At 61.7% G+C, this 54,746-nt stretch carries 57 protein-coding genes, 1 tRNA gene and 3 pseudogenes; 34 read left to right on the forward strand and 27 right to left on the reverse strand.

The window, feature by feature from the left end; all coding sequences use genetic code 11:
- Window positions 1-158, reverse strand: a pseudogene (locus tag EA472_RS12605) (IS5/IS1182 family transposase); the annotation flags it as partial.
- Between the two features lie 44 nt (window positions 159-202).
- On the opposite strand from EA472_RS12605, the gene EA472_RS12610 reads away from it, so the two are divergent.
- Window positions 203-1,027, forward strand: a complete 825-nt coding sequence (locus tag EA472_RS12610; protein WP_124191875.1) for an alpha/beta fold hydrolase — start codon at window positions 203-205, stop codon at window positions 1,025-1,027.
- 269 nt (window positions 1,028-1,296) lie between these two features.
- Here EA472_RS12610 and EA472_RS12615 read toward each other — a convergent pair whose 3' ends face one another.
- Window positions 1,297-2,100: a class I SAM-dependent methyltransferase gene (locus EA472_RS12615; RefSeq protein ID WP_165874884.1), complete on the reverse strand. Its 804-nt coding sequence runs from the start codon at window positions 2,098-2,100 to the stop codon at window positions 1,297-1,299.
- A gap of 99 nt (window positions 2,101-2,199) precedes the next feature.
- Here EA472_RS12615 and EA472_RS12620 point away from each other — a divergent pair, with 99 nt between their 5' ends.
- Both EA472_RS12620 and EA472_RS12625 read left to right on the forward strand, forming a co-directional pair.
- Entirely contained in the window at window positions 2,200-3,009 is an 810-nt protein-coding gene (locus tag EA472_RS12620; RefSeq protein ID WP_124191877.1) for a methyltransferase domain-containing protein, read from the forward strand.
- An 8-nt stretch (window positions 3,010-3,017) separates the two neighbouring features.
- Window positions 3,018-4,175, forward strand: coding sequence for a methionine adenosyltransferase (locus EA472_RS12625; RefSeq protein ID WP_124191878.1), 1,158 nt, complete (start codon window positions 3,018-3,020; stop codon window positions 4,173-4,175).
- 305 nt (window positions 4,176-4,480) lie between these two features.
- Here the strand turns inward: EA472_RS12625 and EA472_RS12630 are convergent, their stop codons facing one another.
- Window positions 4,481-4,969, reverse strand: a complete 489-nt coding sequence (locus EA472_RS12630) for a methyltransferase family protein (protein ID WP_124191879.1) — start codon at window positions 4,967-4,969, stop codon at window positions 4,481-4,483.
- Between the two features lie 133 nt (window positions 4,970-5,102).
- Between EA472_RS12630 and EA472_RS12635 the strand changes: the two genes are divergently transcribed.
- From EA472_RS12635 to EA472_RS12645, 3 genes are all read left to right on the forward strand, one after another.
- The gene (locus EA472_RS12635; RefSeq protein ID WP_124191880.1) at window positions 5,103-5,615 is read left to right on the forward strand and encodes a hypothetical protein; all 513 of its coding nucleotides are present in this window, start codon (window positions 5,103-5,105) and stop codon (window positions 5,613-5,615) included.
- Window positions 5,605-6,090 (forward strand): hypothetical protein, encoded by a 486-nt coding sequence (locus EA472_RS12640; protein ID WP_124191881.1) that lies wholly within the window; start codon window positions 5,605-5,607, stop codon window positions 6,088-6,090. The genes EA472_RS12635 and EA472_RS12640 overlap by 11 nt, the downstream gene beginning before the upstream one ends.
- A gap of 423 nt (window positions 6,091-6,513) precedes the next feature.
- Window positions 6,514-7,398: a CPBP family intramembrane glutamic endopeptidase gene (locus tag EA472_RS12645; RefSeq protein WP_124191882.1), complete on the forward strand. Its 885-nt coding sequence runs from the start codon at window positions 6,514-6,516 to the stop codon at window positions 7,396-7,398.
- Between the two features lie 15 nt (window positions 7,399-7,413).
- Here EA472_RS12645 and EA472_RS12650 read toward each other — a convergent pair whose 3' ends face one another.
- The 3 genes and pseudogenes from EA472_RS12650 to EA472_RS12660 form a co-directional block, all read right to left on the reverse strand.
- The gene (locus tag EA472_RS12650) at window positions 7,414-8,658 is read right to left on the reverse strand and encodes an alpha/beta hydrolase (RefSeq protein WP_165874885.1); all 1,245 of its coding nucleotides are present in this window, start codon (window positions 8,656-8,658) and stop codon (window positions 7,414-7,416) included.
- A gap of 313 nt (window positions 8,659-8,971) precedes the next feature.
- A pseudogene (locus EA472_RS12655) lies at window positions 8,972-9,133 on the reverse strand (IS5/IS1182 family transposase); the annotation flags it as partial.
- 169 nt (window positions 9,134-9,302) lie between these two features.
- Window positions 9,303-10,211 carry a universal stress protein gene (locus tag EA472_RS12660; protein WP_124191884.1) on the reverse strand — a complete coding sequence of 303 codons (909 nt, stop codon included), beginning with the start codon at window positions 10,209-10,211 and terminating at the stop codon, window positions 9,303-9,305.
- 202 nt (window positions 10,212-10,413) lie between these two features.
- Between EA472_RS12660 and EA472_RS12665 the strand changes: the two genes are divergently transcribed.
- Complete coding sequence (locus EA472_RS12665) at window positions 10,414-10,914, forward strand: universal stress protein (RefSeq protein WP_124191885.1); 501 nt, start codon at window positions 10,414-10,416, stop codon at window positions 10,912-10,914.
- A gap of 266 nt (window positions 10,915-11,180) precedes the next feature.
- Here EA472_RS12665 and EA472_RS12670 read toward each other — a convergent pair whose 3' ends face one another.
- Window positions 11,181-11,633 carry a GNAT family N-acetyltransferase gene (locus tag EA472_RS12670; RefSeq protein ID WP_124191886.1) on the reverse strand — a complete coding sequence of 151 codons (453 nt, stop codon included), beginning with the start codon at window positions 11,631-11,633 and terminating at the stop codon, window positions 11,181-11,183.
- A gap of 266 nt (window positions 11,634-11,899) precedes the next feature.
- Between EA472_RS12670 and EA472_RS12675 the strand changes: the two genes are divergently transcribed.
- Window positions 11,900-12,361, forward strand: a complete 462-nt coding sequence (locus EA472_RS12675; protein ID WP_124191887.1) for a 2Fe-2S iron-sulfur cluster-binding protein — start codon at window positions 11,900-11,902, stop codon at window positions 12,359-12,361.
- A 677-nt stretch (window positions 12,362-13,038) separates the two neighbouring features.
- Here EA472_RS12675 and EA472_RS12685 read toward each other — a convergent pair.
- Complete coding sequence (locus EA472_RS12685; protein ID WP_124191888.1) at window positions 13,039-13,557, reverse strand: DUF2267 domain-containing protein; 519 nt, start codon at window positions 13,555-13,557, stop codon at window positions 13,039-13,041.
- Window positions 13,558-13,917: 360 nt separating this feature from the next.
- Here EA472_RS12685 and EA472_RS12690 point away from each other — a divergent pair, with 360 nt between their 5' ends.
- Both EA472_RS12690 and EA472_RS12695 read left to right on the forward strand, forming a co-directional pair.
- Entirely contained in the window at window positions 13,918-15,135 is a 1,218-nt protein-coding gene (locus EA472_RS12690; protein WP_124191889.1) for a CBS domain-containing protein, read from the forward strand.
- Window positions 15,136-15,473: 338 nt separating this feature from the next.
- On the forward strand, window positions 15,474-15,833 hold the full coding sequence (locus EA472_RS12695) for a hypothetical protein (protein WP_207891161.1): 360 nt from the start codon (window positions 15,474-15,476) through the stop codon (window positions 15,831-15,833).
- A gap of 57 nt (window positions 15,834-15,890) precedes the next feature.
- On the opposite strand, the gene EA472_RS12700 is transcribed toward EA472_RS12695, so the two are convergent.
- A complete protein-coding gene (locus tag EA472_RS12700) occupies window positions 15,891-16,103 on the reverse strand; it encodes an HVO_2922 family protein (protein WP_124191890.1) in 213 nt (70 codons plus the stop codon).
- Between the two features lie 88 nt (window positions 16,104-16,191).
- Between EA472_RS12700 and EA472_RS12705 the strand changes: the two genes are divergently transcribed.
- The gene (locus tag EA472_RS12705; protein WP_124191891.1) at window positions 16,192-16,632 is read left to right on the forward strand and encodes a universal stress protein; all 441 of its coding nucleotides are present in this window, start codon (window positions 16,192-16,194) and stop codon (window positions 16,630-16,632) included.
- Between the two features lie 610 nt (window positions 16,633-17,242).
- Here the strand turns inward: EA472_RS12705 and EA472_RS12715 are convergent.
- Window positions 17,243-17,662 carry a universal stress protein gene (locus EA472_RS12715; RefSeq protein WP_124191893.1) on the reverse strand — a complete coding sequence of 140 codons (420 nt, stop codon included), beginning with the start codon at window positions 17,660-17,662 and terminating at the stop codon, window positions 17,243-17,245.
- Window positions 17,663-17,962: 300 nt separating this feature from the next.
- On the opposite strand from EA472_RS12715, the gene EA472_RS12720 reads away from it, so the two are divergent.
- Window positions 17,963-18,415, forward strand: coding sequence for a universal stress protein (locus EA472_RS12720; protein ID WP_124191894.1), 453 nt, complete (start codon window positions 17,963-17,965; stop codon window positions 18,413-18,415).
- A 70-nt stretch (window positions 18,416-18,485) separates the two neighbouring features.
- On the opposite strand, the gene EA472_RS12725 is transcribed toward EA472_RS12720, so the two are convergent.
- From EA472_RS12725 to EA472_RS12750, 6 genes are all read right to left on the reverse strand, one after another.
- Window positions 18,486-19,862, reverse strand: coding sequence for a nicotinate phosphoribosyltransferase (locus EA472_RS12725; RefSeq protein ID WP_124191895.1), 1,377 nt, complete (start codon window positions 19,860-19,862; stop codon window positions 18,486-18,488).
- A 188-nt stretch (window positions 19,863-20,050) separates the two neighbouring features.
- A complete protein-coding gene (locus tag EA472_RS12730) occupies window positions 20,051-20,389 on the reverse strand; it encodes a DUF7344 domain-containing protein (protein WP_124191896.1) in 339 nt (112 codons plus the stop codon).
- A 122-nt stretch (window positions 20,390-20,511) separates the two neighbouring features.
- Window positions 20,512-21,921 (reverse strand): hemolysin family protein, encoded by a 1,410-nt coding sequence (locus tag EA472_RS12735; protein ID WP_124191897.1) that lies wholly within the window; start codon window positions 21,919-21,921, stop codon window positions 20,512-20,514.
- A 78-nt stretch (window positions 21,922-21,999) separates the two neighbouring features.
- Window positions 22,000-22,875: a universal stress protein gene (locus tag EA472_RS12740; protein ID WP_124191898.1), complete on the reverse strand. Its 876-nt coding sequence runs from the start codon at window positions 22,873-22,875 to the stop codon at window positions 22,000-22,002.
- Between the two features lie 81 nt (window positions 22,876-22,956).
- A complete protein-coding gene (locus EA472_RS12745; RefSeq protein WP_124191899.1) occupies window positions 22,957-24,303 on the reverse strand; it encodes a TIGR00341 family protein in 1,347 nt (448 codons plus the stop codon).
- 81 nt (window positions 24,304-24,384) lie between these two features.
- Window positions 24,385-25,266 (reverse strand): universal stress protein, encoded by an 882-nt coding sequence (locus tag EA472_RS12750; protein ID WP_124191900.1) that lies wholly within the window; start codon window positions 25,264-25,266, stop codon window positions 24,385-24,387.
- Window positions 25,267-25,609: 343 nt separating this feature from the next.
- Between EA472_RS12750 and EA472_RS12755 the strand changes: the two genes are divergently transcribed.
- Window positions 25,610-26,056 carry a universal stress protein gene (locus tag EA472_RS12755; protein ID WP_124191901.1) on the forward strand — a complete coding sequence of 149 codons (447 nt, stop codon included), beginning with the start codon at window positions 25,610-25,612 and terminating at the stop codon, window positions 26,054-26,056.
- Between the two features lie 114 nt (window positions 26,057-26,170).
- On the opposite strand, the gene EA472_RS12760 is transcribed toward EA472_RS12755, so the two are convergent.
- Window positions 26,171-26,419: a hypothetical protein gene (locus EA472_RS12760; protein WP_124191902.1), complete on the reverse strand. Its 249-nt coding sequence runs from the start codon at window positions 26,417-26,419 to the stop codon at window positions 26,171-26,173.
- 148 nt (window positions 26,420-26,567) lie between these two features.
- Between EA472_RS12760 and EA472_RS12765 the strand changes: the two genes are divergently transcribed.
- A complete protein-coding gene (locus tag EA472_RS12765; RefSeq protein ID WP_124191903.1) occupies window positions 26,568-26,963 on the forward strand; it encodes a DUF2267 domain-containing protein in 396 nt (131 codons plus the stop codon).
- Window positions 26,960-27,793, forward strand: coding sequence for a class I SAM-dependent methyltransferase (locus tag EA472_RS12770; RefSeq protein ID WP_243637842.1), 834 nt, complete (start codon window positions 26,960-26,962; stop codon window positions 27,791-27,793). The genes EA472_RS12765 and EA472_RS12770 overlap by 4 nt, the downstream gene beginning before the upstream one ends.
- A 24-nt stretch (window positions 27,794-27,817) precedes the next feature.
- On the opposite strand, the gene EA472_RS12775 is transcribed toward EA472_RS12770, so the two are convergent.
- The 3 genes from EA472_RS12775 to EA472_RS12785 form a co-directional block, all read right to left on the reverse strand.
- Complete coding sequence (locus tag EA472_RS12775) at window positions 27,818-28,576, reverse strand: sugar phosphate isomerase/epimerase family protein (protein ID WP_124191904.1); 759 nt, start codon at window positions 28,574-28,576, stop codon at window positions 27,818-27,820.
- A gap of 127 nt (window positions 28,577-28,703) precedes the next feature.
- The gene (locus tag EA472_RS12780) at window positions 28,704-29,141 is read right to left on the reverse strand and encodes a universal stress protein (protein WP_124191905.1); all 438 of its coding nucleotides are present in this window, start codon (window positions 29,139-29,141) and stop codon (window positions 28,704-28,706) included.
- Window positions 29,142-29,314: 173 nt separating this feature from the next.
- The gene (locus tag EA472_RS12785) at window positions 29,315-29,524 is read right to left on the reverse strand and encodes a hypothetical protein (RefSeq protein ID WP_165874886.1); all 210 of its coding nucleotides are present in this window, start codon (window positions 29,522-29,524) and stop codon (window positions 29,315-29,317) included.
- 724 nt (window positions 29,525-30,248) lie between these two features.
- Between EA472_RS12785 and EA472_RS12790 the strand changes: the two genes are divergently transcribed.
- Window positions 30,249-30,674 (forward strand): helix-turn-helix domain-containing protein, encoded by a 426-nt coding sequence (locus EA472_RS12790; RefSeq protein WP_124191907.1) that lies wholly within the window; start codon window positions 30,249-30,251, stop codon window positions 30,672-30,674.
- 1,441 nt (window positions 30,675-32,115) lie between these two features.
- Here EA472_RS12790 and EA472_RS12795 read toward each other — a convergent pair.
- Together EA472_RS12795 and EA472_RS23415 are read right to left on the reverse strand one after the other, a co-directional pair.
- Window positions 32,116-32,218, reverse strand: a tRNA-Gln gene (locus EA472_RS12795).
- A pseudogene (locus EA472_RS23415) lies at window positions 32,204-32,401 on the reverse strand (hypothetical protein); the annotation flags it as partial. The pseudogene EA472_RS23415 and the gene EA472_RS12795, both read right to left, overlap by 15 nt.
- 295 nt (window positions 32,402-32,696) lie before the next feature.
- Between EA472_RS23415 and EA472_RS12805 the strand changes: the two are divergent.
- Window positions 32,697-33,137 (forward strand): hypothetical protein, encoded by a 441-nt coding sequence (locus EA472_RS12805; protein WP_124191909.1) that lies wholly within the window; start codon window positions 32,697-32,699, stop codon window positions 33,135-33,137.
- A 171-nt stretch (window positions 33,138-33,308) separates the two neighbouring features.
- On the opposite strand, the gene EA472_RS12810 is transcribed toward EA472_RS12805, so the two are convergent.
- The gene (locus EA472_RS12810) at window positions 33,309-34,457 is read right to left on the reverse strand and encodes a pyridoxal phosphate-dependent aminotransferase (protein ID WP_124191910.1); all 1,149 of its coding nucleotides are present in this window, start codon (window positions 34,455-34,457) and stop codon (window positions 33,309-33,311) included.
- Between the two features lie 4 nt (window positions 34,458-34,461).
- Window positions 34,462-34,875 carry a 6,7-dimethyl-8-ribityllumazine synthase gene (gene ribH / locus EA472_RS12815; RefSeq protein WP_124191911.1) on the reverse strand — a complete coding sequence of 138 codons (414 nt, stop codon included), beginning with the start codon at window positions 34,873-34,875 and terminating at the stop codon, window positions 34,462-34,464.
- Between the two features lie 305 nt (window positions 34,876-35,180).
- On the opposite strand from ribH, the gene EA472_RS12820 reads away from it, so the two are divergent.
- The 16 genes from EA472_RS12820 (at window position 35,181) to EA472_RS12895 (ending at window position 51,241) form a co-directional block, all read left to right on the forward strand.
- Entirely contained in the window at window positions 35,181-36,365 is a 1,185-nt protein-coding gene (locus EA472_RS12820) for a 5-(carboxyamino)imidazole ribonucleotide synthase (protein WP_124191912.1), read from the forward strand.
- 114 nt (window positions 36,366-36,479) lie between these two features.
- Window positions 36,480-37,118 carry an AIR carboxylase family protein gene (locus EA472_RS12825; protein ID WP_124191913.1) on the forward strand — a complete coding sequence of 213 codons (639 nt, stop codon included), beginning with the start codon at window positions 36,480-36,482 and terminating at the stop codon, window positions 37,116-37,118.
- Between the two features lie 239 nt (window positions 37,119-37,357).
- Window positions 37,358-37,771: an NADH-quinone oxidoreductase subunit A gene (locus EA472_RS12830; RefSeq protein WP_124191914.1), complete on the forward strand. Its 414-nt coding sequence runs from the start codon at window positions 37,358-37,360 to the stop codon at window positions 37,769-37,771.
- Window positions 37,768-38,475: an NADH-quinone oxidoreductase subunit B gene (locus tag EA472_RS12835; protein ID WP_124191915.1), complete on the forward strand. Its 708-nt coding sequence runs from the start codon at window positions 37,768-37,770 to the stop codon at window positions 38,473-38,475. Before EA472_RS12830 ends, EA472_RS12835 begins: the two co-directional genes overlap by 4 nt.
- On the forward strand, window positions 38,472-40,133 hold the full coding sequence (locus EA472_RS12840; protein WP_124191916.1) for an NADH-quinone oxidoreductase subunit D: 1,662 nt from the start codon (window positions 38,472-38,474) through the stop codon (window positions 40,131-40,133). The genes EA472_RS12835 and EA472_RS12840 overlap by 4 nt, the downstream gene beginning before the upstream one ends.
- Window positions 40,130-41,227, forward strand: a complete 1,098-nt coding sequence (locus EA472_RS12845; protein ID WP_124191917.1) for a complex I subunit 1/NuoH family protein — start codon at window positions 40,130-40,132, stop codon at window positions 41,225-41,227. Before EA472_RS12840 ends, EA472_RS12845 begins: the two co-directional genes overlap by 4 nt.
- The gene (locus EA472_RS12850; RefSeq protein WP_124191918.1) at window positions 41,224-41,685 is read left to right on the forward strand and encodes a NuoI/complex I 23 kDa subunit family protein; all 462 of its coding nucleotides are present in this window, start codon (window positions 41,224-41,226) and stop codon (window positions 41,683-41,685) included. The genes EA472_RS12845 and EA472_RS12850 overlap by 4 nt, the downstream gene beginning before the upstream one ends.
- 36 nt (window positions 41,686-41,721) lie before the next feature.
- The gene (locus tag EA472_RS12855) at window positions 41,722-41,997 is read left to right on the forward strand and encodes an NADH-quinone oxidoreductase subunit J (RefSeq protein ID WP_124191919.1); all 276 of its coding nucleotides are present in this window, start codon (window positions 41,722-41,724) and stop codon (window positions 41,995-41,997) included.
- A complete protein-coding gene (locus EA472_RS12860; RefSeq protein ID WP_124191920.1) occupies window positions 41,994-42,467 on the forward strand; it encodes a hypothetical protein in 474 nt (157 codons plus the stop codon). Before EA472_RS12855 ends, EA472_RS12860 begins: the two co-directional genes overlap by 4 nt.
- Window positions 42,464-42,769: an NADH-quinone oxidoreductase subunit NuoK gene (gene nuoK, locus EA472_RS12865; RefSeq protein WP_124191921.1), complete on the forward strand. Its 306-nt coding sequence runs from the start codon at window positions 42,464-42,466 to the stop codon at window positions 42,767-42,769. Before EA472_RS12860 ends, nuoK begins: the two co-directional genes overlap by 4 nt.
- A gap of 1 nt (window position 42,770) precedes the next feature.
- Window positions 42,771-44,804 (forward strand): NADH-quinone oxidoreductase subunit L, encoded by a 2,034-nt coding sequence (gene nuoL, locus EA472_RS12870; protein ID WP_124191922.1) that lies wholly within the window; start codon window positions 42,771-42,773, stop codon window positions 44,802-44,804.
- A complete protein-coding gene (locus EA472_RS12875; RefSeq protein ID WP_124191923.1) occupies window positions 44,804-46,330 on the forward strand; it encodes a complex I subunit 4 family protein in 1,527 nt (508 codons plus the stop codon). The genes nuoL and EA472_RS12875 overlap by 1 nt, the downstream gene beginning before the upstream one ends.
- Window positions 46,330-47,853, forward strand: a complete 1,524-nt coding sequence (locus EA472_RS12880) for an NADH-quinone oxidoreductase subunit N (protein ID WP_124191924.1) — start codon at window positions 46,330-46,332, stop codon at window positions 47,851-47,853. Before EA472_RS12875 ends, EA472_RS12880 begins: the two co-directional genes overlap by 1 nt.
- 54 nt (window positions 47,854-47,907) lie before the next feature.
- Window positions 47,908-49,404, forward strand: a complete 1,497-nt coding sequence (locus EA472_RS12885) for a DHH family phosphoesterase (protein ID WP_124191925.1) — start codon at window positions 47,908-47,910, stop codon at window positions 49,402-49,404.
- 62 nt (window positions 49,405-49,466) lie between these two features.
- The gene (locus EA472_RS12890; RefSeq protein ID WP_124191926.1) at window positions 49,467-50,273 is read left to right on the forward strand and encodes a CBS domain-containing protein; all 807 of its coding nucleotides are present in this window, start codon (window positions 49,467-49,469) and stop codon (window positions 50,271-50,273) included.
- Window positions 50,274-50,458: 185 nt separating this feature from the next.
- The gene (locus tag EA472_RS12895) at window positions 50,459-51,241 is read left to right on the forward strand and encodes an NAD(P)H-binding protein (RefSeq protein ID WP_124191927.1); all 783 of its coding nucleotides are present in this window, start codon (window positions 50,459-50,461) and stop codon (window positions 51,239-51,241) included.
- A gap of 110 nt (window positions 51,242-51,351) precedes the next feature.
- Here the strand turns inward: EA472_RS12895 and EA472_RS12900 are convergent, their stop codons facing one another.
- Complete coding sequence (locus EA472_RS12900) at window positions 51,352-52,416, reverse strand: polyprenyl synthetase family protein (protein WP_124191928.1); 1,065 nt, start codon at window positions 52,414-52,416, stop codon at window positions 51,352-51,354.
- 150 nt (window positions 52,417-52,566) lie between these two features.
- On the opposite strand from EA472_RS12900, the gene EA472_RS12905 reads away from it, so the two are divergent.
- The gene (locus tag EA472_RS12905; RefSeq protein ID WP_124191929.1) at window positions 52,567-53,394 is read left to right on the forward strand and encodes an NAD(+)/NADH kinase; all 828 of its coding nucleotides are present in this window, start codon (window positions 52,567-52,569) and stop codon (window positions 53,392-53,394) included.
- Between the two features lie 219 nt (window positions 53,395-53,613).
- Here EA472_RS12905 and EA472_RS12910 read toward each other — a convergent pair whose 3' ends face one another.
- On the reverse strand, window positions 53,614-53,874 hold the full coding sequence (locus EA472_RS12910; RefSeq protein WP_124191930.1) for a hypothetical protein: 261 nt from the start codon (window positions 53,872-53,874) through the stop codon (window positions 53,614-53,616).
- Between the two features lie 107 nt (window positions 53,875-53,981).
- Entirely contained in the window at window positions 53,982-54,665 is a 684-nt protein-coding gene (gene nth, locus EA472_RS12915) for an endonuclease III (RefSeq protein WP_124191931.1), read from the reverse strand.
- Window positions 54,666-54,746: the final 81 nt, after the last annotated feature.

Below are 54,746 nucleotides of genomic sequence, written 5' to 3' on the forward strand. Positions count from 1 at the left end.
TGGTGGTCTCGTGTTCGCCCCCGCTCATCGGGGGCGAACACGTCATACTCACTGAGAAAGTCAAAGTCGAGGTATTCGAAGAGCGGAAGCGTCTCGACTGCCACGAGATTAAAGAACTCGTCTATCCAAGGCTCATCTTGCAGGGTCGCTGAACTCATTCCACCTCAGCGTTCACCCTGCTCTTAGGTATGCTAACTGTTCTATGACACCCTCTATGAATCCAACTAGGGAACAATTCTCAGGTCATCCAACAATTCGATTCGGTAGCGGTACCGAACCGCTTGTCATTCTTCCCGGACTTAGCGACGCGTTAGAGGGGGGTGACACGCCGAAAATAACACGGGTCCTTCTCGAACGGTACTACATGCGACCATTTGCTGACGACTTTGACGTGTATGTCGTCAAGCGTCCACGTGACATGCCGGACGGCATCACGACCCGAGAGATGGCAAGTAATTATGGGGATGTTCTCGCCGAGATCGGGCCTGCGAATGTGCTCGGACTCTCAATGGGCGGATTGATTGCACAGTATCTAGGCATCAAGCACGCTGAACACGTGCGAAACCTCGTTATCGCAATTGCCGGTCCGCAATTGAGCGAACGTGGCCGCGAAATCGTATCCGGCTGGCTCGCCGCCGGACGTGACGGGGATTGGGCAGACGTGTACGTTGGAAGCATCGAAACGACGTACTCCGCCGGGACGAAACGCGCTGCGTACGGTGCACTACTCAAAATTCCGGGGATTATCAAAGAACCACCGTACCCGAATGATTTCATCACCTCGGCACAGGCCTGTCTCGACCATGACGCCACAGGCGAACTCGATATGACCGAACCGGAAACACTCGTCATCGGCGGTTCCGAAGATCAACTTTTCGATGCTGAGGACCTCCAGGCGATGGGAACAACAATCCCGAACGCACGGACACATCTCATCGAAAACACTGGGCATGGTGCCTTCGAGGAACGCAGACGCGAATTCTGCTCCACGATCACGTCGTTCCTCTTTGAACAACGGTCAGCGTAACCTGTCCCGTAGCGAGTACGTTCGGTATATGTGTGACGTCACAGTACTACTGATTACCTGACTCAACCCGAATTGGTCGCAACAAACGAAATCGAGTGCTGAACTCATCCTCTGTGTCGATCACTCCGTTTATAACAAATATCCGCCATTTCATTCAGTGTGTGCTGAACTCAGGGCGCGAATGTCGCACGAGATCCAGGTGAATTTGTGAAGGTGACGATCGCTCAGCACAACCCCTCTACACATCAAGTCACCTAATACGTTCATCTTCATATCGATGACTTTCGAAATGACACCAGCCAAAACTTCCCGTTTGCGATCTTCATACTACTAATGTCGTGCATATTATCAGGAACAAGATCGATTGGTGGGTCGGCAACGCGGGTTGCACGCTCAGGAATCAGTCGTACAACAATCTGCGGTAAGTTGATGAATTCAGAAGTCTCGTCAGCAATATATAATTTAGCGTCAGGCTTTGCAACCCGAATCATCTCGTCGATAGCCGCTTGTTTGTCGTTGAAAAAATTGAATCCGCCGACATGAAACACTACATCGAAGCGTTCGCTTTGGAACGGGAGCGCCTCGGCGTTTCCCTGCACAAGCCCAACATCGATGTCCCACTTTCTTAGGTTCTTCTGGCATTTGTTCAACATGCCGTAGGAGATGTCGTTTCCAAAAAAGTGCCCGTCCATACCATGTCGAGCTAAATTTCGGAATTGTTGTCCCGTTCCGACAGCCGTCTCAAGCACACGATCACCCGATTCTATCGTTATGATTTCGGCGAGCTCATCTAACCACTGCTGTAATCTCGACAATGGAAGGGCATACATCAAATCATATGCGTAACTAAACCAATCGTAGCCGATTTGTTGTTTCCGATTGTTCCCGAAAACATCGTCTTTCCGGAGAATAACCGGTATTCCGTTCCTGATTTCGAACCGCTCTTCTGTAATCGGATCGATCATCACATCATCTTCAAGAATTAGCGAATTTCCAGTAGTCGGATTCCGCAATAGAGTGAGTATTTCACGTTGTTTGGTTTGAACGGTCTCGGGGTCACCCTCACTAACCATGCCAATTTGTACCATTCGAGAACGATTAGCTGTTGTGTAGATTCCTGCTTCTTTTGAACCCGACCTAGGCTTTACCTCCTACAATCCGTAATCCATTGTATGGGGACAAGCGAAGAACAACGAACCAAACAGGCTGAACAGCTTCGGTTACTCCGGAATCCGTACACAGGCAATACAGTATTTCGTGACGATGGCGTATTGATTGATTCGGAGTCGGGAGAGCAGTTTCCGATCCGTGATGGAATTCCAGTGCTGCTCCGTGAGGAGGACGTGGTCGGTATCAACCGACGGATGCAATGGACGTTCGATTTACAGAGTTATATCTATGATTTGTCGAGATCAAGGATACTGTCCGGTCTCGAAGCCGGGCGATCGGAATACTCCGAACAGTTGGATGTGAACCCCGGGGACCGTGTACTCGAAAGCTGTGTGGGGACGGGACTGCAGCTTCGAAACCTCCAGGAAAACGGAAAGGAAGCTGACTACTTTGGAGTGGATATCTCGTATGGAATGTTGAAAAAATGCCAGAAGAACGCTCGAAAATGGAGGATGAACGTCGGACTGGTTCAGGGGAATGCAGAACAACTTCCCTATGCGGACGATACCTTTGATGTTGTGTTCGAGTTCGGAGGGATTCTGTTTGTGCCAGAAAAAGTTGAGGCCACGCTTCAGGAAATGATTCGGGTCACCAAACCTAGTGGACAAGTTGCGTTTGTGACGCCGACAGCAAAATTACTCGACGCTAACCTCTTTGTGAAAGCCGGCCTAAAGTGGTTTGGGATACCAGCGGAACCCGGGCCCTGGGAATCCGCATTGGAGGTCGTCCCAAACATTGCAACGAACAAATTCCAGAAGGATATCTGGAACGGAAAACTGAGCGTGATCTCGTTTCAAAAACCAGAAAAATGAGTGATAGAATGAACACCTTCCCTGTGACCATCTCATCTCTTGCTGGCGATCCAATCGAGGACCGTCGGGCTGAGTTCGTCGAGCGCAAGGGCCCCGGTCACCCTGACACTATCTGTGATGGAATCGCTGAAGCCGTATCGCGGGAACTCTGTCGAGAATACCAGGCAGAATTTGACCGCGTCCTTCACCACAACACGGATAGCGTCCTGTTGATTGCAGGTGACTCGACGCCTGAGTTCGGCGGCGGATCACTCGATTCGCCCATCCGGATCATTCTCGGCGGGCAGGCGACGGCGGAAGTCGAAGACACGACAATTCCGATCAACGAGATCGCCGAACAGGCGGCCCGCGGGTATATAGAGACGCATTTCGAGGACTTACCCAGCGGCTACGTCGATATCTGGCCGCATCTGGGACCGACCTCCGTGGATCTCCAGGATCTGTTCGATCGCGGTGACGTGTTGGCGAACGACACGAGCATCGCCGTTGGCTATGCGCCGCTCTCGGAGACCGAAGCGATCGTCAAAACGCTAGAGCCGAGAATCTGGCAGGAGATTGACGCTGCAGGCAAGGACGTCAAGCTAATGGGCGTCCGAACGAATGATCAACTCCACCTCATTATTGCAACCGCGATCCGTTCGTCACAGGTTTCATCGGTTGAGGAGTACCTCGATGTGAAGGCACAGATTCGAGACCTCGCACTGGGGCATGCACGAAACCACACGAATCGAGAGGTCCGTGTCGATGTGAACACTGCCGATAATCCGGATGAGGGAATCGTGTACATCACCGAAACGGGGCTATCCGCGGAGGACGGGGACGATGGTGGCGTCGGTCGCGGAAACCGGGTTACGGGATTGATCACGCCCCATCGCCACATGAGTATGGAGGCGACGGCTGGAAAGAATCCGATCTCACACGTCGGGAAACTCTACAACGTGCTCGCAAAACGGACGGCGGAACGAATCGCCACCGAAACCAGTGCGGATTTTGCGAGCGTTCACATGGTCTCCGAGATCGGCATGCCGATCGCAGCCCCCGACGCTGTTGATGTCGAAACAACAACCTCAGATCACAGCGAGGTAGAGGCCATCGTGCGATCTGAGGCGGGGAGGATCGATGAGATCACGGAGGGTATCATCGCAGGCGATGTTGAGCTGTTCTGATGCTCCCTAATACTGGTCGGTATCTGGACAACTCCTGATTATCGTCTCATCGTCATCGAGTTAGTGCTGGATATGTGCGTTACATTGTATCCTGCACGATCCTTCCAACAACCTCTGAACCCGGTGGGTAGTTCTCACTTGTCAGAATCGGTTACCGAGGGCAACCTCTGGACAATATGTATCTTTGATTTAATCAGTTCGCCGTCCGTATCTCTGCTATCGGTTTCTGCCAGCAGAGGAGACTATTTTGGTATTGGTGAATGTGGGGTATTTTTTCCACGTAATGCTTGCAACCACGAGTGTGCTCAGCGCAGGAAGAACCATCGTGGCACCTCCTCGCGGTACTTTTCATACTCCTCGCCGTGCTTTTCGAGCAGGTGCGGTTCCTCGTATCCAATGGCCCGGTTGTGAAACCCGATCCACATACCCGCTCCCCACCAGAGGATCGCAACCGACCGACGTAGAAGCGCTTGGCCGAGGATCACCAGGAGGACCCCAATGTACATCGGGTTGCGGGAATGGGCGTAGATCCCGCCGGTGACGAGATGTTTGGGCTCGTCAGTTGGCGATGGCGTCCCCTCCCCTTCGGAGACAAATTGGAAAGACGTGTATACATAGAGCAGGATGCCTGAGACGAGAGACAGAATTCCAAGGCCACGGGCCAGATGCTCGTTGAGTGGAAGTTCGGGGTGCTTTCGCCACCTTGCGAGTAACTGCGGGACGGCCACTGCAACGATGCCAGGGACAAGGATGGTGAAGACAATAGTCTTCAGATAGGTCGAAATTGACCCCATGCACATGTAAACGGATGAAAATGCTATAAAGGTTCGAGTGGTGGGGTTTCTTTGCTATCATCACAACAATGCACGTCATACTCGGTCGATCCATCTGCAGCGGGTTGTCGGAAACCTGGAGAGTGGCCATACAATGAAGGGTGGAAAGGACGTACTTCACAGCATTCTGAAGAGGAAATTGTGGGAATATTTCGGTCGCTTCACACTGCTCCATATCCTTTTGTATGTCGTGTTCGCGTCGATTTTCGTAACGCTCGCTCCATTGATCCCCGTCGAACATCGCGTCGCGTTCGATGTCGTCGAACCGTATTCCTTAGAGACGGCGTACATCCTTGGCCAGCTACTCCGTGGGGGTGTACTGGCGCTCATCCTGTATCCGTTCTACGACGTGTTCGTTCGAAACGAACGCGGTTGGATAGTGCTGTTCGGCGCGTTGTGGGGGATCGCCGTAATCGGGACGGTCGAACCGCAACCTGGATCGATCGAAGGCCTGATCTATACCCTGACGACCGCCACCGAACACACAATTATCCTCACGATTAGTGCGATCCAAGTGTTCGTGTTCTCGGTGGTATTGGTTCACTGGGAACGACGAAATCGGGGAGTCAGCTCATATTCTCAAGGAGGTGAGACCGATGATGGATGATGGTCTCCGGGGTTTCGTCATTCGGTTTACCGTGCTCCACGTCGTCACGTACTGGGTCGTGGGAATGATGTTTTTTCAGTTACAACCAGGGTACGAAGAGGCGCTGGCAGTTATCGAAACGTTCGAGCACTGGCGAGACCTGGAGGATATCACCATGGTGGCAGCCGTCTTTTTCGGTCAGTTCGTTCGCGGTGCCTTGCTTGCTGTCTTCTTGTATCCGTTTTACACGCGGTTCGTACACGCGCGATCTGGGTGGCTGTTGCTCTTTGGTCTCCTCTATGGATTGACATTCCTCGGATCACCAGTCTTCTTCCCCGAAACCGTCCAGGTGATACTGGACGGATCACTGCGCGACCTTCTCCGCTCTCTCGAAATCGGAGTTCCTGAAGTCACCGTGCAGATGCTGGTCTTCTCCTGGCTCCTCTGGCGGTGGGAACGCAGAGTGATTTCGAACCACTGTGAGATGGACTCGTGAATCACCTACATGTATAGATCCAGTTCAGTTTTAAACATGATATTGGTAATTTTTGAAGGAAAGGATCCAAGACAGCGGATTTCGGCCGGTTTCCTCCTTCTGATAATCGCACTTGGAGTACTCGTCGTACAACCTGCTGGCCCGGAAGTGTCTGCGTTCCTTGCCGGGATCAATCTCCTGTTGAGCGCCCTCTTTCTCGTGACTGTCGGGCGGGGGATACGACGGGTGAACCAGCCTACGTCACTTCCTAGTACTTTGCCATGTAGAGGAACGTCTAGTTCATTAAGAGCTTCTACGACCTGTTTTCGAGCGCTCAAACAAGGCCCAACAAAGCCATAACGGTACAACGAATCAATCGGAGTTATATCTAAAGGAGAGAACCGACATTCTGAATCGTCTCAACCGTGTATCTCGGCTATCCTCATGCTCACGAACTGGATTCGAACACATCGCCTCGTTTCGTTTTTTCTTCTTACCTACGCAATCTCCTGGAGCCTCAACGGTGTCGTCATCGCTCTTCAAATGGAACCGTCGTGGACACGATGGATCCTCAGTGGCTTTCTCAGTGCTTCCGGACCAGCGATCGCCGCCGCTATCGTGGTTCACGTCAGTGACGACGATCTTCGAGTGTGGGCGCGTGGCATCGTTCACTGGCGCGTTCATCCGAAGTGGTACGTGGCCGCGATCGGAATCCCTGCTGCGATTGCGCTGAGTGCCGGAGCCATAGCCGCGTTACTCGGTGGCCCGATCGATTTCGGTGCGTTCTCGCCTAACCTACTCACGCTCGCGTTCGGGATTCTCCTGGGGACGTTCATCGGCGGCGGCCAAGAAGAAATCGGCTGGCGTGGGTTCGCCCAGCCAGAACTCCAGCAGCGCTACGGTGGGCTCGTCGCGGCCATCGTGATCGGCGTCCTCTGGGGTGGCTGGCACCTTCCGTTGTTTTTCGATCCGACAGCTCCACATGCCCAATGGCCGCTCGCGTCACAGCTTTCGTATTTCGTTGGCATCATTGGGTTCTCGGTACTTCTCGCCTGGGTCTACAACGGCTCGGGTGGAAGCATCCTGCTGGTCATGATCATGCACGGGAGTGAGAACGCCCTGGGTGCGCTCGTCCCACTCGACGTGGATCTCGTCATCGTAGACGGCGTCCCGGACTGGGGACTGCTCGTGTCACTCAACGTCTCTCACGTAGCGGTGACATGGGTGTTCGCGCTGGTTGTACTCATGGTCGTTGGAACCGGATTACGTGCTACGAGACTGTCAGCAGCCGGTGCTACCGGTACAACACGGCAGGACGAACGAGTGTGATCGTCTCTACGGTACTCACGTCGAGAAGATGCCGTCCAGCCAGTCAAACGTAATCTGTTGCCCTCGCGTCCAGTTGTCCATCTGAACGTGATCGTCGGAGCCGTCCGCTTCGAGCGTGAAGACGTAGAGATCCTTCTCGTCAGCCGAAACGCCATCGATGAACGCCTCCGTCTGCATGATCATCTCGTCACCTTCGTCCTCACCGACGAGCGCCAGGGTCGGGCACGTGATTTCGCCGAGGTCGTCCTCGATCACCATGTCCGAACCGATCGGTTCGTCAGTTTTCAGCCACTCCGAGATGGTCATCTCCGGCTCTCCGAAGGAGTAGAAGCCGTACTCGACGTACGCCTTCGCCAGCGGTGACTTGTCGAGTCGTCGTTCGACGAGCCGTTCGAGAAGCGGCCCGGGAACTCTACCGACGAGCGGATTGACGAGCCCCGACTGGATCTGCGGCACGTCGATCATCGGACTGTTTGCAATCAACGCGTCTACCCGGTCGTCGTGGATTGCGACACGTGGTGCTACGTACCCGCCGAAGCTGTAGCCAGCCATCGCAATTCTGCCATCGACCCCAGGAAGGTCTTCGACGTAGTCGAGGATCTCCGCGAACGGCACCTCGTAGTCGGGGCGTTTGACGCAGTCGTCATAGAGCAGAACCGCTCCGCGGTGACCCGGGTAGTCGATCGTGAAGTAGTTGTAGCCTCGACGAACCGCCGCGGGGCCGGTGAACACCGTGAGCGCTTCGAGCAACTCGTCGTTCCCACCGACGGCCACCATCGTGGGTCGTTCTTGGTTATCGTCGGCCGGTCGCCAGTAGTACGCTGGAAGCTTCCAGTCATCGACCTGAACCTCGTGCACTTCGATGGGGGGATCAAACAGCGGACACGCTCGCTGGAAACACTCCTGGCTCTTTTCCCACAGCTCGAAAAAACGGGGGTGAGATGGAGAGCAACCGTGTTCTGCGGCTCCATAATAATTCTGTGCCCGGAGGAATAATTCTCGGGCGCTGATTTCGTGACTCTCGTCGAGTGCGTCCTCGGCATCCTGTTCGAGACGTTCCGCGAGGGTGGCCCATTCCGAGATCCAGCTCTCGACGTCGCGTTCGTTGATTCGTCGAGCAGCAGAAAGACACTCACCGATCTCCGCACCCTTCTCGGTCATCTGCGCCAGTGTTCGAAGGAACGTCCAGTCCGTCTCGTGGTCGTCGAAGACGCCGAAGCCTTTCGTCGCTCGCGCTGTTCCAAAGGTTCGCTCAGACATTACAAAGCCTGTCACCACACCGAGTAGCATAAACCGACTCCACGATGGAAACTCCGTGATCCCTTATCCCATCATACAGATGTACGATCCCAATGAGGTTTCCCAACTTGATAACGTGTAATGAGGGTCTCCGTAGACGTTGAGTCGAGTTGCATTTCTCCTCGTATTCGTCGCTCCGCCAACGATTATTTGTGCCATATGAGCGGTAGATTACGGATCTAGTATCCTCTATTTTATAAATATCTGCGTTACCCGGATTGTACTACTGGCTCTGCTGTTCGGATACTGGAATCTCGTACAGTTCCTGTTATCCTCGTACGAGGTTCTCCAATTCGACGCTGAACAGAATCACCGCGATTTGCTCCCACTTGGCGCACCCGTCCGCGCCGTCCGGCGCAGCAGGTACGTCCGGATCGTCAACGTGCTGTTTGGCAAGGTTTCGACACATCTGCGCTAGCAGTCTGAGCGATTCCATATCGCCAGACGGCGTCGATTTCTGGGTGAATTTGACGGAACCTTCCTGAGAGGCGTCTTAAGTTGCCGTCAATCGGCGGCAAAACAAGGCATGTTATCTCCATCGAATCGACGTGACAAATAATGATTGGGCCACGCGCGACGGTTGGTCAGGCGAGTATTCGTTTCCGCTAGTCGCTGGCGATCGGGATGCAACACACCGGAACGTCGGCGTGGCGGACCACGTTCTCCGTGACACTGCCGAGGAGTTGCCGCTCGATTCCGGAGCGACCGTGCGTTCCCATGACGATGAGATCGATTTCGTTGTCCTCGGCGTAGTCCAGGATGACGCGCACGGCCGGGCCGTTCGCGACCGTTCCGGTCACGCTGATCCCGGCCGCTCTCGCTCGTTCCCGAATCGTCTCGAGCGCGGTACGCCCCTCCTCTTTTAGTCCAGTCAGTATCGCGCTCGGCTCTGCACCCCCCGTGAATCGACTCTTGTCGGCCGAAAAGAGGACGTGACACATTGCGTCGTACGCGTTGGCGAGGCCGATCCCCCATTCGACAGCGACTGTCGCGCCCTCACTGCCGTCCGTCGGCAGCAGGACATTCTCGACCGCGTCTGGCGTGAGTGCCGAGTCGCTCGCTTCCGGCGGCACCGCGAGCACCGGAACCGTCACCGTGCGGAGCACGTGTTCGGTAACGCTTCCGAGCAGGACCCGGTCGAGGCCGGTCCACCCTTTCGTACCCATTGTGATGGCGTCGATATCCGCCTCCTCAGCGTACTCTCCGATAACTCGATGGGGTGTTCCGCGTTCGATCGCCGTCGTGATTTCGAGTTCCGGGTGACGATCGTGAACCACGTCTGCGACGGTCTCGACGGCCGACTCCGCTTCGGCTTCGATCGACGCTTTCTGCTCGTCGTCAATATCCGATGCAGACGCCGCGTCGAGTTCCGCTTCGTCGACGACCGAGAGCACGTGGACGTCGGCCCCGAACGAGCCAGCCAGGTCGATGCCCCGTTCCGCGCCGACGAGCGCGCCATCGCTGCCGTCGGTCGGAATCAGTATCGTCTCGAGCAGGTCGTTCCTCGTTGTCATTGACGAGAGTACGCCTTCAGACCGGATAGTAATAGGCGGGACCGGTACGTTCGACTGACCATTTCGGTCGCCGCAGGGTTCGTCCTGGTGGCCCGATCGCGGACTCCCGACTCACCACCGATTGTCCCGAGCGGTCGAAGCCGGGTGTGCCGGCTCCGACCGTCCCCACGCAGTTATTCGTCGTGGAGTGGAAACGACCCATATGACATTCGCTGTGCCGTTCGACGGAACGGAACTGGCGGAAGCCGCCCTCGTCAGGGCCGTCGAGTACGGGAACGCGCTCGACGAGCCCGTCGCCGCGGTAACCGTGGTCCCTGAACGAAAACGATACGCGAGAGAGAAGGGCTGGATCGACGATGAAGACGAGTCGTTCGACGTCGAGGCGGTCATCGAACGACTCCGCGACCGAGTACACGCGTTGGCGCCATCGGCGACCTTCGAGTACGAACGCATCCGCGAGTTTCCCCCCGAAGAGCGGATCGCCGACCTCGTCGAACGGCTGGCCCTGCGACACGACCCGAGCGTCGTGTTCCTCGGAAGCGACAACGTGGGCCGCGTCGTCACGCCGCTGACGAGCGTCGGCGTCCACGTCGCCGCAGAGCGATCCTACGACGTGTTCATTGTTCGCCAGCTGTCGCCTCCCGGAGTCGACGCGGTGGAGGCCCACACGGAGTTCTATCGAGAGGATGAGGCGACGGGGTGATCGAACCTCGGAACACCGACGCTCCCCAACGTACCGGAACCGTCTGGGTTCTCGACCGGTGCGCCGCCTCCGTTTCGCAGCTGGTGTCGTCGTCGTCGGGGCTCGGATACACCGTCGTGTCGAAACCGGACGTGCATACCTCGGCAAATATGCTGCTCACTCCGTGTTCGCTCCCCGTTACCAACGAATCGATCGAATAGTCCGCGGTTCGATCAGAGCGTCTTCTCGTAGACGTACTCCTCGACTCCCGTTTTCAGGTCGCTTTCCTAGGTTCCGACCCGCTCGAAGCCGGCCGATTCGTAGAACGAGACGCCAACCTCGTTGTCCGCGAGGACAGCGAGGTACAGCCGATCGTACGCTTCCTCAAGGCGACCCTCGACGCGCTCGAGCAGCGCCGTACCGCTTCCGTTTCCCCACCGGTCGGGACAAACGTAGATCCGGTTCAGCGACGCGACCGCGGGCCGGTCACGGTGTGGACCGGCGTGTGCGAAGCCGACGAGTTCGCCCGCGTCTTCGGCGACCAGGAAGACAGCGTCTTCGCGGTCACGAGCCTCGGCGATCGACGCCCTGAGTTCGTCGATCGCGTACCAGCGGTCGATCGTCTCCGCGACGGTCTCGCTCCCGAGGATCGAATCGTGGGCGGCGTGCCAGCTCTCGCGAGCGATTTCGCGGACCGCCGTCGCGTCGTCCGAGACTGCAGATCGAACGTTCGGAGACACATCGCTCCGTACGTCGACTCGACAGTTAATCGCTTCTCCGTTCGAACGAGGGGTGGTTTTTGAACAGTAGGCGAAATGTGGGACGGATCCGTTTGACGATACTGGAACCGCCGCCCGGCCATCCAGCCCGAAGTCTCGAAGTGATCGACATATTCGGCACGTCACGAACAGGCGCCGCTTCCGAATTGCCGCTGTTACTGGAGTATTTCGTTTCTATCGACGGAACAGAACTGGGGCTTTATTCGGTTCGTTCGCCTAACGTGTGTATGGGCGAACAGGAACGTGCGGCCGCCGATCGAGCGGTGGACGACCTGGAGGCGTCGGTGGTGGATTCCCGGAGAGTCCCCGACGCCGAACGACGCCGGGTGTTGATTGCGGTTGGTGGTTCAGGCGCCGTCTTCCTCGCCGGCTGTTTGAACGAGGACGACGCGGCAACGTACGAGGTCGTGTTCGTCGACGGAGACGAGACGTTTGACGTCGACGTCGAGGAAGACGAAGAGCTGTTGTATCCGGCGCTCGACGCCGGCGTAGATATCCCGTACACCTGTGAAGCGGGGACGCGCGGCCAGTGTACGGCGAAGTACGACGGCAATGCCGACGAGGTGGTCACACACGAGGGCAACGAGTACCTCGACGACGATCAGATCGCGGACGGCTGGGTGCTGACCTGCGTCGCATACGCCAGAGCCGATTCCGAACTCGAGGTCGCCCATCCGGACGACGCCTGACTAATCGGGTGGTCTCGATTCCCGAGTCGCCGCGATAGGAAACGTTGTCCACGTTCGTCCTGTCTGCCGAGCGGACGTGGCGACACAACTCTGCGGGACCGGGACGGCTAGCGGAGGCACTTCGAGTTCCCCTGACTCATTCCCACATAGCCTTTGTCAGCGCGCTTCGGGTTCTGGCCACTCGTCCAAGCGCACAAAACGCCTTACGTCGAAACTGTAGGAGTAATGGTTCGAGGATCTGTTGGATCCTCTCTACGTCACTGTCACTTCGATAAGCTGGTACGGTGAGCCCACCGGGATCGTCCGTGTCGAGATTTCGGCCATCCATCTGCGCCCTTCAATTTCGGTATCGCTGGTTCGCTCCCGCCGAGGTTTTCGAGGGAGCCCACCGCCTGGTTGGGTGTGGAGCCACGAAACCGACGCGTCTCGCGCAAGATCCATTGCGAAACGATCGTTCGATCGGCGGGATCGCCTTGAAGGCGGCTCGTTACTTTCGCATCCGCGGCGTGAGTTCGGGTTGTGACATCGGGGACCTCTCACTGGTTCATCGCCTGTCGAGGAGATAACCGCATAGCCTGCCGAACCGCACCGAGGTCCGCCGCACGATATTCGGATTCCAGCCGAAACCTTCGTACGGACGACCCCGATTCGCGACGGTGGGACCGTTATCGTTCCATCTACTCGTTTGGTTCGTCACCCGGGTCGTCGGCATCGTCGGCGTCGCCCTTGGTTGTCGTTGCGGGTTGCGGGCCACCGCCGGTCTGGGCTTCCTGCGCCTCGCCCCACCCGCCGGCGTCGACTACCTCGAAGAGCTTTCGCCAGTTCTCGTCGTCCTGACTCTCCGGGAGCTGGTCACGGAGCTGCTGGAAGTCTGACGGCGGAACCTGGGTTTCCACGAAATCGACGATGATTCGGGCGTGGTAGGCGGCTTCGGAGGCGTCGACGCCCTCGCCTTCAATCTCGCTGACGCGCTCGATGAACTCCCGCCAGTCGAATCGCTGCCCGTGTTCGCGGACCGCCCCGGTCATGTACCACTTGATTTCGAGCGGCAGGTTAGCGGCGAAGTCCTCTGCGTTCCCCTCGGGGATTCGCTGGCCCAGGGTCATGAGGGTCGCCCGGATCGCCCGAACCGTCCGGCCGGTGTCGGGCAGTTCGAGTCGGTGCTGGATCTCGCCGGTGAACTCGTCGAAATTCATCGTACTAGATGGCGCGACGACCAACACCGTCAATGCACGTGGCATCTGCGGGCGAGCGAGATTGTCGCCGCGACGATACATACCGTCCGGAGAACCGATAGACTGCCCCCACGAGAGTATTATATGGCGATCGGTCACGTGCGATCGTTCCAAGGGCGGATCCCAGGCGGCTGGTCAACTCGTTCGTCCGATCGGGGGCACGGATCGGACCGAAATACCGGACGGTTGCAAGATACCGGGAATGACCGAAACGAGAATCACCGTCGGGCGCGCAGGTACGACCGTCTAACAGCACCTGCGACGATACCGTCCTGGCGGCACCGAACCACGAAACCCTGCCACGAAAACCCACCACAAATCATGAATATTGCAGATATCGTTTCGGAAGAGTACGTCGAATTCGAACCGGATACGCGCGTTTCGAAGCTCGTCGGTACGTTCGAGGATCCCGATGTCGACGGCGTCGTCGTCCGGGGTGAGGAGTACGAGGGAGTCGTCACCCGCCGACAGCTCGCTAGCTCGCATCGCCAGCCCGACGAGAAGGTTGGTTCGTTAGTCTGGCACGTCCCGCGACTCGCGCCCGACGAGGACGTTCGGAACGTCGCACAGCTCATGATCGACGGCGACTCGCAGCTGTTGCCAGTCTTCGAAGAGCAGGAACTGCTCGGCGTCGTCACCGCCGACGCGATCCTACGGAAGGTCGAACCGTTCCTCGACGCGGCAACCGTCGCCGAGGCGTACTCGTCGGATCTCGTCACGCTCGATCCCGACTCGACGATTGGCGACGCGGTCCACAAGTTCCGGGAGGAACGGATCACGCACTTGCCGGTCGTCGAGGACGATTCCGCTGTCGGCATCTTGAGTCTCTACGACGTGAGCGGCCTCACCGTCCGAGCCGAGGTACAGAGCCAAGGCGGGGATCCGGGCGGAACGGATCCGTTCGGGGGTGAAATCTCCGACAGCAGCGGCCGAACGCGAGCTGGCGGCTTCGGCGCCCGGGAGGGAGAACTCGCCCGAATGCTCGATCTGCCGGTTCGGGACGTCATGGTCTCGCCGGTGCGGACGATCGCTCCCGACGAGACCCTCGACGTCGCTGTCGGGGAGATGTTTGCCGTCGACGCATCGTCGCTGGTCGTCACCGACGACGGCTCTCCCCGCGGCATCGTCACGAAGACCGACGTCCTCGACTCGCTCACGTGGGAGGCCGGCGGCAACCGGGGCGTCCAGATCTACGGCGTCGACCTGATCGATGACGCGACCTACGACCAGATCGTGGCGATGATCGAGAAGTTCGACGACCGGGACCACGGGATGAACGTGTTGGACGCGAAGGTCCACCTCCACGAGCACGACGAGAAACGCCGCGGGACACCGCTGCTGCTCGCTCGCATCCGGCTGCACACGGATCGCGGACTATACATCGCCTCTGGGGAGGGTTACGGCGCGAGCCACGCGATGAACGAAGCGCGCGAGGTACTCGAACGGCAGATCCGCGACAAGAAGACTCACGCCCGTTCCATGAAACCACCGGGCGAGGAATTCTGGGAGAAACGCTTCGGCTGGCTGTTAGAGGAGTGATCGCAAGTCAGTGGGCGAGGCGGCGGTATCGCCCCTCGCGTTCGATCGGTATCGGTGTCGTTAGCCAGCGACGGGCCGTGAGACTCCCCCACCGACCGGTCGTGATCGGGATTGGTTCGTCCAGTCTCGGGAATTAACGAGGGACCCGTCTCGTGGGTGGTACCAGTCTCGGCGGTCCGGCACACGTCCCCGAGGGTAGCCACCAGTCCCAATTCTCAACGTTTGGAACCGACCCCAACGTTCGAAGAACCGGAAGAACGGGAAGTGACGCCATCACCGATCCCGTCGGATGGGAAGGAGAACACGCCTATACACCCGGGGACATGGAATGATTCTACATGGACACGACAGTACAGCTTCGAGACACCACGCTCGTCGAAAAGGTCGTCCTGCTCGGCTGCGTCTGGCGCTCGGTCGAGGACCGAACGCCGGCCAGAGCAGACGAAATCCGATCCGCCTGCAACGATCGACTCGACGAGCTCACCGGCCGGCTCTCCGAGGCCGACGTCTGTCGGGCGCTGAACGAACTCGCGGCGAGCGATCTCCTCGAGGCACGTACGCCGGACGAGCGATCGCCGGCCGGAAAAGGACGACCGACGTACGAACTCCGTGTCGACGTCGACACAGTGTTGACGACGCTCGCTGCGGACGGGGACCTCGAGCCGCTCGTTAAGGAGGTCGATCGGATACGGGCTTGAGGCTCTCGGATCGACGTCGGACCGATTCCGGGCCGGGATCGAGAGAGGGACGCGATGTCACTCGTCTGGGTCGTCTAGTTTCCGAACGAGGAGTTCTTCGACCGGTGCGTCGGACGCGTTGGTCTTCACGCTCTCGATACCCTTTTTCGCCGCGCGCTTGGAGCTGTATCCCTGACTGCTGTCTGCGATGATGTTACCGCTGTCGTGGACGAGTCGGCAGCGCCACTGGCTTGCCCTGTCCTCGTAGAGTTCGAACGTCGCGGCGCTCACACTCCCAGGTCGGGAGCGACATCGATAAACTGTCGGTGAATCCGACGACCCCCATAACGTAATGCCGCCCGTTGGTGAAGCGTACACGATGGCAGAGAAAGTTCTAGTTCCGACTGATGGCTCGCCGTTGTCGATTCGTGCGCTCCGACACGCACTGGAAAAGTTCCGCGATGCAGAGATCGTCGTCCTCCACGTCATCGACGTCTTCGAGCCGTCGGATGGTGGCGGATTCGAGTCGCTCTACGAGCCGATGATCGGCTCGGAAGAGTGGGAGTCGATGGAACGGGAGGCGACGAGGGAACTGCTCGCCGAGGCAGAGGAGACCGCTGCGGAGTACGACCGGGAGATCGCAACCGACTCGGAGATCGGCGATCCACAGCGGATCATTCCGGATTACGCCGAAGCGGAGTCGGTCGATCACGTCGTGATGGGCGTTCACGGTCGGGACGATCCGGGACGAACGCTGGTCGGACGGGTGGCAGAAACCGTCGTCTCTCGGTCGCCGGTTTCGGTTACCGTGATTCGCTGACGGTGACGCCACCGTTCGACCGCGAACGCTCCGTGCCGGTCCGTTACTCATAGGGGTTCGCGTAATTCCACCGACGTTCCAATGAGGCAGATCACGGATACGTTGGAATCGGGGTGCAAGACTTAGAAGATGAGTTCAGCATTGCGTTTCCTCTCATTTCATATTTTTGACTATAAATCAAATATCCAATAGCACTGCGCGATGAACCCCACGCAATTCTATGATTTCGGAGAAACTATATATGACGTTTTCCGAATTGCATACATCGATATGTCAAACCTCAGCGAAGGATGCAAAGATCATCTAGAGAAAGCTCTACAGTCGGACGAACCATCGAAGAAAGATTACCATATTCGGCAAGTGCTTCAGGCATGTGGTGTGGATGATCTTCCAGAAGGGTTTGAACCTGGACTCGAAACCGGTTCTAAAGAATCGAGCAAGTAGCACTGTGTACTGAACAGTTTGCACTCGACATGCGTCCGATTCTGCTCCGTGCCACGTTCGTGCTGTATATTCATTACTTCAATATTATCAACATATAACGCTCACTGGAGCAAAGCGACGGATTGTCTTGCTAATTCCTGTCAATGCTTCATCGCGTACCGACCACTCAGGCTGTCAATACCGGCCGGTCCGCGGTCCTGACGATCCGTTCGGCGACGCTGCCGATCCGATCGGTCCGCGTATGGCCTTGTCCCTGATAGCCAATCACGATCAGGTCGGCGTCCAGTTCCGTCGCCTTCTCTCGAACTTCCTCCCAGGGACGTCCGTGGCAGACGTTCCAGGAACAGTTGATTCCGGCGTTGTCCGCCCGGTCGGCGATCTTCTCGAGCATCGCCGCGCCCTGATCCTCGAGGTTGTCGAGGACGATTTCGGCGCTGCTCAGCGCGGGTTCGCCGTACCGGTGAGTCTCGACGCAGTACATTGCGTGGACGTCGGCGTCGTACTTGTCCGCGAGTTCCAGCGCGTGTTCGACTGCTCGGTTCGCTGGATCGCTGCCGTCCGTCGGGACGAGGATCGTGTCGTACATCGGTGTGGACTATCCACGTCGAAAGCCGTGAAATAGCTCACACTGTTTCGAATGATATGACGGGAGAGTCGAGAGGGTAAAACGTCAGCCGCGTTCGGCCATTCGAGTAACTAAGGCCCACCGAAACGTCGGGCTACGGTTACGAACGCCAGGCCAGGATTTTGGCAGATTTCGCCCGGGTTCGTCAAACCGTGCGAGAGATACAGCGTAAATCGCTCTACCCGTCCTTCTCGGTCTCGACGGAAAGTGTAGAGTTGAGCACAGAGTATTTTGCTGGCTCGGTAGTAGGATAGGATACATATGTACGATCGAATCCTGCTTCCCACAGATATGAGTCCCGGGGTCGACCGAGCGATCGATCATGCCATCGATGCCGCACAACGATACGATGCCGAGTTACACGTTCTCTACGTCGTTGATGCCGAGGCCTATAGCTCGTATCCCGGGGACGAGTATGTCCACGAATTCGAAGGGTTAGAGAAGGCGCTCGAACAGGCTGGCCAAGACGCAGTCGAGACGATCGCCAATCGTGCAGAATCTGCAGGTATCGAGACAGAATCCGTGATCCGACACGGCGTCCCACACGCAGAGATTCTCGAGTATATGGATAAGAACGATATTGGGCTTACAGTCCTCGGCTCAAAAAATCGATCGGGAGAGTACAGACGGTTACTCGGTAGTGTGACTGAACGCGTTGCCAATATGGCGGAACGACCAATCACCATCGTCAAAACGCCGGTTCAAACAGCGTAGTTCGATCACTCCCTTTTCAAGATAGATCACGTTCCGATCTCTGCCCGCCACAAGAACTGTGCATTGATTGCTACGATGAGCTGTTGAGTCGGGATTCGAGGGTCCGTTTCAGTTCGTCCGTCTCGCGTTTCAGGCCGTCGCTGATTCGCACGTCGTAGGGCTCGGGGTCTTCAATCCAGCGGTGTTTCTCGGGCAGCTTCCGGCGGTTTCGTCGCGCAGTTTCCCGGATCTCGTCGAGTGACGGAAACTCGAGAACCCGATCGCCGTCCTCGGCGACGGTCACCAACTGCTCCTCGCCGGGAAGATCCTCGTCTCGAAGGCCAACGACGTCGCCGTCGAACAGTCTGTCGGACTCGGTGCGTCGCACGCTCTTCGCTCCGGGGTAGGTGACCTTCCCCGTCGAGAGCTTCATGGTCGGCTCCATCACCCCCTCGCGTTCGACCGCGACGAGTTTGTAGACTCCTTCGACCTTCGGGGCATCCGTGCTCGTCACCAGTGCGGTTCCCGGCCCGAACCCCGACCCGACGCCGTCCCGATCGAAAAACTCCCGGATGGCGTACTCGTCGATGCCGGAGGAGATGTACTGATCGACCTCGGGGATGACCTCGTCGACTGCCTTCGAGAGCGCTGGGAGGTCGCCCGAGTCGAGTCGCACGCCACGGAGGTCGACGTCGTTCGTCTCGGCGACCTCGCCAGCGATCTCCGCTCCCCCGACGGTGTCGTAGGTGTCGATCAGGATGACGCTCTCGTCGCCGTACTCGTCGACGAACGTTTCGAACGAGTCGCGCTCGCGCTCGAAGCTCTGGACCCACGAATGGGCCATCGTTCCGGCGACGGGGATTTCGAACGCCTCCCCGGCCGCGACGTTCGACGTGGCGTCGAAGCCGCCGATGTAGGCAGCTCGCGCAGCTTTGATGCCAGCATCCGTGCCGTGGGCTCGCCGCGAACCGAAGTCCACCAGCTGCTGGTCACCTCCCCGGCGGTCGATCACGTCCCGCATCCGACTCGCTTTCGTCGCGACGAGTGACTGGTACCCGATCTGGTTGATCACCGCGGTCTCGAAGAGTTGCGCCTGCAGAATCGGTGCCGTCACCTCGAGCAAGGGTTCGTTCGCAAACGTTACCGTTCCCTCCGGTAGGGCGCGGATCTCGCCACTGAACTCGAAGTCGGCCAAGTACGAAAGGAAGTCTTCGTCGAATCCCTGTTCGATCAGGAACTCGAGGGATCGATCCCCAAACGATACGTTCTCCACGTAGTGAATCGCCTGCTCCAGTCCGGCAGCGATCATGAACCCGCGATCCGGCGGCAGATCGCGGACGAAGAGGCTGAACGTCGCCCTCGGATTGTGATTCTGGTTGTAGTACGCCTGCATCATCCGCAACTCGTAGAGGTCGGTAAACAGCGGGAGCGTCTCGTCCCCCAAGAAGCCGAAGGTCGTTTTGGACATCGTTTCGGTTAAACGTACCACATCACTCGTCATAATTAGCCGTCCTTCAGACGATTCGTTCGCCGTCTCGATCGATGGGCGGTACCGACGGGCTCGACCCTGCGGACGGGTTGTCGTGTACGTCGGAGTCGGTCCGACTGCAGGGCGATCGGTCGCTACGTGGGACGATGATCAATCGTACTGGGTGTTCATCGTAGATCGATTGCGGCGAGAACGCTCGAGAGCAGTTGGCACTGATAGTACCGGATCGCCCCGCTCTGCCTGTCGTATTCGATCAGCCCCAGATCCTCGAGCATTGGTAAATGTACGTGATGGAGCGCGTCCCTCGCCTCGATCGCCTCCATACCGTCGTCCGTGCCTGACGGGTCAGCGAGCAGCCTGTCACGCTCGATCCAATTGGCATCAGACGAGTCGAGGACGGCAACGATCTCGCGGCGACGAGCGTTAGCGAGAAGTCTGAAGACATCGTCTAACCCGCAGCTTCCCTGAACGACGCCGTCCTCGTCCGTGATCAGGCACTCGGTCATCGTTTTATGTAGTTTGAACCAGGATAGCAATGGACAAAGAACCACTCCCAGTTCCCGAGCTTTGAAAGATTTCACATGTTTGGACTGTCGAAACGGCCGAAACAACGCCGGTAGGGAGACGGTCAGCGTTCGCGCTCAGTTGTCGATCCCGTCCGCGTGAGGCGGACGTTAATGATTCGCGTGTCCTCGACGGTCTCGACGACGATCGCGACCCCGTCGACCGTGAACCGTTCGCCCGGCTCGGGAAGACGGCCGGCCCGATCGAGAACGAGTCCGGCCACCGTGTCGGCGGTCGGCGGTTCTGGCAGCTCGAGATCTAGCACGTCGTTGACTTCGGTCACAGAGACGTCGCCACGGACGACGGCGGTCCGGTCGTCGATCGCCCGGATCGGGACCGTCTCGAGCGGTCGGAGGATTTCGCCGACGATCACTTCGGTGGGGTCTTCGGTGGTAACGATGCCTTCGGTGGTGCCGAACTCATCGATGGCGATCGCGATATGGGTCTGAGCCCGCTGCATCTCCGCGAGCACGTCGTCGGCCGGCATCGTCTCCGGGACGTGAATCGTCGGCTCCATCACGTCCGTGAGCGCGAGGTCGTCGGGATCGCGTGCGCCGTAGTCGCGCTCTCGGAGGAGCTCGCAGACGTGGACCGTCCCAACGACGGTATCGAGGTCGTCCTCGTACACAGGCAGATGCGTGAAGCCGCTGTATGCGCAGACCTGGAGCGCCTCCTCGATCGAGTCCGTCGTCGAGACCGCCACGACATCGGGACGGGGGACCATGATCTCGCTCACGGGCAGTTCGTCGAATCTGAACGCCCGGCGAAGCCGGTCTCGCTCGTCGGGCTCGATGGCGCCCGCCCGCTCGCCCGCGGCGATCAAGTCCTGGAGTTCGCGTCTGGTGAGGTAGGCAGACTCGATCGCCGTCTCGGCGCCGACGAGACCGTTGACGGCGCGGGTCAGCTTGTCGAAAACGACGACGAACGGGTACAACAGGTGCTCCGAAAGGCGTATCGGCCGGGCGACGCGGAGCGCCCACGACTCCGTATTCTCGATGGCGTAGGACTTGGGCGCGCTCTCGCTGAAGAGCAAGACGAGCGACGTGATCCCGACGGTCGTCAGCAGGACCGCCTGTGCCCCGGAGACGTAGAACCCGAGGAGGGCGGTCGCGACGCTCGACATGGCGACGTTCGCGACGTTATTCCCCACCAAGATCGTGACGAGGAGGCGATGCGGATCGCCGCGGAGCTCCTCGACGACGGTCGCGTTCCTCGCCCCGGTCTCGACGAGGGCCTCGAGTCGGTGTCTCGGCAGCGCGAACATCGCGATCTCCGACGACGAGAAGAACCCCGAAACCGCCATCAGGAGCACTATCACCAGCACGCCACCGGCGGTGAGCAACCACAGCGGCAGCTCCGGTACGGGGATTGACGGCCAGACGGTAGCCACGGTTGCGGTCGCCTCTACCGGATCCGTGACCGCCGCGACGACCGATACAGTGTACTCGAGGGGACCTGTGGGTTCCAGGAGCATTGGGATCACTACGGCGAGGAGGTCCAAAAACCGCCGTGAGCGGATCCGTTCTCTCGTAGTTCGGGATGGTCGATCTCGTCAGGGGAGCAGTCGCCGCAGACGCGACGGAACGGGATCGTGGCGCTTCGTCAGGATTACCGTCCCGGCGGCATGTCTGCCGACGCCTTCCGAGATCGTTCCGAGTAGTGCTCGCCGGAGGAGCCCGCCCCGCGAGATGCCCAACACTGTAACGTCGTGTTCGGTCGTCTGATCGGTGATCGTGCCCCCGACGTCGTCGTCCTCGACCACGTTTTGATCGACGGATTGGACGCCCTCGAATCCGTCGGCCCGTTCGGCGAGTAGCGCCGTCGCCTCGTCCCGCGACAGTTCCGGCTCCGCCGGCTCGAGCACGTGCAGCAGGGTGACCGAGGCATCGTTGTGCCGGGCGATCGAGGCGGCAGTCTCGGCGGCGAAGGCATCGTGGGGGCCGCCGGCGACCGGAACCAAGACCGAGTCGACGTTCTCGGGTCGCGACGTCTTGATTCGCTGGACGAGTACGTCACACTGGGCGTCGCCGAGGACTCTATCGACGTGACTTCCGAGGACGACGTTCTGACGGGGCGGCCGGCCGCGCCATCCCAGCAGGGTCGCGTCGACGTCGTGCTTGTCGACGGCCCCAACGATCCCCGTCGCGACGCTGCGAGCCATTCGAATTCGCTGCTCGGCCGGGATTCCGTGGGACTCGACGCGCTCTACGGCGTCCGCGAGGAGTTCCTCGTGTTCGTCCTCGAGTAGGTACCGGCGGCCGTCGACGAGCGACAGCTGCGGCGGGATCTCGAGGACGAACACGAGGAGAATTCGGTAGGAACGGTCGGCCGCGATGTCGATCGCGGTATCGAGCTGACGATCCGCGGTTTCTTCGTTCGCTATGGGTACGAGTAGCGTTCCGTCGGCGTCCCCGGTGTCCTTGCTCATATTGACAGTTGAATGTATGTTTCGAACCGTTATTAGGTTCGGCTCTGGATGGCGAGGAATTTGGATCACGCTTGGATTCGCTCATGAATCGCGGTCACCGCTCGAGGTATGAACAATCTGTTCGCTGGCGTCTCCCTCTCGATCTTCCGCAACGACGAACCGCACCTCGACGACGACTGGTCCGTCCGCATGGGTTGTGATCCCCTCATGGAGATGATCTGTCAGCGCCGGCATCGGACCGGGATCGGAACTGGAGACCGTGACGACGACCCGATCGACCGAGCGTAGCGGGTAATCGTCGTCGAGGAGTACCTCGGTTGATTCGACCTCGAGGTGGTTGTACTCCGGCTCCGCGAGTACCGCGTCAACTTCTTCGTCCGCCGCGGACTTCAGCTGCGTCGCTTGGAACTCGACCAGCGTGACTCCGACGAGAGGCGCGGCGAGCACGAGCAGTGCGACCCCGAAGATTGTCGCGTACGCGTAGGTCGGCTTGCGGGTCGGCGACACCTCGAACAGTCCCTGCGGGCGGTAGCCGGCGATCCAGAGCGTGGTCAGCGCGGCGAAGTTGATCGAGAGGACGTTGACGATCACCAGCACGGCGGCGCCGATCGCCGCTCCGTACATCCCCCAGGCGACCGTGATCCCGACCGCGGCGGCGGGCGGGATGAGCGCGGCCGCGATCATGACGCCGACGATGGCCTCCGAGAAACCGCGCGTGAGGCTCAGTATCCCAGCGACGCCGGCGCCCAGCGCGACCGCCAGCGAGAGCACGTTCGGTGAGACTCGCTCTTGCAGTTCAGCGACGACGACGATGTCGACTCCCGCGGGCTCGAGGCCGGCAAGTCGGGCAAGAACGGCGAGCCCGATCGAGGCACCCACTACGATAGCGAGTCCGGTGGCCTGGTAGGTGAATCCCGTCGAAGTGAGTCCGTCGTCGCCGGTGACGATGCCGACGTTCGCCGCCAGCGCGGGGCCGATAAGTGGGGCGATGACCATCGAGCCGACCACGACCGCCGGCGAGTCCGCCAGGAGCCCGGCGGTGGCGACGACGGCGCTGATGAGCAACATCGTCACGTAGATGGGAAACGCAGGCGTGAGTTCCTCGGCTTTCGTTCGGAGGACCTGCCGCGAGGTTCGCGATCCCTTCGTGCCGCCGTGGCTGTGTTGGTCGAGCAGATCGTCGAACTCCTGGGAGATGACGGTCTCCGCGTCGATGACGACGACGCGCGTGTCGTCGCTGATTCCGGCTCGATTCAGTCGATCGAGAACCGGCTCGACGGCCCGCGTCGGGAGCGGGAATCGAACGACCGCCGCGAAGCCACGGCCGCTCGTCTCGTCGCTGACGACGTAGTCGATCCCCTCGTCATCGAGGACGTCGAGCACTGCCCGTCGGCGTCCCTTCGGAACCGTAACCTCGAGATATCGCATGCGAAGCCCACCACCGGAGAACGTAAAAACGTGAAAACGGTCGTGGTTCGGGTTTCACGGCCCTCGACGAACGCGGTCCGTTCATCCGACCGTCAGGAGCGGACGGTCGAATCGGCGGACGACGCGGGCGGTTGTGCTTCCTATTACCCGCTCCGTGCCCGCGGCTCGGCCCCGCGTCCCCATCGCAACGAGATCGGCGTCGACGCCCTCGGCATACTCGAGTATCTCCATCTCGGGACTCCCCCGGAGCACGTCGCTCGTGGCAGAGAGACCGCGGTCGCGAGCGTCCGTCGCGATGGCATCGACGGCCTGGTGGCCGCCCTCCTTCAGCAATCCGACGATGCTGCCCGGAGCGTCCTGAAGGTCGGAGATGGCCTCGTCGATCACGTAGATCGCGTGGACGGTGGCACCGCTTAGCTCCGCGATCGAGAGCGCGTGCTCCGCGGCTCGGTCGGCGAACTCGCTGCCGTCGGTTGGAAACACCACATCGCCTATAGCGTCGCGCAGGTCTGCGGGCGCCGTTCTCTCGTCGGCCGCGCGAACGGAGAGGACGGGGACGTCGGAGAGCATGAGCACGCGTTCCGTCGTACTGCCCAATCTGACCTGCTCGGCTCCTCGCCGCCCGTGCGTTCCCATCACGATCAGGTCGGCGTCGTTCGTGCGAGCGTACTTGCGAATCGAGCGGTGAGCCACGCCGTCGATCACCTCCTCAATGACGGCGACGTCGCGATCCGCGGCGCGCTCTGCGACCGCCGCTGTCACCTCCCGACCGCGTTGCTCGGCAAAGCGCCGGAGTTCCTGCTGCTGGGTCTCGTCGAGGTTGGCGGTGGGCTCGGCCGGCAGTTCCAGGACGTGCAGGATATGGACAGTGGCGTCGAACGCGTCCGCGAACGATAGCGCCCGCACCGTCGCGGCTTCGGCGCCGGTACTGCCGTCCACGGGAAGAAGGATCGTTTCGTACATCTGATTCGTGCAGCGTACACCGACGGCAACCAAAAAGGTCGGGAACAGATCGACTGCGATAACTGCCCGAAATTCATTGCCTCCGGCCTCGCTGGGCGTCTACCGACAGCCCTTGGGAGGCGTCTATAGTAGTCAGTGACACTATTTACAACTGATCGCGACGCTGTCGGGCGATCAGGCGTGCATTGACTTTCACTGACTACTATACCCACAGTCTTCCACTGAGGATCTGCTGTCGATCTCCCGCCGGGTCCTCTCGCCCGATTTTCGGCACTGACGGACGAGTCGAACACCCTCGCGAGGTACACGACAATTATCGGGCCGGGTCGTGAAGATATCCCCTATGAGCAAGACCATTCTCGTCCCCGTCGACGGATCCGGACCGTCCCGGGCCGCGGCTAACTACGCGTCCGAACAGTTCTCTGGCGCGAACATCACGCTGCTGTACGTGATGGATCCGATGATCGAATACAGTCGACGGCGAGCGTTTCCCGGGTACAGGGCGGAAGACGAGTACAAGAACGAACGCGAGAAAGGCGAATGGGTCCTCGAATCGATACTCGAAGAACTACCCGGCGACGTCAAAGCCGAAACCGAACTCGCCCCCGGTGAGCCGGCGCGAACAATCCTCCAGTACGCAGACGAACACGAGGTCGACGCGATCGTCATCGGCAGCCACGGACGGGAGGGTGCCGCACGCGTTCTGCTGGGAAGCGTCGCGGAGACGGTGGTTCGCCGAGCGGCCGTCCCAGTGACAGTGGTTCGTTCGGAGGAGCCACCGAACGGGTAGCGGTCCAGCACCCGCAAAACGGTACGGCATCTACGAACGACCTCGCGGCGCCCGGTTTGGAGTCGGCCGCCGATCCGCCTGGACGGATGCCAGCCGATCGGCGGTAAACTCGCGTCAGAGAATTGCAACCAGAAGCACCCAGACGAGGAGTACGTGCCAGACGATCGCGGCGACGGTGCGCCGGGTATCGTTTTCCGGAATCGGCGGATTCCTGAAGATCGCGTCGTAGACGAACGGCGTCGCGACGAGGACGCTGCCGGCCATCGCCATCTCCATCGGAACGGCCGTAGCTAAGCCTACGACGAACCCCGACGCGAGAGCTGCCGCGATGGCGACTAGGATCCAGTCGTAGTATTCGACCATCGTGCCTCCCCTCATCAGAGAGTACAGGAGGATGGAGGAAAGGGACCCCGCACAGTCCCGACCGGTGGGAGCCATCCCCGTCCTACTTTTCGCTGGTCGGAGGAGTGTCTAGTGGCGGATCGCATCAATCATCCGTCCGGTGATTCCAATGAAATACAACGAATTCGTAGGGCAGGTGCAGCACAGGCTCGAGCTCGCAGAAATGGGCCCTGCGGTTCGGGCGACCAGGGCGGTCCTGACGACGCTCGGCGAGCGACTACACGAAGGTGAAGCGACAGATCTCGCCAGCCCGCTGCCGATGGAGATCGATCGGTACCTGGCCGAGGCCGAGCACGGCCAGCGGTTCGACTACGGGGAATTCCTTGACCGGATCGCCGACCGCGAGGGCGAAAGTGTCGACCGTTCGGATGCGAACTACCACGCCCAGCAGGTCCTGACCGTCGTCGCAGATGTCGTCCCGCCCGGAAACGTCACGAAGGTCCGCGACGGGCTCCCTGAGGACTACGAGAAGCTCTTCACGCAGGTCGACGTGGCCCGACCGTGAGCGAGCCGAGCGATCCCTCTGTTGCCGGCGATGGTGCGGATGGCCGGTCGGCGACCGGAAGCGAGTCGGGACCCGCGACGGGGGACGGCGACGAGCCGTCGCCGGGAGCCGCGGCACGGGAACGGGTAACGTCGAAAATCGCGGAGAGCGCATCCGGAAACGCGATCCCGCCCGGTCCGATCGCCCGCGTCCCTCGGTCGAAGATGGCGGCCCGCGAATGGTACAACTCACTCAGCCGGTGGTACGACGTCATCGCCGACCCGTTCGAGGCACCGGCGCGAGAGGCAGGGCTCAAACTGCTTGACGCCGCGCCCGGCGAGCGAGTCCTCGATATCGGCTGCGGGACCGGCACCGCGCTCGTCGAACTCAATTGCGCGGTCGGTTCGGACGGCGTCGCCGTCGGGATCGACCTCTCGAGAGGGATGTGTCGGAGAACCTCGCGAACGCTCGCGGCCGCCGATCTGGACCCGGGCGTGGTCGTCGAGGGCGACGCGTCGACCGCGCCGTTCTCGGACGGGACGTTCGACGCGTGCTTCGCGAGCTTCGTCCTCGACCTCTTCGACACACCCGAAATTCCGGCTGTCCTCGAGGAGTGGCGTCGCGTGCTTGCCCCGGACGGGCGTCTCTGCGTTGTCTCGCTTTCCCGTCGGGAGGCGGGCCTGATAACCCGATTGTACGAATCGATCCACGAATTGTATCCGACGTACGTTGACTGCCGGCCACTCTACCTCCGCGACACGCTTCTCGACGTCGGGTTCGAGATCGACGCCGAACAGGTCGCCAGCGCCTGGGGACTGCCGGTCGAAGTCGTGCTCGCCCGGAACGGGTAGCAACGGCGACGGCGGCCCACCGGTTCACAAGTCCGTCGCGAGGTGGTTCCTCGCTCTCCGTGCGGAGTCGCGCAACAGCCCGACATCGTCGGTGAAAACCTCGACCGCGACGGTCCCGTCGAATCCCCCGAGATGATCCGCGATGACGTCGTAATCGACCTCGCCGGCACCGATCGGCAGGTGGGTGTCGCCCCTGGAACGAACGTCGTGGACGTGCAGGTGCGAGACGAGATCGCCCCATCCCGAGAGGAAGCGCTCGACGCCGTCATCGCCGTCCTCCATGTAGGCGTGGCCGACGTCGAAGCAGACCGCCGTGTCCGTCTCTCGAGCGAGGTCGCCGAGAACCGAGAGCGGGAGGCCCCGCGCCTGGTGCCCGACGTTCTCGACGACGAGTTTGACACCCGCATCGTCGCCGGCCGCGGCGATCGCCGCGAGCTGGTCGGCGAAGACGGGACGTAGGTCGGTGTCGTGGGGATCCCGGAGCGTGCCGTGGAGGACGGCCTTGTCGGCGTCGAGTTCGCCCGCTCGGTCGAGCAGTCGCGTCATGTAGTCGACGATCCCGGCGTTGATTTCGGGGCTGGGCGTAGCCACGACCTGCTTGTACGGGAGGTGCACGGAGAGGTCGGCGTCGGCATCCGATAAAATCGTCTCGAGGCGGCTCTCGTCAAGTTCGGCCGCGGACGTCCCGTCGCCGATCGAGAGCTCGGCGAAGTCGAAGCCCTCGACGGTCGCCGCCAACCGGTCGATCGAGTCGCCCACGGTGAGTCCGACATCGGCGTCCATACCAGACGCTCGGCCGCCTCCCCTAAAACGATCCTGACCATCGTTAGCTGGACGACGGTCGGTCCGTCTGGACCTGCTGGTCAGCGGGCTACTGTCGGCGGGAAGCGGTGACCGACGATCGTACCGGTCAGCGGACAACCGTCACTGGACAGGGCGACCGGCGGACGACCGTCTCGGCGACGCTGCCGAGCAGGATTCGCGAAACGCCCTCGCGTCCGTGGCTGCCGATGACGATGTGATCGACGTCGTACTCGTCGGCGTACTCGACGATTGTCCGGGCCGCTTTGCCGGTCTCCACGGCGGTGTCGAGTTCGATCCGGTTGAGCGCGCCGTCGTCCCGGAGCCGCTCGCGCGCTTGCTCGCAGAGGTTCTCGCCGCGTTCCCTGGCCCGGTTGAACGCCTCGGCGTCGTAGTAGCCGCCCTCCGCCCCGGCGTAAACGCCCTCCGCCGGATCGACGACGTGGAGGACTGTGATCCTGTCCCCGTCCGCGTTCGCCGCCGCGTGGTCGAGGGCCTCCCAGCTCGGTTTCGATCCATCGAGCGGAACCAGCACGTGTCGGTCCATGCCGGAGTCGACGGAGTCGCGGTACAAAATACCACTCGACGATGGGCGGAGAGCCGCTGCGAGCTGGTTGTCTTCCGCCGAGTGAATCGACGATGTGCCATCCTCGGGGAATGCGTACCGGGACCCCGGTCAGCAACTCAGTGCGGCGGCGTTCACTCTTCGACCACTAAGAGTTAGAAGAACGTGACAATGAGCGTAAGCTGTATGAGCGCGTCAACGATTCCCAGCGCGAATAACGGCGTTCCGTCGAGCATCCAGAGGATCAGCAACATTATGACGTAGACCGCCCCGAGCAGATACAATACCGGTTGCCACAGCGTGGTGAAAAAGAGGACGAAACCCGCGAACAGTCCTGCACCCATGAGAAAGAAGTACGCCGACATAGACGTGGATACCAGTCGTGACGAGCGCGAGCGTTACGACAAGGACGTGGGCAGGCCGCCAGTTGATTGGACGAAGAACCGATCGCTCCCAGAGCCCGTCTCGCTGCTCCATGAATGGTGACTTTTCGTTTACTGTTCAAATAAACCTCGTGACGTCTGCGAAAGCGGCCGACGGCAGCATCTGCGACCGTCCCGTCGCCCATGGCCCAAAATCGCTTCCGTGGCCCTCAGCAATGGTATCAGGTACGTCCAATAGACTGGAGACCACGACTCGCGGCTCGTCACCACCGTGAGCGGTGACAACCCTTGATCATTCGTGGGGCGTTGGTAACCTCGTTGATGAACGGGTTGTCGAAAAGGTACACGTCCGTCGGTCGACATCCTTCGTGGCAGGCCCGTTCAACGGGTTGATCTTCGGCGCGATGCTCGTATTCCCGTTCCTGATCCACACGCGCTCCATAGAGCAACTACAACCTACAGGCCCAATAAGTATAATTCACCCAATAATTGTGGGTGCTACCTCGGTTATTTCGCGGTATTTCACTTCAGAATCACGTGTCATGAGTGAATTTACACGCCCTCTCATTAGAGAAGGTGTCGGACGAATCCATTGTTGACGCTTCTTGACGGTACTACTGACCGAATGCTGTCGACGTGATTCGACCGTTTCGGACCTTTCTTCACGACCCTAAAACCAATACTGTGGTTCTTCCCATCTGTTATTATGACCACAATTGACCCGGACAGCCGAGACATCATACGTGCGATTGAAGGGCACGATGGAGGGGCCTCTACCACGGAAATACGACGCGAGACCGGACTCGACAACTCCAGCGTTCGATACCGGTTCCAAAAATTAGAGGAACTGGGTCTCATCGAAACCGAACGAGACCCAACTGCGACCCCCGAGGGCGTAGCGCCGATTACGATCGCCAAACTCACGGGTGACGGTCGCGAAGAAATCCAGAAAGGTCTGATCGTTGAATCTAAACGTCAGCGGGCGACAATCGAGCCTGTAGACAACGCGGAGAGTATCAAAGAATTAGAAGACGAGCTCGAGCAACTACGCGACCGTGTGGACCTCCTTCAGAGCAATCAAAATTGGATCGGCCCGCGAATTGAGGAATTAGTAGAAAACCAAGAGGAGTAAGCCACATAGTCGGTACTATATCATCGACCATCTTCGATATTGAGATTGGTTCTCGATCTAAAACAGGCTCACACCTTCTATGGGTTCCGCCCAATTTGCGAGACAAGCCGTACTCCCGACGAGCATCCCGCCTACGCCGCATGGTCGGCGAGCAGCGCGCGAGCAAGCCGGTAATCCAACGACCTCTGCGAAATGATAATAAGTCGGTCTGTTCCGCCGTACGACGTCTTTCCGTCAACATTGAATCCGGCGAATTCGACGATCGCGGACGACAGGTTATTCCGGTACCCGTTACCACTCTGCTGCATCTTCGAGAACTCCGCGGCTCCCAGCGGGTTTTCTGCGTCAGCGCCTGCGACGATAATCTGCGTGCGGTCACCGTCGGATACCCTGTTATAGTTAAAGACGAAGACAAGTTCCCCCAGCGCAATACAGTAGAGGTTCGCGAGGCGCGGCGGCCTACTACTATTAATAGATATTTATTCACCGCTTTTCAATAAGCGAGTCGCCTACAGGGCGTATGCCTACCCCGCTCTCTTGATGTTGTGTTTATCTCGAACAATTGAATTAATCATTGCCTTAGCATAAACGTGTGTCGGTTACTCGAACGGTCTTAGAGCGCGTACTCCGTACACGTCGGACATCGATGGTCGGCCGGTAGCCCCGTTGAGTTGAGGGACCGTCGGCAATCCTCGCACACGTGAACACCGCAATTGTCGCAATTGATATGCGTTCGCCTCTCGCAGAGATAGCAATCGGCGGTCATGCTATCCGAAGAGCGTGAAGTCCTGTGGCTCCGTTCTAACGCATGCTCCGCTAATCTCTGACCATTGACGCATCTGCCACTCCTGTAGGTCCCTACAGATTTCAGCGAGTTCTGCGGGGTCTGCGTCTTCCCCGCCGGATACGTCGACTGAGAGGGCACCTGCGGTCATTTTGATTGAGTTCCTGGATTTTGGGCTTAGTCCGGTTTGACGACGTTGACGCTGGTGTGGTCGATGTACGCCATGCCATCCTTGTCCCACAACCATTGGAATTCGGTGTGGGCAGCTTGACATATTTCTTGGAGGTCAGCCTCGGCCGATGAGACGCGGACGTATATCCGGTCCTCTGCCGCGAGCAATTCGCACTCCGAGCCTTTGGGAGTCTGCTGCATTGTGTATCCAAATTATCCGACTACTGTATTATACGGGCGACTATCTTCCATAAACCAATATTCTTGAAACTATATATGTTGTGAATGGGAATATCAGACCGAAAACAAGAAATCCTTGACCAGCATTACCGGCCCGTTGACGATGACCCACACTTCTACCAATGTCTCACGTGTGGCAAGAAGGTACACGCAGGGGAGCGGGACGCGACAGATTTGGCTCGTCACGAGTTGGAATGTGACCGACAATAAGTCAATCTAAAAAGAGGATTCGATACCAAAGGTATATAGTCCCGGGCGGATTCGAACCGCCGTCCTGAGCTCGCTTCCGTGACGGCCGGAACCGGACACGTCCAAAGGCTCAGATGATTGGCCACTACACCACGGGACTGCCTCGTTTCACTCGTCCCTTTGCAGGTAGCTCCCTGCTGTCCGCGGGACTCAATCGCTGGATAGAGCGCCGTCGCACAATAGTGTTACTTTTCGACTCGAGTCGCTCCTCGCTCGCGGCGTAGGAGATTCGCGAGTAGCCGGGCGTGGTGAAGGCGCTTCCCGGGACCGTCGCGATGTCGGCGCGGCACTGGAGCGGGTCAACGAAGCTCATCGTCGACTCGGTCGGGCGTCTATAATTTATACTGCTCGGATAATCACTATTTTAGTAATATTTCTTGTTACGGCTCATCTCTGACCCAATGTGGGTTGTTACGCCTAGCAGGAGTGCGGTACCTACACCGGCCCCGGATATCGATTTCAGGACGGGCAGTCTCACCGTATCAACCTCTTTTTCTCTTATCCCTGTCTGAATGTTACTCTAATGTCCCCCAATACATCTATCGATAGATTATATTAAAGACATTGTGTACTAATGAATGTCGCTGAAAAAGGTATTTAAATATTGGGCAGGAAAGACAGATATGAAAGAACACCGACGTTATTTCATCCTCTCTTGCGCATGTTTGTTGAGTGTATCTGGTTGTTTATCCAGGAACAGTGGCCCAAATCCGGACATAAAGTTGAGATTGTATAATAATAGTGCTGAGCGAAAGATTTTTCATTTTGCACTAGAAGACGACGGTGGAATTGATGAATGGATAACCCGCGAAGTCAATGCGGGTACCGATGAAACCGTTAGTGTAGAGGTCGATCGAAACCAGATGTGGAATACGTTTCACGGAGTTATCGATGACCACGTTATAACTGGTGAACTGATTAGCCCGGAGTCTGCCTCTTGTATAGAATTACGATTTATCTCCGAAATAGATGATTCAGATGAGCCAGAAATACTACAGGATGCGACGGAGGGATGCTGAGTGTAGACAGAACCGGTGAGGGTAGATAGGGCACTAATTACGGAGGCGGCACGTTGATTTCCGACAGTGGAAATTGAATGAAATACCCGTAGAATAACGATCTCCTTCTCTGAATCGTCGATCGGCAGTTTGTATCGGATCTCGAATCGAGCAAACCGGAAGTCCGAATCGCTAGATGTAGCCCTCGTCGGCCAGTCGCTCGATACCCTCGCGGAGTCGCTCCTCGCTCGCGGCGTAGGAGATGCGGGCGTAGCCGGGCGTGCCGAAGGCGCTGCCGGGGACGGTGGCGACGTGGGCGTCCTCGATGGCACCTTCACACCAGCTCTGGTCGTCTTCCGCGACGGGAAGCATCATGTAGAACGCGCCGTCGGGGACGGCGACGTCGACGTCGTGTTCGGCCAGCAGGTCGACGACGAGGTCGCGACGCCCCTCGAAGGCCTCGACCATCTCGGCGACGGCCTCGTCGGTGTTCTCGAGCGCCTCGATGCCGGCGTGCTGGACGAAGTTGACGGCCGACGACACGGAGTGGCTGTGGAGCTTGCCGGCCTGGTCGATCAGCTCCGACGGGCCGGCGAAGTAGCCGAGCCGCCACCCGGTCATCGAGTAGGCCTTCGAGAAGCCGTTGACCGTCACCGTGCGATCGGCCATCCCCTCGAGCGTCCCCAGACTGGTGGGCTCGACGCCGTAGGTGATCTCCTTGTAGATCTCGTCGGAGATGACGGTGACGTCGTGTTCGACCGCCAGGTCGCGGACGCCCTCGAGTGCGGCGTCGGAGTAGACGGCTCCGGTGGGGTTCGACGGCGAGTTGACGATCAACAGCGCGGTGTCGTCCGAAACGGCCTCCGAAAGCTCGTCTATGGCCGGCTCGAGCTGGAAGTCGTGGGGCGAGAGGTCGACGCGCGACAGCGAGCCGCCGGCCATCTTCACCATCGCCTCGTAGGAGACCCACGCCGGGTCCAGCAGGACGACCTCGTCGCCGTCCTGGACGAGCGAGCTGACGATTTCGTACAGCGCCTGCTTCGCGCCGGGGGTGACGATGATCTCGTCGGTACCGTGATCGAGGCCGTCGTCCGCGAGCTTCTCCGAGATCGCTTCGCGCAGCGCGAGGATGCCGGACGAGGTGGTGTAGCCGGTGTGGCCGGCGTCCATCGCCCCCTGGCCGGCGTCGACGATATTCCGCGGGGTCGGGAAGTCGGGTTCGCCGACGGAGAGGTCGACGACGTCCGCGCCGTCGGCCTCGAGTTCGGTGGCCAGCGCGGAGATCGCGAGCGTTGCGGACGGTTCGACTCGGGTTACGCGGTCGGTGAATTCCATCGTCATCGTATCACTCCGGTCTCGGCAGTTCGGAAACGAGATCGAGCGCGCCGTCGACGGCTTTCGCCGCGTTCTCGACGCGTTCGCGCGCTTCCGCCGCTGACATTCCGGGCCCCGTCACGCCGAGGGTAACGGGGGTATCACGCTCGAGACTGACGTCGGACAGCCGCTGGGCCGTCGCGTCGGAGATCACCTGATCGTGATCCGTGTCGCCGGTGATGACGGTTCCGACGACGACGACGGCGTCGATCTCCTCGAGACGAGCGAGACGATCGGCGGCCAGCGGAGCGTCGTACGCGCCGGGAACGTGGACGGTGTCGCGAACCTCCGCGCCCGCGGCGTTCGCCGCCTCGAGGGCCGCCTCTTCCATCTGCTCGGTGATCGGGCGATTGAACTGCGCGACCACCAGTCCGAGCGTGGTCATACGCGAGCGGTGGAGTGGACCGGTAAAAGAGGTACCGTTCTCGTCCGATCCGTCACGCGCCGGATCGTCGTCGCTCGACGCGGCTTCTCGTCGATCGCTCGAGACACCGTCTCGTCCGGTCTATCGTACCATTTGTCGGGAGGACTGCAGACGGATCGCAGTCTCAACGGCAGTGACGAACGGTAGTCCGTCTCACACCCGTTCATCCCCGTCCGCCGCGGTGGACGGTTCGAAGCGGGACGAGCGATGCCCGCGTTCTCCTCGTTTGGGAATCCTTAAGCGCGGTCGTCGTCAACCGGCGCGCAATGACTACGCTCGAGACGCCGGGACCGACGGTCGGCGTCGTCGGCGGGGGACAGCTCGGTCGAATGCTCGCGGAGGCCGCGTCGCCGCTGGGGGTCGATCTCATCGTCCTCGATCCGACGCCGGACTGTCCGGCGGCGACGGTCGCCCGCGACCAGATCGTCGCCGACTTCGACGACGAGGAGGGAATTCGAGAGCTCGCCGACCGATCGGACGTGCTCACCTTCGAGATCGAACTGGCCGACCAGACCGTCCTCGAGCGCGTCGGCGAGGAGACCGGGACGCCGGTGCACCCGAAGCCGGCGACGCTCGAGACGATCCACGACAAACTCGTCCAGAAGCGCGAACTCGCGGACGCCGGCGTTCCCGTCCCGCCGTTTCGCGAGGTCGAGGACGCCGACGACGTTCGGGACGCCATCGACGACGTTCGGGACGCCATCGACGACTACGGCGCGCCGGTGATGCTCAAGGCTCGCACCGGCGGCTACGACGGCCGCGGCAACGTCCCCGTCGAGTCGAAAGCCGACGCTGAGGACGCACTCGAGTCGGTCGCCGGCCCCGCGATGGTCGAGGCGTTCGTCGACTTCGAGCGCGAGGTGTCCGTGATCGCCGTCAAGGGCGACGGAGAGCTCGCCACCTTCCCGCTCGGTGAGAACGTCCACGAAGACGAGATTCTGCGGGAGACGATCGTTCCCGCGCGATCCGGCGAGACCGCGACGGAACGCGCCTACGAGGTTGCCCGCGACGTCCTCTCCGTGATGGAGGGCCGCGGCGTCTACGGGATCGAGCTGTTCGAAACTGGCGAGGGTGAGATTCTGCTCAACGAGATCGCGCCGCGGCCGCACAACTCGGGACACTGGACGATCGAGGGGGCCCAGAGCTCGCAGTTCGAACAGCACGTCCGGGCCGTCCTCGGCTGGCCGCTCGGTTCGACCGAACTGCGCTCGCCGACGGCGCTCGCCAACCTGCTCGCGGACGTCGAGGAGACCCGAAACGCACGGCTTCGAAACGTCGACCGCGTCCTCGAGACGCCCGGCGCGCACCTCCACTGGTACGGCAAACGGGAGGCGCGTCCGGGCAGAAAGATGGGGCACGTGACGGTGTCGGGACGCGACGACGACGCGACCGTCGAGGAGTTACTCGAGATCGCACGCGACGTAGAGGACGCCGTGACGTTCCGGGATTGATCGTCGTCCCGTCGATCCCGCGTTATCGGCAGCCGATGCGGATCTCTCCGGACTCGACCCCGGGGCGGTCGACGTTTCGCGGAGTTGAAGTCACCTCCCCCACCACCACCACGCATGAGCGACAGCGTTCGCGACCTGATCGATCGGTTGCACCGCGAGGCCGACCGGGATCGACCGACCGAGGAGACGCCCGACGTCGGGATCGTCATGGGCAGCGACTCGGACCTCGAGACGATGATGACCGGCGGGAAGCGCCGCGGGGCGTACGACGCGTTCGTCGACGAGCTCGGCTTCGCGGAGCAGACGGACTTCGAAAACCCACCGGAAGAGCGCTTTGCGTTCGAGACGTACGTGACGTCGGCCCACCGGACGCCGGACCTGATGACGGCGTACGCCGAGACGGCCGAAGACCGCGGCCTCGAGGTGATCATCGCGGGCGCAGGCGGGAAGTCGGCCGATCTGCCGAACATGACGGCCTCGATCGCGTACCCGCTGCCGGTCATCGGCGTCCCGGTCCAGGAGAAGTCGGTCGACAGCGTGATCGGGATGCCGACCGGCGCGCCGATCGTCGCCGTCGACGCGGGCAAGTCGTTCAACGCGGCGCTCTCTGCGGCCCAGATCCTCGCCCGCCAGTACGACGAGATTCGAGAGCGGCTGGTCGCCTACCACGAGGACCTCCGCGAGGGCGTGGGGACCGTCTCGCGGGAACTTCACGACGACGGGACGGCGGCGTTTCGATCGCGCGATCGGTAGGCGAACGGTGGGGTGGGGCGTGGACGTTTCGATCGTGCGATCAGTGAATGCAGATTACGGGTCGCCGACGTCCGGTCTCGAGGCAGGGCGTGACAGTCGCCCAACGGGCGCGTCGGCTCGAGATGGCGAATCGTTCGATCGTTCACGGTTCCTGATGGCCGGATGCAGCCCCTTTTGAGCCGGAAATCGAACAATCAACCCTTATGTGGGTGCGGTTTGAACGTCCGAACGTTACCGAGATGAACGACTGGATAGCGATTGGGGCGCTGGCGTTCGTGGGACTGCTGATACCGCTCGGGATGATGGCGGTATCGTACCTCCTTCGGCCGAGCGTTCCGGAAACGAGCAAACGCGCCACCTACGAGAGTGGCGAGATTCCGACCGGCGGAACGCGCATCCGATTCAACATCCAGTACTACATGGTTGCGCTTCTGTTCGTCATCTTCGATATCGAGACCGTCCTGCTGTTCCCGTGGGCGGTCGTGTATCTGGATGCCATCGAGTCGGACGCCGTCACGCTGCTCGAGATTCTCGGGCCGATGGTTGCGTTCGTCGTCATCCTGCTCGTCGGACTCGCGTGGGCGTGGCGAAACGGCGCGGTACAGTGGGCACAGACACCCCGTCAGGTAGACACCGACCACAACCGACCATGAGTAGCGACGATCCACGGCAAACGATCCGCGACAGCACCGCACCGTCCACCGACACCCGTGACGCGCGAATGGGAGAGGGCGTCGACGATCGGTTCAACTCGAAGCTTCGGGAGGCGTTCGGCACGTCGCCGTTCATCCTCACCAAGTTCGACGAGTTCATGAACTGGGTGCGCGGGAACTCGATGTTCATGCTCCAGTTCGGGATCGCTTGCTGTAGCATCGAGATGATCCACACGTACGCGATCAAACACGACGTCGACCGCTACGGGGCCGGCGTTCCCCGGGCGTCGCCGCGACAGGCCGACGTCATGATCGTTCCGGGAACGATCGTCTCGAAGTTCGGCCCGCGGATGAAACGCGTCTACGACCAGATGCCCGAACCCAAGTTCGTCGTCGGGATGGGATCGTGTACGATCTCCGGCGGCCCCTTCCAGGAGGGATACAACGTCGTCAAGGGCGCAGAGGAGATCATCCCGATCGACATCCACGTCCCGGGCTGTCCCCCCCGACCCGAGGCGCTGATCTACGGCATCCTCAAACTGCAAGAGCGAATCAAAAACGGCGAGTCCTCTCCCGTCGTCGTCAAACCGTACGAGCTCGAGGAGTTCGGCGACCTCCCGGAGGACGAACTGGTACAGAAGCTCGCGAGCGAGATCGACGAAGACGACCTCGTCATGCGGTACAACTGGGCTGATTCGCCATGAGTACGGGAGCCGAAGCCGATGTCGAAGCCGACGCCGACCTCGTCCACGACGAACTCGAGGGGGTGATCGGTGATCGCGCGCTCGCACGCGACGATCACGTGAACGCACCGGGGTTCGTCGTCAACCCGGACGACGTCCAGGACGTGCTGGTCGACCTGCGAGACGAGGCGGGCTACGATCACTGCTCGTGTGTCACCGCACAGCAGTACGACGACCGCTTCGAGACGATCTACCACCTCAAGAAGTACGCGGACCCGACCGACGAGGTGAGCATCGTGGTTCCGACGTCGCTGTCGGAGCCGGTCAGCCAAAGTGCCGAACCCGTCTATCGAACCGCCGACTGGCACGAACGGGAAGCGTACGATCTCGTCGGCATCGAGTACGAGGGCCACCCCGACCTCAGACGGATCCTGCTGCCCGAGACGTGGCAGGGTCACCCGCTGTCGGCGGATTACGACCAGGAGAAACCCCAGATCGTCACGCTCTCCGAACACGCGAACCCGCTCGAGCCGGACCACAGGGATCCGGAATCCGACACCATGTTCCTGAACGTCGGACCCCACCACCCGGCGACCCACGGCGTCCTCCACGTCAAGACGGTCCTCGACGGCGAGACGATCGCCGACCTCGAGCCCGACATCGGCTACCTGCACCGTTGCGAAGAGCAGATGTGCCAGCAGGGAACCTACCGTCACCAGATCATGCCCTACCCCGACCGCTGGGACTACGTCTCGTCGGGGCTGCTCAACGAGTGGGCGTACGCGCGCGCGATCGAGGATCTCGCGGACATCGAGGTACCCGAGTACGCCCAGGTGATCCGGACGCTCGGGGCGGAGCTGTGTCGGATCGCCTCGCACATGCTCGCGCTCGGGACGTTCGCGCTCGACGTCTACGGGGAGTTCACCGCGACGTTCATGTACACGTTCCGCGACCGGGAGATCGTCCAGGACCTCCTCGAAGACCTCACCGGCCAGCGGATGATGTTCAACTACTTCCGCGTCGGTGGCGTCGCGTGGGACCTTCCCGAACCTCGCGAGGAGTTCTTCGAGCAGGCGCGGGACTTCCTCGACGAACTGCCGGCGAAGGTCGCGGAGTACAACGACCTGATCACGACCAACGAGATCTTCCAGACGCGCTGTATCGACACCGGAGTCCTCGAGCCCGACGTCGCGAAGGACTACGGCTGTACGGGTCCCGTCGCTCGCGGCTCGGGCGTCGACTACGACCTTCGACGCGACGACCCCTACGGCTACTACGAGAGCCTGGAGTGGGACGTCGTCACGCGCGACGGCTGTGACAACTACGCCCGCGTCCTCTGTCGGATGGAGGAGGTCGAGGAGTCGGCGAAGATCGTCGAGCAGTGTCTCGACCTGCTCGAGGACTGGCCGGAAGACGACCGCGAGATTCAGGCGAACGTCCCGCGAACCCTGAAGCCGGACGCCGACGCCGAGACCTACCGCGCCGTCGAGGCCGCCAAGGGCGAACTCGGCATCTACATCCGATCGGACGGGACGGACAAGCCGGCGCGGTTCAAGATCCGCAGCCCGTGCTTTTCGAATCTCTCGGCGCTCGCGGAGATGTCCGAGGGAGAGTACATTCCCGACCTGATCGCGTCGCTGGGTAGTCTGGACATCGTCCTCGGGGAGGTGGATCGATGAACGCGGCGATCGCCCCGCTGCAAAACGGCGATACGGTCCTGTTGCCGGAGCGGATCGGCGAGCTGACCGGGCTGAGCGAGTTCGGGATCGCCGGCGAACTGATCGCGGCGTTTCTCGGCGCGTTCATCGTCGCCAACCTGATGCTCGCGATGACCGGCGTCGCCGGCCCGTGGGCGAAACGGAAGATCACCGCCGCGTTCACCGACCGGATCGCCGTCAACCACATCGGACCCGGCGGCATCCTGATCATCGTCGCCGACGCGGTTCGGCTGCTCTCGAAGGAGAACATCATCCCCGAGAACGCCGACCGACCGGCGTACGACCTCGCACCGATTGTCATCGCGGGTTCGGCGCTGCTCGGGTTCGCGGTGATCCCGATGGGAAGTGGCATCCACCTCGCCGATCCCGAGGTCGGGCTCGCGTTCGTCTTCGCGGTCGCCGGCATCGCCTCGATCGGCCTGGTGATGGCCGGCTACGCGTCGGGGAACAAGTACTCGATGCTCGGCGGGCTGCGCGCGGTCGCACAGAACATCGCCTACGAAATTCCGCTGGTCGTGACCGGGATGTCGGTCGTGCTCTTTGCGGGCTCGCTGCGGATGAGCGAGATCGTCGCGGTCCAGAACGAGACGACGCTGTTTACGATCCCCGGACTCGAGTGGGCGGTGCCGGCCTGGTTCGCGCTGGTGAACCCGTTCGCGTTCGTGCTGTTTCTGATCGCGAACTTCGCCGAGGTCGGACGTAACCCGTTCGACATGCCGGAAGCGCCGGCCGAGCTGATCGCCGGCTACCAGACCGAGTACTCCTCGGTTTACTTCGTGCTGGTCTACCTCGGGGAGTTCCTGCACATCTTCCTCGGGGGCGCGATCATCGCGACCATCTTCCTCGGCGGTCCGGCCGGGCCGGGGCCGGCCGAGCTGGGCATCGTCTGGTTCCTGCTGAAGATCTGGGCGGTGTTCCTGCTCACGCAGTGGCTGCGCTCGGCGGTGCCGCGCGTCAGGATCGACCAACTGATCGAAATCGGCTGGAAGGGACTGCTGGTCCTTTCGTTCGCGAACCTCGCACTCACCGCAGCAATCGTGGGGCTGATAGCATGATCGGAGTACTCAAATCGATGGCGACGACGATGAAACACGCACTGGACGGCACCACCTTCACGGTGGAGTATCCGAAGACGGCACCGGACGTCTCCCCGCGGTTCAGGGGCGTCCACAAGTTCAGCCAGGAGCGCTGTATCTGGTGTCGTCAGTGCGAGAACGTCTGTCCGAACGATACGATCCAGATCGTGATGGACGATCAGCGAAACGGCGAACAGTACAACCTCCACATCGGACAGTGCGTCTACTGTCGCCTCTGTGAGGAGGTGTGTCCGGTCGACGCCATCCTCCTCACCCAGAACTTCGAGTTCACCGCGGACACGAAACACGAGTTCGTCTACAACAAAGAACAGCTCAAGTCGGTACCGTGGTACAAGGACATCGACCCGCTCGAGTCGCGCGAACCCGATCGGGGCGCGTGGATCGGCGAAGGTGAGGGGGAGGTCGATTACCAGTAACGGGTCGCCCGTCCCGAACGGGCAGTTACGACAACAATGACATACGACCTAATCGCGTTCGCGCTGTTCGCCTTCGTCACGCTCGCCAGCGCGCTGGGTGTGGTCCTGTTGCGGGATCCGTGGCACTCGGCGCTGATGCTCGGCGTGACGCTGCTCAGCGTCGCGGTGTACTACGTGATGCTCGCGGCGGAGTTCGTCGCGATGATGCAGATCCTCGTCTACGTCGGCGGGGTCCTCATCCTCATCACGTTCGCCGTGATGCTGACTCAGCGGGAGGAAACAGACGAAGTCGACGAGGTGGCACAGACATGACGACCGGTCCGAAACTTCGACTCGACAGCTCGCTCGCTCCCGGCGTTCTCGCGGTCGCCCTGTTCGTGATCATGGCGACGATCGTCCTGAACACCGGCTTTTCGCCGGAGATGGAAGGCTTCGAGGGAGTCGACTCGATCACGGCCGAGATCGGCTACGCGATGTTCGATCTCGAGGCCTTGCAGTCGACCGAAGGGTCGATCCCCGACACCGAGGCCTTCCTGGCCGCGTTCTTGCTGATCGCGGTCGCACTCGACGCGGCGCTCGACGCGTCGCTGGTCCTCGCGAAACGCGAAGAGGAGGGCGAACCCGTCGCCGCGCTCGCGAGCCGGGGAACCGGAAGCGACGGTGCGGGATCGGCCGCCTCGGGTGTTGCAGGTTCCGATCGATCGGCCGCCACCGACGGCGGTCACGAGGGCTCGACCGTCGACGCAGATCGGGCGGACGACCCGGGAGGTGAGTCGCGATGACGGTGCCGATCGAGTACTACGTGTTGCTCTCGATGGCGCTGTTCTGTATCGGTCTCTTTGGCATTCTGACGCGCCGGAACGCACTGATGTTCCTGATGTCCGTCGAACTCATGCTGAACGCGGCGAACATCAATCTGATCGCGTTCGCGTTCTACCACGGCAACCTCACGGGGCAGGTGTTCGCGCTGTTTACGATGGCGCTGGCCGCCGCCGAGGTCGCCGTCGGACTCGGGATCATCCTGGTGTTGTACCGAAACTTCCGTGACGTCGACGTCACGGTACCGACGACGATGAGGTGGTAAGATGGAAGGGTTATTCGACTACGCGCCGGCGATCGCGCTGTTCCCGCTCGTGGCGTTCGTCGTCGCTCTCGCCTTCGGCAACTCCCTGCCGAAGAAAGGAGCGATTCCGGGCATCCTCGCGACGGGAGGATCGTTGCTCCTGTCGATCGCGATGCTCGCGGCGGTCGCAAGCGGCGAAGTGTATCACGAAACGCTGTACGAGTGGGCGATCGGGGACGCGGTGAGCGACACCGGCGTCGACGGAGTCGAGTTCACGTTCGGCATCCTGATCGATCCGCTCTCGGCGCTGATGCTGGTTATCGTTTCGCTGATCGCATTCCTCGTCCACGTCTTCAGCCTCGGCTACATGAACGCGGAGGGCGAGACCGGGCTGCCGCGGTACTACGCCGGGCTCGGACTCTTTACGTTCAGCATGCTCGCGTTCGTCTACGCGGACAACCTGCTGATGGCGTTCATGTTCTTCGAGCTGGTGGGGCTGTGTTCGTTCCTGCTGATCGGGTTCTGGTTCCGCACGCGAAGCGCCCCCTCGGCGGCGAAGAAGGCGTTTCTGGTCACCCGGTTCGGTGACTACTTCTTCTTGATCGGCGTCGTCGCCATCGCGGCGACGTTCGGAACGCTCCAGTTCGCGGGCGACGACTCGTTCGTCGCGGCTGCCGAAACGGCGATCGCCGACGGCACGACGCTGTTCGGATTCGCGCCCGAAACCTGGGTGACGATCACCGGACTGCTCGTGCTGGGCGGTGTCGTCGGCAAGTCCGCGCAGTTCCCGCTGCACACCTGGCTGCCGGACGCGATGGAGGGTCCGACGACCGTCTCGGCGCTCATCCACGCGGCGACGATGGTCGCGGCCGGCGTCTACCTCGTCGCCCGGATGTTCGGCTACTACGCACTCAGTCCGACCGCGCTCGCCATCATCGCGTTCGTCGGTGGTTTCACGGCGCTGTTCGCCGCGACGATGGGCGTCGTCAAAGACGACATCAAGCAGGTGCTCGCCTACTCGACGATCAGCCAGTACGGCTACATGATGCTCGGACTCGGCGTCGGCGGCTACGTCGCCGGCGTCTTCCACCTGATGAATCACGCCTTCTTCAAGGCGCTTTTGTTCCTCGGGGCCGGTTCCGTCATCGTCCTCATGCACCACGAACAGGACATGTGGAAGATGGGCGGGCTCAAAGAGAAAGCGCCCGTTACCTACTGGACGTTCCTCGCCGGCGCGCTCGCGCTCGCGGGGATCATCCCGTTCTCGGGCTTTTGGTCCAAAGACGAGATCCTCTACGACGCCCTCATCGTCGGCCTCGAGGAGCCGATCATCCTCGCGGCGTACGCGATGGGGCTGGTCGCCGTCTTCTTCACCGGCTTCTACACGTTCCGGATGGTCTTTTTGACCTTCCACGGCGAGCCGCGATCCGAAGCCGCCGAGGATCCACACCCGGTGGGCTGGTCGATCAAAGCGCCGCTGATCGTCCTCGGCGTGCTCGCGCTCGTGGCCGGCGTCGCCAACCTCGCGCCGGTCGCGAAGCTCGCCCAGCTCGACATCACGTTCCTCGAGTCCTGGCTCGACGGCGAGTTCGGCGCGATCGAGGGGCTGACCTACGGCGCGTACGGCGAGTTGCTGGCCTACGAGACGAGCTACATCGGCACCGAGTCGACGACCGTCCTGATCGCCGCGGGCGTCTCGCTGTTGCTCGCGTTCTCCGGGGCCGGCGTGGCCTGGACGCTGTACAACGTCCCCGAGCCGGTCGAACACAAGGAGCGACTCGGCTCGATCGGCAAAACCGTCGAGGACAACTACTACCAGGACGAGTACCAGGTCTGGCTCGCAGAGGGGCTGACGCTGCCGCTGTCTCGAGCCGCCGATCGGTTCGACCAGACCGTCGTCGACGGCGTGGTCAACGGCGTCTCGACGGCCAGCCTGTTCGGTAGCGACCGGATGAAGCGACTGCAGACGGGTATCGTGACCAACTACGCGGCACTACTGGTGACCGGGTTCATCGCCCTGTTGCTCGTACTCGGGATCCTCGGAGGGTGGTTCTGATGATGATCGAGACACTGATCGCGGTCGCACTGATCGGCGCGCTCGTGACGTTCGTCGCGCCGAATCGAATCGCCGGCAAGCTGGCGTTTCTGATCAGCCTCGTCCCGGCGGGTCTCTCGCTGTGGATGTTCGCCACCTTCGACGGCCGGGGCAACGCCCTGCTCGAGGGCGACCTCGCGTTCGAATCGCGCCTCGAGTGGATTCAACTCGGCGCGTACGACATCAGCTGGTTCGTCGGTCTCGACGGCATCTCGATGCCGCTGGTCGTGCTGACGACGATCCTCGTTACGCTCGCGATCGTGAGTTCGTGGACGCCGATCGACGACCGCGAGTCCCAGTTCTACGGGCTCGTGCTGTTCATCGAGGCGAACCTGATCGGCGTCTTCGCCGCCCTCGATTTCTTCGTCTGGTTCATCTTCTGGGAGGCCGTGTTGATCCCGATGTACCTGTTGATCGGGATCTGGGGCGGCCCCCGACGCAAGTACGCCGCGATCAAGTTCTTCGTCTACACGAACGTCGCGTCGCTCGTGATGTTCGGCGCGGTCATCGCGCTCGTCTTCGGCCTCGGCGACGCCGTCACGAGCTTCGCGTTGCCCGAGATCACGGCGGCGATGCTCGACGGCGGACCGGACGGCTTCTTCGGCGTCGCCGGACCGACGCTCGCCTCGGCCGTCTTCGTCGCGACGTTCGTCGGGTTCGCGGTGAAGGTTCCAGTCGTCCCGTTCCACACGTGGCTGCCGGACGCACACGTCGAGGCGCCGACGCCCGCGTCGGTGCTGCTGGCGGGCGTCCTGTTGAAGATGGGAACGTACGCGCTGTTGCGGTTCAACTTCACCATGTTCCCGACCGAGATCGTCGAACCGTTCGTGGTTCCGATCGCCGTCGTCGCGGTGATCAGCGTCATCTACGGCGCGATGTTGGCGCTCGCACAGACGGACCTGAAACGAATCGTCGCGTACTCGTCGGTCTCCTCGATGGGCTACGTCATCCTGGGACTGATCGCCTACACTCACTTCGGAGTCGGCGGCGCGACGTTCCAGATGGTCAGTCACGGACTCATCTCCGGGCTGATGTTCATGGCCGTCGGCGTCATCTACAACGCCACTCACACCCGGATGGTCACCGACATGTCCGGGATGGCGGATCGGATGCCGATCGCGGTCGGCATCTTCGTCGCCGGCTCGTTCGGTTACATGGGCCTGCCGCTGATGAGCGGCTTCGCGGCGGAGTACTTCATCTTCTTCGGCTCGTTCGGGGCCGACTTCCCGTACGCGCCGGTCTTTACGGCGCTCGCGATGTTCGGCATCGTCGTCGTCGCGGGCTACCTGCTGTACGCGATGCAGCGGGCGATCTTCGGGCCCTACTCGCTCGAAACCGACTACGAGGTGAGCCGCGCGCCGCTTCACGACGTCGCACCGATGTTCGTGTTGCTCGGACTGATCATCGTCCTGGGCGTGGCTCCCGAGCTGATCTTCGAGATGATACACGACGCTGTCGATCCGATCGTCGACGGAGGTGAGCTGTAATGGCGTTCGTCGAACTTCCGGAGTGGGCGGCGCTCGCACCGGTGTTGATCCTCGCGGGAACCGCGCTGGCGCTGTTCGTCTTCGACAGCGTCAACCCGCACTCGACGAACCGGGCCGTCCTCGCCGGAACGTCGGCCGTCGGCTCGCTGGCCGCACTCGGCGTCGCCGTCTGGTTCACCGCCGCCGGCGTCGGCGCGCCCGGAATGGACGGCTTCGGCGTCATCGAACTGTTCGACGGCCAGATCGTCGTCGATCAGATGGCGCTGTTCTTTATCATCGTCGTCACCGTCGTCACGGCGCTGGTCGTGGTCGCGAGCTACGACTACATGGAGGGTCACGCCTACCAGGCCGAGTACTACTCGCTCGTCATGCTGGCGGCGACGGGGATGGCGACGATGGCCACGGCGAACAGCCTCGTCACCATCTTCATCGCCCTCGAGCTGGCGAGCCTGCCGTCCTACGCGCTGGTCGCGATCCTCAAGGACAACCGCGGAAGCGTCGAAGCCGGGCTGAAGTACTTCCTGCTCGGCGCGCTCTCGTCGGCCATCTTCGTCTACGGCATCTCGCTCGTCTACGGTGCGACCGGCTTCCTGCAACTCGACGCCATCGCGGCCGAACTCGAGGCGCTCGCGGCCGGCGACGGCGGCGACTTCGGCGGGCTGCTCGGACTCGGCATCCTGATGTTGATCGGCGGCTTCGCGTTCAAGACCGCCAGCGTGCCGTTTCACTTCTGGGCGCCCGAGGCGTACGAGGGCGCGCCCGCGCCGATCAGCGCGTTCCTCTCGTCGGCCTCGAAGGCCGCCGGCTTCGTGATCGCCTTCCGCGTGTTCACGACGGCGTTCCCTGTCGACGTAACCGGACAGCTCATCGGCGTCGACTGGACGCTCGCGTTCGTCATCCTCGCGGTCGTCACGATGACGGTCGGCAACTTCGCGGCCGCGACCCAGGAGAACGTCAAGCGGATGCTCGCGTACTCCTCGATCGGACACGCGGGCTACGTGCTGATCGGCCTCGCCGGCCTGGGTGCAGGCAGCGAACTCGTGATGGGCGCGGCGATGATGCATCTGCTCGTCTACGGCTTCATGAACACCGGTGCGTTCCTGTTCGTCGGACTGGCAGAACACTGGGGCGTCGGCAGGACGTTCGAGGACTACAACGGGCTCTCGAGGCAGGCCCCGATCGCCTGTGCTGCGCTCGCGGTCTTCATGTTCAGTCTGGCCGGCGTACCGCCGTTCGGCGGCTTCTGGAGCAAGTACTTCCTGTTCACCGGCGCGCTCGAAGCCGGGCTGCTCGTCGTCGCCGTCGCGCTCGTGGTCAACAGCGCCCTCTCGCTGTACTACTACGCGCGGCTGGTCAAGGCCGTCTGGATCGAGGATCCGATCGTCGAACGTGACGGGCTGACCCAGCCCACCGGACTGTACGCGGCCATCGTCGTCGCCGCCGTGATGACGGTCGTGTTGCTGCCGGGCTTCGGTCCGATCGCCGACGCGGCACTCGAGGCCGCCGCGGTCGTCATCGCGTAACCGCCGGGCGGCGACCCGGTAACTTTTACCCGTCGGGGTCGCAACCCGCGACATATGGTTTTCCGGCTCGTGCTCGGCTGCGGGACCGTGGGACGCCACGTCGTCGAACAGCTGTCCGAGCGCGACGGTGACGGGCGGTTGCTGGTGATCACCGACGACGAGAGCGTCGTCGAGGCGCTTCGCGACGAGAGCGTTCCCGCTCGTCGGGGCGATCCGACCGACGCCGTCACGACGAACCAGCAGCCGGACGTGATCTTCGTCGCGAGCGACCGCACCGACGTGAATCGCGCCGCCCTCGAGGCGGCCCGACGCCGGTTTCCGGCCGCGTCGATCGTCGCTTACCTGGGTGGGAATCCGACCCGCGCCGACCGATCGGCCTTCGAAGACCGCGCGGATCACGTCGTCGACGCGGCGGACGCGATCGTCGACGAGGTGCTCGACGAAACGGCCAGCCCGTCGGCCGAGACGGCGATCGAACTCCGCAGGCAACTCGAGACGATCGACGGCAGACTGGCCGTCGTCACCCACGACAACCCCGATCCGGACGCGATCGCGAGCGCGGTCGCGCTCGTCGACGTCGCGACGTCGGTCGGTCTCGAGGCCGACGCGTGTTACTTCGGAGACATCTCCCACCAGGAAAATCGCGCGATGGTCAATCTGCTCGATCTCGACCTCCGAAACCTGAGGCCGGAGGACTCGCTGTCGGCGTACGCCGCGTTCGCGCTGGTCGATCACTCGCGACCGGGCGTCAACGACCAGCTCCCCGAGGAACTCGACGTCGACATCGTCATCGACCACCACCCGCCGCGTGGCCCGGTTTCGGCGTCGTTCGTCGATCTCCGTGAACACGCCGGCGCGACCAGCACGGTCATGACCGAGTACGTCGACCGGTTCAGCCTCCCGTTCGATCCCGCGACGGCGACCGCGTTGCTGTACGGTATCCGGATCGACACGAACGACTTCACGCGGGAGGTGTCGCCGGCGGACTTTCGCGCCGCGTCGATCCTCTGGCCGCACGTAGAGACGTCGCTGCTCGAGCAGATCGAACAGCCCACGATCGAAGGCGAGACGCTCGAGACGATCGCTCGAGCCATCAAAAATCGGGTGCAGCGCGATTCGGTTGCGGTCGCCAGCGTCGGTCGAATCACGAACCGGGACGCCCTTCCGCAGGCTGCGGATCAGTTACTCGCGATGGAAGGGGTCGGGACGACGCTGGTCTTCGGGTTCAGAGACGAGATGGTGTTTCTCTCCGCGCGCTCGCGGGCGAACGACGTCGACCTCGGGGAGACGCTTCGAGATGCGTTCGAGCGGATCGGCAGCGCCGGCGGACACGCCGACATGGCCGGCGCACAGCTCGAGATCGGCATCCTCGGCGGCGTCGACGACGAGGACGAGGTCGACTCGATCGTCAGCGTCGTCGAGGAGGTGATCGCGAACCGCTTTTTCGAGGCGATCGACACGCGCCCCGGCGCGTCCGTCGGCGCGTACACCCGGACGAGCGAGTTGCTGTTCACCAGGGGTGGGGAGTACGAACGCGGCGGACCACCCTGAACGAACTCGGTGAAACCGCCGGGTAACAGTACTTTTGCGTTCTCGCCCGTTACGGTTCGCGTATGGACGTTGCGTCGGACAGGAGAAAACCCCAGGTCGAAGAGTACATGACCCGGGACGTCGCGACGGTCTCGCCCGACACCACGGTCGGCTCGGTCGCGACGCGGATCGCTGAGAGCGACGAACACAGCGGCTTTCCCGTCTGCGAACGCCGGCGCGTCGAGGGGTTCGTCAGCGCGCGCGATCTGTTGCTCGCGGGGGACGACGAGCCGATCTTCAAAGTGATGACGACCGATCTGCTCGTCGCCCACCCCGAGATGAAGGTGACCGACGCGGCGCGCGTCATCCTTCGATCGGGCATCCAGAAGCTTCCCGTCGTCGACGACGCCGGCAACCTCGTGGGGATCATCTCCAACGCCGACGTGATACGCAGCCAGATCGAGCGCGCGACCCCCGAGAAGGTGGGAAAGCTCAAACGCACGCTCGAACAGATTCACGAGATCGAACTCTCGGAGGAACGGCGAACCGTCCCGCTCGCCGCGCTGACGCCGACGCAGGGACGCGTGTACGCCGACGAACTCGAAGGGAGACGCTACGAACTCGAGCGAGGGCTCGCCGAGCCGCTGGTCGTGATCGACAACGACGGGACCCTTCTGCTCGCCGACGGCCACCACCGCGTCCTCGCGGCGGATCGACTCGGGATCGACGAGATGGACGCGTACGTCATCGTCGTCGACCGCGAGATCGACCTGGGAATGGCCCGGACCGCCGCGAAAGAAGGGCTCGAACGGATCGGCGACATCGACGTCGTCGACTACGCCCGCCACCCGCTGGTGCAGACGACCAAGCGGCTTCAGTCCGAGGAGTAACGCGGTCGAGCGCACTCGCGGTCGGAGTGAGAAGCGACGACGACCGGACGAACGGCGGCCGGAATCGACGGACGATCGAACGGATCGAAATCGCAAACTGCGGATTCGAGACGTCTCTCGAGCGCTACTCAGCGGTCCGGAATGCCTGCTGCACAGTTATCCGTCTCCGTGAACTACCCCGCTCGATGGCTGGCTCCGAACCGAACGACGATACCGCCTCACACTCGGGCGGAGAACTCGACGACGTCGAGCGCGTCCTCGTCGCGGGCGCGAGCGGTGATACGGGAACAGAACTGCTGTCGGTGCTGCGACCGACCGACCTGACCGTTCGCGCGACCACCACGTCGTACGCGAACGTCGACGACCTCGAGCAACTCGGCGCGGACGAGATCGTCGTCGCCGACTTCTTCGAGCCGCGCGACGCGATCGTCGCCGTCGAGGACTGCGACGTCGTCTTCTGTACGCTCGGCACGTCGCCGAGTTACCGCCACACCGTCGGCGGGAAGCTGATCGACCGGACCGGCGTCGTCAACCTCGTGACGGCCGGACTGGGCCAACACGTCTCGCACTTCGTCCACCAGAGCGCGATCGGCGTCGGGAGTTCGAAATCGGGACTTCCCCTCCCGGCGCGACTGTTGATTCGCGGCTCGCTTCGCGCAAAGCGCGACGCAGAAGCTGCGTTGGGCCGATCCGGGCTGTCGTATACGATCGTCCGTCCCGGAAAACTCACCACCGATCCGCCACGCGGCGATCTCGTCGTCGGCGAAGGTGGCGACTCCGTCTCCGGATCGGTCCCGCGGGCCGATGTCGCCCGACTCATGGCGGCTGCGCCGTTCACACCGGAGGCGCGAAATCGCACGTTCGAAGTCGTCAGCCGCGAGGGACTGTCGGGAGCGCCGACGCAGCTCGTCGACGTCGACTGGGCGTTCGATTGCATCGAGGCCGACAGAGAACGCATGCGGTTGTAACAACGAAGCGGTACTCCGAGTTCGACGCGAGACGACCGATCTCCGATCGTCCCGTCGCGATCGGACACGCAGATGCCGCGTTTCGAGCCTCAAACGCCGCGTTTCGAGGCTCAGACGTCCCGTTCGATCACGAACCGGGTGAACTCCTCGAGTTGGTGTGCGATCTCGTCGTCGAACCCGAGGCCGTCGATCTCCTCGCGGGCTTGCGCCGCGAGTTCGAGCGCCCGGTCGCGGGCGTACTCGATGCTGCCCGCGTCCTCGATGATCGAAAGCGCCTCGAGCACTTCCTCGTCGGTGTTGGCGTCGGACTCGAGGATCTCCTCGAGGCGAAGCGCCCGACCCGGCGGACTCTCCTCGATCGCGTGGATGACGAGCAGGGTTTTCTTCCCCTCGCGGACGTCGTTGCCGAACTCCTTTCCGAACTCGCCGGCGCGTCCGAGCGAGTTTTCCACGTCGAGGATGTCGTCGCCGATCTGGAACGCGACCGCCGTCAGTTCCGCATAGTTTGCGACCGCCTCCTCGACGTGGTCCGGCTGGTCGGTGATGATCGCGGCGAGACGAGCGACGATCCGTCCGAGACAGCCCGTCTTGCACGCGCACATCTCGAGGTACTCCGCGGGTGTGACCCGAACCTCGCGTTCGTTGTGCCAGCAGATGTCCATCCCCTGACCGAGGTGGGTGCGGTTGAGTTCGTACATCAACATCTCGTAGGCGGCCAGCCGACGGTCGGGTGCCAGATCGGCCGGGTTCTCGGTCAGGATCTTCAACGGAAGGAAGTACATCGCGTTGCCGGCGTTCAACGCGACGTCCTGTCCGTGAAGGTGGTGCAACGCCGGCTCTCCCCGCCGCTTTGCGGCCTCGTCCTCGACGTCGTCGACGATGATCGTCCCGTTGTGGAGAATCTCCGGAATGCACGCGTACGGCAGGTACTCGGCCGGATCGTCCCCGAACCCCTCGACGAACACGAGAAAGAGCACCGCCCGCCACCGTTTGCCGCCCCGATCGAGCAGATCCCAGAGCGGATCCGACAGCGCCCGCTGGATCCCGTCCGGATCGTACGCGTAGGTTGGCTCGCCGAAAAACGACTCCAGGTATTCGGCGTCGATCTCCCGCGGGACGAGGTCGGCGATCGCCTCGTCTACGGCCGGCCGCCACTCGAGAAGCGTCTCCCGCATACCCGTCTCGAGAGTGAGCGGGGTAAAAAAGATTCAGTTCTTCGTGTCGTGACCGGTCGTGCGAATTACCGATTGCCGAGACGGCACCACGGCGTCGCCACGGGTGTTCGAATCCGCACGCTTTTGGTCGCCCCACCGGAAAGAACGCGTATGAATCGCACCGCGTGGACGCCCGACGCCGATCCCGTCGTCGGGATCGTCACCGACGATCCCCGTCGAAAAGCGGAAGCGACAGGGTCGACGACGTCCACCGCGCCGACGCTCGAGCCCTCGGCCGCCCTCGAGACGGCGATCGCGGATCGCGACGGAACGCTCGTCACCGGATCGCCCGAGGACGTGCTCGCGGCCGAACCGTCGCTCGTCGTGGCGGCCGCCGAACGGACGGTCGCCGCGGTCGCCGCCGCGGACCTCGACGCGGCGATTCTTCCGCTCGGCGACGTCACCGGGATCGAGGGGATCGAGCCCGCGGCCCTCGAGGCCGCGATCGAGGCGGCGTTAGCCGGCGAAACCGCCGTCGAAACGCGTCCGCTCCTTTCGGTGGAGACGCCCCAGGGCCGGCGCGAACGCGCCGTTTTCGACGTCACGCTCGTCACGGAGGAGCCGGCCCAGATCTCCGAGTACACCGTCTCGAGTCGGGGCGATCGCGTGGCACGGTTTCGCGCCGACGGCGTGGTCGCCGCGACGCCGGCCGGGAGCGACGGCTACGCGAACGCCGTCGACGGACCGCTCCTCTCGGCCGCGCTCGAGGCGCTGGCCGTGGTGCCGATCGCGCCGTTCGTCACGCGGACGCGTCGGTGGGTGCTCCCGGACGACGGGCTGACGATCTCGGTCGAGCGCGACGAGGACCCGGTCGTCGTCTGCGTCGACGACCGGACGCTCGAGCGGGTGCCGGCGGGCGAACGCGTCTCGATCGCCGCCGACGGCTCGTTTTCGACACTGGTCGCATCGACCGTCGACGGCGTCGAGACGAGCCGCTGACGGGCGTTCTGCTAATTATCCGGCGACGAGGTGTCGGTATCGATCGGCGTCACACTGGAGAAAGCGACGACCGTCTCCATACGCATTCGCCTGTGAGGGCGGGGGCCGCCGAACCGTTCCTCGAGAGCGCGGCCCCAAACAGATCTCGGGAACGCGCCGCAGAGTCGTCGCCCGGAGGCACTACGAGACGGAGATACCGAACCCGAAACCTCGTTCGCGCTAACTGTCGTACGGCTCCTCGTCCCGGTGGTGGTCGGGATTCGCGTTCTCGAGGGCGTCGTTTTCGCGCTGTGTCGACTTCTGTTCGATGTCCTGGCGTCGTTGCTCTTCGTCCTCGCGTTCGCGCGCTCGCTTTTCCTCCTCGGTGAGTCCCTCCTCGTCCGCAGTCTCCTCCGGATCTGTCTTCTCTCGGGCCAGTTCGACGTCCCGACCGTGCTCGTTCTCGTCGGTCTCGCCAGTCTCGTTTTCGTTCGTGGTCATCGTGATCCCGGCCGGAGGTTCCGGCGAACGACGGAAAAGGGTTCGGCCTGCCACCGCGATCCGTCCGAAATCGGCCTCGAGCGCGCGCTTCGGCCCGGTTTCGGAACTCACCAGGGCTCGCCCGAGGCGAGGTCGATCGGGGCGTCGCCGCGCTCGGAGGGACAGACGTCCGCGAGCACGCAGTCGTCGCAGTCCGGATTTCGCGCCGTGCAGGTGGCGCGGCCGTGATCGATACAGAGGTGGGTGAACTGCTGCCAGTACCCGTCCGGAACGATCTCCATCAGTTCCCGCTCGATCTTCTCCGGTCGCTGCTCTTCGGTGAGCCCCAGCCGACGCGAGAGACGCTGGACGTGCGTGTCGACGACGATCCCCTCGACGATGTCGTGGCCGTGCTGGAGGACGACGTTCGCCGTCTTCCGGCCGACGCCCGAGAGGTCGGTCAGCGCCGACATCGTATCCGGCACCTCGCCGTCGTGTTCCTCGACGATCGCCTCGCAGGCGCTGCGGATGTACGTCGCCTTGTTGTTGTAGTAGGTGATCGAGCTCAGGTCCTCGGCGAGTTCCTCCTGGGGCGCGTTCGCGTACTCTTGGGGCCCGTCGTACTTCTCGAAGAGGTGTTCCGTCTCCTGGTTCACCCGCTCGTCCGTACACTGCGCCGAGAGGATCACCGCGATCAACAGCTCGAGGCGGTTCGAGTACCGAAGCGAGATCGTCGAATCGGGGTACTCCTCCTCGAGACGCTCGATCACGACCTCGGCCTGGGCCGCGTTCGTCTCGCGTGGGGTTCCCATAGGGGTGTGATCGGAGCCCCCTCGTTTTAGCGTTCGGATTCGCTCGAGTGCGAGCGGTGAGTAACTCGCTTCACCGACTAC

The sequence above is a fragment of the Natrarchaeobius oligotrophus genome, from assembly GCF_003841465.1.
In the GTDB taxonomy this organism is placed as follows: Archaea; Halobacteriota; Halobacteria; order Halobacteriales; family Natrialbaceae; genus Natrarchaeobius; species Natrarchaeobius oligotrophus.

Coding starts and splice junctions, on each gene's coding strand:
- EA472_RS12720 (WP_124191894.1), top strand. CDS start 17,963: ATGTACGATCGAATCCTGCTTCCCACAGATATGAGTCCCGGGGTCGAC.
- EA472_RS12665 (WP_124191885.1), top strand. CDS start 10,414: ATGACATTCGCTGTGCCGTTCGACGGAACGGAACTGGCGGAAGCCGCC.
- EA472_RS12880 (WP_124191924.1), top strand. CDS start 46,330: ATGGCGTTCGTCGAACTTCCGGAGTGGGCGGCGCTCGCACCGGTGTTG.
- EA472_RS12755 (WP_124191901.1), top strand. CDS start 25,610: ATGAGCAAGACCATTCTCGTCCCCGTCGACGGATCCGGACCGTCCCGG.
- EA472_RS12860 (WP_124191920.1), top strand. CDS start 41,994: ATGACGACCGGTCCGAAACTTCGACTCGACAGCTCGCTCGCTCCCGGC.
- EA472_RS12715 (WP_124191893.1), bottom strand. CDS start 17,662: ATGTACGACACGATCCTCGTCCCGACGGACGGCAGCGATCCAGCGAAC.
- EA472_RS12740 (WP_124191898.1), bottom strand. CDS start 22,875: ATGAGCAAGGACACCGGGGACGCCGACGGAACGCTACTCGTACCCATA.
- EA472_RS12645 (WP_124191882.1), top strand. CDS start 6,514: ATGCTCACGAACTGGATTCGAACACATCGCCTCGTTTCGTTTTTTCTT.
- EA472_RS12785 (WP_165874886.1), bottom strand. CDS start 29,524: ATGTCGGCGTACTTCTTTCTCATGGGTGCAGGACTGTTCGCGGGTTTC.
- EA472_RS12890 (WP_124191926.1), top strand. CDS start 49,467: ATGGACGTTGCGTCGGACAGGAGAAAACCCCAGGTCGAAGAGTACATG.
- EA472_RS12900 (WP_124191928.1), bottom strand. CDS start 52,416: ATGCGGGAGACGCTTCTCGAGTGGCGGCCGGCCGTAGACGAGGCGATC.
- EA472_RS12910 (WP_124191930.1), bottom strand. CDS start 53,874: ATGACCACGAACGAAAACGAGACTGGCGAGACCGACGAGAACGAGCAC.
- EA472_RS12690 (WP_124191889.1), top strand. CDS start 13,918: ATGAATATTGCAGATATCGTTTCGGAAGAGTACGTCGAATTCGAACCG.
- nth (WP_124191931.1), bottom strand. CDS start 54,665: ATGGGAACCCCACGCGAGACGAACGCGGCCCAGGCCGAGGTCGTGATC.
- EA472_RS12775 (WP_124191904.1), bottom strand. CDS start 28,576: ATGGACGCCGATGTCGGACTCACCGTGGGCGACTCGATCGACCGGTTG.
- EA472_RS12780 (WP_124191905.1), bottom strand. CDS start 29,141: ATGGACCGACACGTGCTGGTTCCGCTCGATGGATCGAAACCGAGCTGG.
- EA472_RS12825 (WP_124191913.1), top strand. CDS start 36,480: ATGAGCGACAGCGTTCGCGACCTGATCGATCGGTTGCACCGCGAGGCC.
- EA472_RS12885 (WP_124191925.1), top strand. CDS start 47,908: ATGGTTTTCCGGCTCGTGCTCGGCTGCGGGACCGTGGGACGCCACGTC.
- EA472_RS12750 (WP_124191900.1), bottom strand. CDS start 25,266: ATGTACGAAACGATCCTTCTTCCCGTGGACGGCAGTACCGGCGCCGAA.
- EA472_RS12735 (WP_124191897.1), bottom strand. CDS start 21,921: ATGCTCCTGGAACCCACAGGTCCCCTCGAGTACACTGTATCGGTCGTC.
- EA472_RS12830 (WP_124191914.1), top strand. CDS start 37,358: ATGAACGACTGGATAGCGATTGGGGCGCTGGCGTTCGTGGGACTGCTG.
- EA472_RS12650 (WP_165874885.1), bottom strand. CDS start 8,658: ATGTCTGAGCGAACCTTTGGAACAGCGCGAGCGACGAAAGGCTTCGGC.
- EA472_RS12615 (WP_165874884.1), bottom strand. CDS start 2,100: ATGGTTAGTGAGGGTGACCCCGAGACCGTTCAAACCAAACAACGTGAA.
- EA472_RS12810 (WP_124191910.1), bottom strand. CDS start 34,457: ATGACGATGGAATTCACCGACCGCGTAACCCGAGTCGAACCGTCCGCA.
- ribH (WP_124191911.1), bottom strand. CDS start 34,875: ATGACCACGCTCGGACTGGTGGTCGCGCAGTTCAATCGCCCGATCACC.
- EA472_RS12685 (WP_124191888.1), bottom strand. CDS start 13,557: ATGAATTTCGACGAGTTCACCGGCGAGATCCAGCACCGACTCGAACTG.
- EA472_RS12620 (WP_124191877.1), top strand. CDS start 2,200: ATGGGGACAAGCGAAGAACAACGAACCAAACAGGCTGAACAGCTTCGG.
- EA472_RS12660 (WP_124191884.1), bottom strand. CDS start 10,211: ATGACAACGAGGAACGACCTGCTCGAGACGATACTGATTCCGACCGAC.
- EA472_RS12625 (WP_124191878.1), top strand. CDS start 3,018: ATGAACACCTTCCCTGTGACCATCTCATCTCTTGCTGGCGATCCAATC.
- EA472_RS12635 (WP_124191880.1), top strand. CDS start 5,103: ATGAAGGGTGGAAAGGACGTACTTCACAGCATTCTGAAGAGGAAATTG.
- EA472_RS12695 (WP_207891161.1), top strand. CDS start 15,474: ATGGACACGACAGTACAGCTTCGAGACACCACGCTCGTCGAAAAGGTC.
- EA472_RS12705 (WP_124191891.1), top strand. CDS start 16,192: ATGGCAGAGAAAGTTCTAGTTCCGACTGATGGCTCGCCGTTGTCGATT.
- EA472_RS12675 (WP_124191887.1), top strand. CDS start 11,900: ATGGGCGAACAGGAACGTGCGGCCGCCGATCGAGCGGTGGACGACCTG.
- EA472_RS12630 (WP_124191879.1), bottom strand. CDS start 4,969: ATGGGGTCAATTTCGACCTATCTGAAGACTATTGTCTTCACCATCCTT.
- nuoL (WP_124191922.1), top strand. CDS start 42,771: ATGGAAGGGTTATTCGACTACGCGCCGGCGATCGCGCTGTTCCCGCTC.
- EA472_RS12855 (WP_124191919.1), top strand. CDS start 41,722: ATGACATACGACCTAATCGCGTTCGCGCTGTTCGCCTTCGTCACGCTC.
- EA472_RS12875 (WP_124191923.1), top strand. CDS start 44,804: ATGATGATCGAGACACTGATCGCGGTCGCACTGATCGGCGCGCTCGTG.
- EA472_RS12805 (WP_124191909.1), top strand. CDS start 32,697: ATGTCGCTGAAAAAGGTATTTAAATATTGGGCAGGAAAGACAGATATG.
- nuoK (WP_124191921.1), top strand. CDS start 42,464: ATGACGGTGCCGATCGAGTACTACGTGTTGCTCTCGATGGCGCTGTTC.
- EA472_RS12845 (WP_124191917.1), top strand. CDS start 40,130: ATGAACGCGGCGATCGCCCCGCTGCAAAACGGCGATACGGTCCTGTTG.
- EA472_RS12725 (WP_124191895.1), bottom strand. CDS start 19,862: ATGTCCAAAACGACCTTCGGCTTCTTGGGGGACGAGACGCTCCCGCTG.
- EA472_RS12850 (WP_124191918.1), top strand. CDS start 41,224: ATGATCGGAGTACTCAAATCGATGGCGACGACGATGAAACACGCACTG.
- EA472_RS12895 (WP_124191927.1), top strand. CDS start 50,459: ATGGCTGGCTCCGAACCGAACGACGATACCGCCTCACACTCGGGCGGA.
- EA472_RS12820 (WP_124191912.1), top strand. CDS start 35,181: ATGACTACGCTCGAGACGCCGGGACCGACGGTCGGCGTCGTCGGCGGG.
- EA472_RS12760 (WP_124191902.1), bottom strand. CDS start 26,419: ATGGTCGAATACTACGACTGGATCCTAGTCGCCATCGCGGCAGCTCTC.
- EA472_RS12730 (WP_124191896.1), bottom strand. CDS start 20,389: ATGACCGAGTGCCTGATCACGGACGAGGACGGCGTCGTTCAGGGAAGC.
- EA472_RS12765 (WP_124191903.1), top strand. CDS start 26,568: ATGAAATACAACGAATTCGTAGGGCAGGTGCAGCACAGGCTCGAGCTC.
- EA472_RS12745 (WP_124191899.1), bottom strand. CDS start 24,303: ATGCGATATCTCGAGGTTACGGTTCCGAAGGGACGCCGACGGGCAGTG.
- EA472_RS12905 (WP_124191929.1), top strand. CDS start 52,567: ATGAATCGCACCGCGTGGACGCCCGACGCCGATCCCGTCGTCGGGATC.
- EA472_RS12840 (WP_124191916.1), top strand. CDS start 38,472: ATGAGTACGGGAGCCGAAGCCGATGTCGAAGCCGACGCCGACCTCGTC.
- EA472_RS12610 (WP_124191875.1), top strand. CDS start 203: ATGACACCCTCTATGAATCCAACTAGGGAACAATTCTCAGGTCATCCA.
- EA472_RS12640 (WP_124191881.1), top strand. CDS start 5,605: ATGATGGATGATGGTCTCCGGGGTTTCGTCATTCGGTTTACCGTGCTC.
- EA472_RS12790 (WP_124191907.1), top strand. CDS start 30,249: ATGACCACAATTGACCCGGACAGCCGAGACATCATACGTGCGATTGAA.
- EA472_RS12835 (WP_124191915.1), top strand. CDS start 37,768: ATGAGTAGCGACGATCCACGGCAAACGATCCGCGACAGCACCGCACCG.